The organism is Flavobacterium sp., from assembly GCF_047602195.1.
GTDB lineage: Bacteria > Bacteroidota > Bacteroidia > Flavobacteriales > Flavobacteriaceae > Flavobacterium.
This window is the reverse complement of the sequence record NZ_JASGHW010000002.1, coordinates 461372-519042: the sequence shown is the minus strand read 5'-3', so window position 1 is coordinate 519042 and position 57671 is coordinate 461372. Positions and strand designations below refer to the sequence as shown.

Below are 57671 nucleotides of genomic sequence, written 5' to 3'. Positions count from 1 at the left end.
TCGAACCGGGATTGATCGAGCACATGGCGCAAACGGTGGCTTTGCACACGGGCTATCAATTTTACCTGCGCCAGGAAATGGCACCAACAGGTTACATCGGTTCGATCAGCGGCGTTGAAATCAAAGCATTGCCCCAATTGGGCGATGAAATAGAAACCGCGGTAACCATTCTGCAGGAATTCGCCGGAATTACAATGGTGCAAATATCGACTACAGTCAACGGAAATGAGATTGCTTCAGGGCAAATGAAAACGGTTCTCGCAAAATAAACGCTATGGAGATGGCCCCAATCGATATCAACAATTACCTGCCGCATCGCGCACCGATGCTCATGGTCGATTGGATCCTCAAGATGAACCATGAGATTGTCGAGACGGTTTTCGAAATCAAATCCGACAATATTTTTGTACAGGACGGCATTTTCGTGGAAGCCGGACTGATTGAAAATGCCGCCCAGACTTGTTCGGCCATCGTGGCCAAAGGCTATTATGTGGATGAAAACAATGAAGACCGCGAAAATGTGGACGTCATCGGGTTCATCAGCGCACTCAAGACCTTAAAAATCCATGCTTTGCCCAAAGCTGGACAAACCATAACCACACTCGCCACTTTCGTATCCCAATTCGTCACCGACGATTACACCTTGTGTACGATGGGTTGCAAAACCACTTGCGGGGGCCAGTTGTTGCTCGAAGGCGAAATCAACCTGTTCATTCAGGAAACCGCCAAGGCATCGGCTTCGAAATAAAATAAACTTCAGGTTCGACCTGGAAAATAAGCACTCACAGATGAAAAAGAATGAAGTACCGCAGGATGAAGGCAATCTTTCCAAAAGCAACATGAAAGAATTGGTGTATGCCACCGATGAAAATGGCAATTACACGACTGCACTCAGTTCGGGATGGGAGCCCAAGACCATCGCATTGTCTAACTCGCTCGAGGACATCAACGAACGAATCGAAGAAGCCAAACAACGCGTCAAGGAAGGCAATGCCAGCCCGATTGTTTATTTCATGGAACTCAACAAAATGGACATGAATGTACTAGCCGGATATGTGGGCATGTGGAAATGGCGCATCAAAAAGCACTTCAAGCCCAAGGTTTTTGTTGGGCTCAGCGACCGTGTTCTGCAGCGTTATGCCGATGCGTTCAACATTTCGCTTTCGGAACTCAAAAAATTCAAAGCCGAATAATGGAATTAGGATTCACCCACCACCAATCGGCGCATTGCGAAAACGGCGTCGCGTCAAACTTGCTCAAGCACAACGGATTTGAGATCAGCGAGCCGATGATTTTCGGAATCGGATCGGGATTGTTTTTTGTTTACATCCCATTTTTGCAGGTCAACCACGCCCCTGCGATTTCGTATCGCCCGATGCCCGGAACGATTTTCAACAAGGCCGCCAAGCGACTCGGATTCAATGTCAAGCGCGTCAAGTTTTCGAACCCGAAGGCCGCTGAAAAAGCATTGGACGAAAACCTCAAAAACAACATCCCGACGGGTTTGCAGGTCGGTGTTTTCGGCCTGACCTATTTCCCGGACGAATACCGTTTCCATTTCAACGCGCACAATTGCGTGGTCTATGGCAAGACCGAAACCGATTACCTCGTAAGCGATCCGGTCATGGAACATGTCACGACACTGACCCATCAGGATATGGAGAAAGTGCGTTTTGCCAAAGGGGCGTTCGCTCCAAAAGGACAGATGTATTATCCGACCTCTATTCCCAAGACATCCGATTTGCCACAGGCAATCATCAAAGGAATCAAGGAAACCTGCCGCGACATGCTGGCGCCGGTGCCTTATGTCGGCGTAAAAGGAATCCGCACCGTGGCGCGAAAAATCCCGAAATGGGCCGATAAGCTCGGTACGAAAAAAGCCAACCATTACCTCGCCCAGATTGTGCGGATGCAGGAAGAAATCGGTACCGGAGGCGGCGGTTTTCGCTTTATCTATGCGGCTTTTTTACAAGAAGCAGCCGTCGTCCTGAACAACGAAAAATTAAAAGCATTATCTTTGGAAATGACCAAGATTGGCGATTTGTGGCGTGATTTTGCCGTGAATGCCTCGCGCGTTTACAAGAACAGGAGCTCGCAAACCGATGTGTACAATACGCTTTCGAAGGAAATGTTGCACATTGCCGATCTCGAGGAAGCCTTCTTCAAAGAATTAAAAAAAGCCATCAGCTAGATTATTTTGCAGCCGATTATCCAAATAAATGACCTTGCCAAAAAGTACAGGGATGCCGAGACGTATTCGCTGAACCATTTTTCGCTCGAAATCCTCGAAGGGGAAATTTTTGGATTGCTGGGACCTAATGGCGCGGGGAAAAGTACGTTGATTTCAATCCTATGCGGGCTGATCGAACCGACTTCGGGGCATTTTACCATCAACGGATTGAATTACGACAAAAATGCGTTCGCCATCAAGAAAATCATTGGGGTCGTCCCTCAGGAGTATGCGCTTTATCCGACCTTGACGGCGCGTGAAAACCTCATGTATTTTGGCAGCATGTACGGACTCAAAGGATCCGAACTCAAAGATAAAGTAGTTGAAAGCCTTGAATTTCTTGGACTTTTGAAATTTGCCGACAAACGCGTCGAGACCTTTTCAGGCGGAATGAAACGCCGCGTGAACCTTATCGCCGGCATTTTGCACCAGCCCAAAGTGTTGTTTCTCGATGAACCCACCGTTGGGGTAGACGTACAGTCGAAGAATGCCATTATCGAATACCTGCAAAAACTCAATGCGAACGGGACTACGATCATCTACACGTCGCACCATTTGGCCGAGGCGCAGGAATTCTGTACCGATATTGCCATTGTCGATTGCGGACGCGTGTTTGCCAAGAATACGCCCCAAGCCTTGATCGAACTGACGCCCAACGCGAAAGACCTCGAAGATGTTTTTCTATCATTAACCGGTAAAGGATTGCGCGATGGTCTATAAGTTATACATGTCTGTCCTCAAGGAAATCCTGTTGCTCAAACGCGACTTGGGCGGTGTGATCATCTTGTTCATCATGCCATTGGTATTGATTATTACGGTAACCCTGATCCAGGACAATACATTTAAGAAAGTCAGCGATGCCAAAATCCCGATTTTGCTCGTCAATCACGACAATGGGAAAGTCTCCGAATCGGTTTTTGAAAATCTCGAAAAAAGCCAGGCATTCAGCGTACTGACCCAATTTGATAACCAAAACATTACCGAGGAACAAGCCAAAGAAGCCGTTTTCAAAGGCAAATACCAATTGGCCATCGTGATCCCGAAAAACCTGAGCCAGGATTTGCAAAGCAAGATTGACCAGAACGTAGACCAGATCCTGAGCAATTTCGGATTGGTCGATTCTACAGCAGTAAAAAAAGAAAAGAAGTTCATTACACAAAAAGAAGTCAAATTGTATTTTGACCCGGCGGTGCAATTGAGTTTCAAAAATGCCGTCATGAGTTCGATCGACAAAATGATCTCGCAGATTGAAACCCAATCGATTTATGCTGCGTTCCAGGAACAATTGGGTGAGAGCGATTTCAATTTCGAGCAGAAAAGTTTCATCAACTTCAAGGAAATCGTACCGAGGGTCAACAACAAGGAAATCAAACCCAATTCGGTACAGCATAACGTACCGGCCTGGACCTTGTTTGCGATGTTCTTTATCGTGATTCCGCTTTCGATCAATATTGTCAAGGAAAAGAGCCAGGGCACTTTCGTGCGGCTGCGCACCAATCCGGTACAAGGAATGGTCGTTATCGCCGGAAAAACCATTACCTACCTGATCATCTGCATGATCCAGTTTTATATGATGTTGGCTGTGGCGGTGTATTTGTTCCCGCACATCGGATTGCCGGCCTTGAACGTCGATCATAACTTCTTGTTGATGAGCATCGTGGCACTTTTCTGTGGATTTGCGGCCATCGGTTACGGAATATTGGTCGGAACCATTGCCAAGACCCAGGAACAGTCCGCGCCATTTGGATCGACGAGTGTCATCATCCTCGCGGCCATTGGTGGGGTTTGGGTGCCGGTTTTCGCGATGCCCAAAATGATGCAGGTCATCGCCCAATGTTCGCCCATGAATTGGGGACTCAATGCCTTTTACGACGTGATTTTGCGCAACGTCGGTTTGGTGGACATTTTGCCCGAAATCAGCCTGTTGTTTTTATTTTTTATAGTGACCACGATTATCGCCCTGTTTTATGACAAGAAAAAAAGAACCGTTTAACGAAGCCGAACAACTGACGGTAAGCCAGGAAATCCGCGTGCGATTCAACGAGACCGACCCGCTCGGCATTGTTTGGCATGGCTACTACATTACTTATTTTGAGGACGGTCGCGAGGCATTCGGTCGCAAGCATGGTATTTCGTACCTCGATGTGTTCGACAGCGGTTACACCACGCCGATTGTAAAATCCTCCTGCGAGCACAAATTGTCGTTGCGTTATGGCGATGTGGCGCGCATCGAGACGACCATTGTCGACACGCCTGCCGCCAAGATGATTTTTCGGTACAAGATCTTTGATGCCAACAATGAAATTGCGTGTACAGGGGAAACAATTCAGGTTTTCCTCGATCCGAAAGGAGAACTGCAATTGACGAACCCACCATTTTTTGAAGCGTGGAAACGCAAAGTAGGATTGATCAAATAAGATGGCAAAAGACGTATACATTTCCGCTACCAATTGCATCACGCCCATGGGTTTTGATGTAGAAACGAATGTCGAAAACATTCTTTCGGGTCGTTCGGGGATTTCCCAATTCACTGACCGGCAACTCATGGAACATCCGTTTCATGCGGCCATGCTGGATAAGGATGAATTGGATAAGGCCGCTTCACAAATAAAAAATGTAGATAATTACACCAAACTGGAACGAATGATGATTTTGGCATTGGCTCCGATAATAGCCCAATCCCAATCCAAATTGAATCCGAGGACTGCTTTTATACTTTCGACGACCAAAGGAAATATTACGGCGTTGGAAAATCCGCAGCAGCCGATCCAGAAAGCCCAACTTTCGCAGTTGGCACGCACGGTTGCGGATCATTTTGGTTTCCAAGCCGAACCGATTGTGGTGTCGAATGCCTGTGTTTCGGGGATATTGGCCGTAGCCATTGCCAAGCGGATGATCCAGGCCAATTTGTACGACGAAGCGTTTGTGGTCAGCGGAGACTTGGTTTCAGAATTTGTTCTTTCTGGTTTCAACTCATTCCAGGCGATGAGTGATTTGCCGTGCAAGCCTTATTCTGCGAACCGAACCGGGGTGACGTTGGGGGAAGCCACTGCGGCAGTTTGGGTCACTAGCGATCCGGCCCACGCCAAGGCCAAAATCCTCGGTGACGGATCGATTAATGACGCCAACCATATTTCGGGACCATCGCGTACGGGTGAAGGCTTGTTCCGCAGTATCGAAAGTGCGATGAAAGAAGCAAAGATGGATGCTCAACAAATCGATTACATATCCGCGCATGGGACGGCGACTCCGTTCAACGACGAAATGGAAGCCATTGCGTTCAACCGTTTGGGATTGCAAAATGTCCCGATCAACAGCCTCAAGGGCTATTATGGCCATACGCTCGGCGCCTCGGGTTTACTCGAAACCGTCATCGGGATCGAATCGATGAACAGAAACCGACTGTTTGCTTCGATGGGTTTTGACGAAATCGGTGTGAGCCAACCGATCGAGGTCATCAAGGAAAACCACGAAAAGGAAATCGACATTTTCCTCAAAACGGCTTCCGGTTTTGGAGGCTGCAACACGGCAGTATTGTTCGAAAAAATCAAATAATCTTGGAAAACAAAACCTACATAAAATCCTGGTGCCGCCTCAGAAATGGACAATTGATCCATGATGGGAATGTCGTTTTCGAAACCGATAAAAATGACTTTTCTGTATTCTCAAAGCTTGCATACAAAGCATTAGAAGTTAATTACCTCAAATTTTTCAAAATGGATCATTTGAGCAAACTGGCTTTCCTGGGTGCCGAAGTGTTGCTCAAAAACGAAATCGATCCGGAAAACGAAAACGACATCGCCTTGCTTTTGGCCAACCGATCCTCCTCGCTCGATACCGATGTCAAATACCAGGAATCCATCGCCGACAAGCAGAGCTATTTCCCAAGCCCGGCGGTTTTCGTCTATACCTTGCCCAATATCTGTCTCGGCGAAATTAGTATCCGCCACCAATTGAAAAGTGAGAATTCTTTCTTTATATTTGACGCGTTCAATCCGGCATTTATGGCTGATTACGCGAATGTTCTGCTGCAAACGCAAAAGGCGGGAAAAGTACTTTGCGGCTGGGTCGAATTTTTCGCAAACGAATACGATGCTTTCCTTTACCTGGTTGAGGAACAAGGTGTTTTGGAAAACAACCCACAAAATTTAGAAACATTATACAATACATAAAAACATGGACGCATTAAAACAAGAATTGAAAGAGAAAATTATAGCGGTTTTGAATCTCGAAGATGTAAGCGCTGACGACATCAGCAACTCGGATCCGTTATTTGGCGAAGGATTGGGCTTGGATTCGATCGATGCACTCGAATTGATCGTGCTTTTGGACAAGGATTACGGCATCAAATTGACCGATCCGAAAGAAGGGAAAAATATTTTCCAGTCGATCGACACGATGGCCGATTACATTACTGCGAACAGAACGAAATAATTTCAGATTGTTGATTTCAGATTTTAGATTTCTGCGGAGATTCAATCTGAAATCATAAAATCTCAAATCTAAAATTACATGAAAGTAGCCATCACCGGAATGGGAATCATTTCTGCCATCGGCCATTCGGTGGAGGAAAACTTTGACGCGCTCGTAAACAGCCGCAAAGCCATCACCGATATCGACAACATTCCGACGGTTCACGCCAATGTGATCAAAGTGGGCGAAATCAAGAAAACCAACGAGGAACTCGCCGCAGCACTCGGATTGTCGCCCGACAATAATTTCACGCGAACCGCGATGATCGGTGCCATTGCAGCCAAACAGGCGGTCAAAGATGCCGGAATCTCGAACATCAACCAGTACAAAACCGGACTCATTTCCGCGACCAGCGTCGGCGGCATGGACACCACCGAAAAGCATTATTACGATTATTTCAAAGACGAAAACCTCGTCAAATACATCAGTGCGCACGACGGCGGCGATGTGGCGCAGAAAATTGCCGAGCAAATCGGTTTGCAGGGTTTTGTGACGACCATCAGTACGGCCTGCTCGTCTGCGGCCAATTCGATCATGCTCGGCGCACGGCTCATCAATGCCGGAAAACTCGATCGTGTAATCGTGGGCGGAACCGATGCTTTGGCCAAATTTACCATCAATGGTTTCAAGACGTTGATGATTCTGTCGGACACCTATAACACGCCATTCGACCACAACCGCAAAGGATTAAATCTTGGCGAAGCCGCGGCTTTCCTGGTTCTCGAATCGGATGAAGTTGTCAAAAAGCAAAACAAGAAAGTATTGGCATACGTTTCGGGTTTTGGCAATGCCAACGATGCGTTCCACCAAACGGCTTCTTCCGAAAACGGAGAAGGTGCCTTTTTGGCGATGGAAAAAGCATTCAAATTGGCGAATCTCAAGCCATCGGACATCGATTACATCAACATGCACGGAACCGCAACGCCCAACAACGATTTGAGCGAAGGCCGTGCCGTGATCCGCATTTTTGGCGAAGAAAATGTTCCCGATTTCTCCTCGACCAAAGCATTTACCGGTCATACTTTGGCGGCCGCAGCGGCAATCGAAGCGGTCTATTCGGTATTGGCCATCCAAAACGGCGTGGTGTATCCGAACCTCAATTTCGAGACGCCGATGGAGGAATTCAATTTGATTCCGCAAACCGAAACCAAGCATAAAAATATCGAGCATGTGTTGTCTAATTCCTTTGGATTCGGGGGCAACTGTTCGACCGTAATTTTTTCGAAAAGCTAGATGAAAAGGACCTATATCAACGGAATCGGCTGTGTTTCGGCACAAAAAAACGAAGGAGAATTTGCGTCGGCTTTTGCAGTCAACGAAAGCACGAATGTCTTGCCGCTCGAAAAACCCGAGTACAAGGATTATTTCTCTCCGATTGCCGCAAGAAGAATGTCGAAGGCCGTCAAAAATGGCATCGTCGCTTCGGCGGTCGCCATGAAGGAAGCGAACCTCGAAATGCCCGGCGCGATCATCACCGGAACCGGAATGGGCTGCATCGAGGATTCCGACAAATTCCTCAAGGCGATCATCGACAACAACGAAGAATTCCTGACACCGACCTCTTTTATCCAATCGACACACAATACCGTCGCGGCACAAATCGCACTCGGATTGCAATGCAAGGCGTACAATTTTACGTATGTCAATGCGGCGGTCTCGTTCGAATCGGCTTTGCTCGACGGCAAATTGCAGCTCGAGGAACAAGAAACCGATTCGGTCCTGATTGGCGGCATCGACGAAATGACCGATTATACCGCGTCATTGTTTAAACTCGCCGGATTTATCAAAAAAGACGAAGAAGGCACTTTTCCAATCCTCAATTCCAAAACTTCGGGAACCATTTTTGGCGAAGGCGCGACATTTTTCGTACTCGAAAATGAAAAATCGAATTCGACTTATGCGGAGGTCAAGGATGTGGAAATCATCAACGAAATCAGTATCACGTCGCTTCCGCAAAAGATCGAAAGTTTCCTTTCGGCCAACGGATTGTCGGCTTCCGACATCGACGTTTTGATTGACGGAACCAATGGCGACACCGATTTCAGCGGTTATTACGAAATCTTGACCCATGGGCTTTTCGCCGATACGCCGCAAGTGTACTACAAACATTTGAGCGGCGAATACAATACGGCTTCGGCTTTTGGGTTGTATGTGGGCGCGAACATCGTGAAATTGCAAAATATTCCACAGATTTTGAGCGCCAACGGCAAAACCAAACCCGAATACAAAACCGTTTTGCTGTACAACCAATACCGCGGCATTGACCACAGTTTTACCTTAATTTCAAAAGCTTGAAGCATTTAATTGCACGGATCTTTTTCCTTTCGGTCTTGGGTCTGCTGGCGCTCTGGAGTTTTTTTGCGCCGGTCAGCGGATGGTATTTTGTATTCATTTTATTGCTTTGGTTCGTGACCAATATTATCGGTTCGTCGTTCATCCAGTACAACTACCACGTCAAGGCGTATTGTTCGAATCCATCGGAAAAGGACCAAAAAATTGCACTGACTTTTGACGACGGCCCGAATGAAAATACGTTGCAGATTCTCGAAATTCTCAAAACACATAACGCCAAGGCGACTTTTTTCTGCATCGGCAAAAATATTGAAAAGCATCCCGATATTTTGCGTAAAATAGCCCAAGACGGTCACGAAATCGGGAACCATTCGTACAGCCACAGCGATTTTTTTGACTTTTACCGCAAAGACCGCGTGACAAAGGAACTCAAGGAAACCGATAACCTAATTGAAGAAATCACGGGTAAAAAACCAACATTTTTTCGCCCGCCTTATGGCGTAACCAACCCCTCGATCCGTCGGGCATTGGCCATCACCAAACACAAAGTCATCGGCTGGAACATCCGTTCGATGGACGGCATCAGCAAAAATACCCAGGCGATTTTTAACAGGATTGTCAGGCAATTGTCTCCGGGTTCTGTCGTACTTTTGCACGATACGCGGCTGGAAACCAATGTGGTTCTGGAACAGTTGTTGCTAAGCCTGGCCGAAAAAAATTATGAAGTGGTTCCAACAGCGCAATTGCTGAACCTCAAAGCCTATGAAAATTAAAATTATTCTTCCTTTTTTCTTGTTGCTGGTTTTCATCGGCCATGCGCAGGAACAGAAAATGACTGACAGCGAGGCGGCGACTTTCCGCCAATCGGTCAATGCCGTTTCCAAAAAAATCAAGTCGCTCTCGACCGATTTCACCCAGTTCAAACACATGGATTTCCTCGCGAAAGACATCGAAACTTCCGGAAAAATGTACTTCAAGGAACCCGATAAGTTGTTGTGGCAGTACAAAAAGCCGTATAATTACACGATCGTGTTCAAGAACGGCAAGATCCTGATCAACGATGAGGGCAAGAAAAGCGCGATGGACGTGAGCAGCAGCAAGATTTTCGCGAAACTCAACAAACTCATCGTGGGCAGCGTCAGTGGCGATATGTTTGACGACAAGGAATTTGCGATTTCCTATTTCAAATCCAAGGATTACAACATCACGCGGCTGATCCCCAAAGACGCGGCGCTCAAAAAATACATCAAACAAATCGAATTGAGTTTTGACAAACAGGACAATACCGTGCTCCAGGTGCGCCTGATGGAATCTTCGGAAGATTACACGCGGATTGTCTTCAAAAACAAAGTGTTGAATGCGAAAGTCGACGATTCCGTTTTTACTAATTAATGGCCTGGCGTTGCTGCTGTTTTCGTGCGGATCCAATCCTGTGAAAGCACTCGCGGAACAGCCGGTGGGAAATGGGGTTTACCAAGCCACTTACTTTTCCGATCCCCAAATCGATTACGTCTACAAGACCAATATTACGGTCTACGGCAATGAATTGAGTGGGATTTTCATCGCCAAGAAAATCAACGAGACGACACACCGCGTGGTGTTTACGACCGAATTCGGGAACAAATTGCTCGATTTTGAGATTTCAGCGTCGGATTTCAAGGTCAATTCGATCGTGGAAGAACTCGACCGAAAGATGCTCATCAATACCTTGGTCGCCGATTTTAGGCTTTTGCTACGCGAAAAATATGACATCCAAGCGCAATTCGAAGCGGGCGAAAACAACGTGCTGCAATCCCGATCGGGGAATCGCTACAATTACCTGTATGTTTCCAAAAGCGGTGGCAAGCTGTCGCAAATCCGCCACGCTTCCAAAAGAAAAGAACAAATAAACATCCAGTATATTTCGGAAAACAATATTTTTGCTGACAAGATTGTGATCCAGCATTACAACCTCAAGCTCAGGATTGAATTTAATTATTTCAAAAACCAATAAACAAAGACTATGAAAAGAATCTTGACCGCGGCACTGTTGTGTTTCGCTTTTTCGCAAATGGACGCGCAGGTTACGTTTAGACCGGGCGTTCGTGCAGGGGTGAATTTCTCGCATTTTACCGAAGGAGATAATTACGACAACGGTTCGGTGTATGATCCGCAAACCCAGCAGTATTACAGAAACCGTCCGGCGGAATTCAACTCAAAGACCGATTTTTATGTGGGCTTGTACGGTGCGTTGAAATTGTCTAAATTCTATACGCTTCAGCCCGAGCTCAACTATTCGAGACAGGGCTCGAAAGTTGAATGGGCACAATACAATACCAATACGCATTCGTATATCCAGAATGATACGCAAATTGATGTTTCCTATATTTCAATCGGGCTCATCAATAAATTTACGTTTGCCGATAAGTTCAATCTTCACATTGGGCCTACTGTCGATGTAATTGTGGACAAGAACAGAAACCGTTATTATTACGATGACGTCAATATTGATCCGGCTTTGGGATACAATTATTATTACGACGATTATTACGATACCGAATCGGACATTGACCTGGCTTTCGTATTGGGAGTCGGCTACAATTTCACCAAAAACCTCGGTATTGAGGCCCGCGTCAAAAAAGGAATTATTCCGGTTTTTGATTTCTGGGACAACAACCACACGAACGTCGTATTTTCGGCGGGCTTGAATTACACATTTGACATCAAATAAAATGCTTTTAAAAGATTTTTACACCATACAGTCATTGGAGAAAAAGGACGGTCTCAAACACGAGGCGGTCCTTTTGATCAATGAAAAACACGAGGTTTTCAAGGGACATTTTCCAGGAAACCCGATTATGCCGGGGGTTTGCATGATGCAAATCATCAAGGAATTGACCGAAAAGATCACGCAAAAAACATTGATGATGCAAAGTCTTTCGAATGTGAAATTCATGGCACTGATCAATCCAGAAGCGACGCCCGAACTCAGACTCGAGCTCGACATCAACGAAACCGAAGAAGGTTTGATCAAAGTCAAAAACACCACGACTTTCGGTGAAACCGTGGCGCTTAAACTGGGCAGTACTTATAAGAAAATATAGTCTTGGCGTAAGAAAAAGCACGGCAAATCGCATTATCTTGTCGGTAGCCTTAATCTAAAAAATGACCGTTATGAAAATATTGATTCCGATTCTTTTCTTTTTGTTTTTGAGCAATCCCGATATTGCAGAGGTCAGGAAATTGTACACCGATGCGGCCAAATCGGAAGCCAACGCCGATGCTTTTTCCAATAAGTTGGCCATCGTTCCAGACAACGACGACAACAAGGTGCTCGTGGCCTACAAAGGATGTGCATTGACGTTGCAGTCGAAATTTTCGGGCAAGCTGTCCGAGAAAATCAGTTTCATGAAAGAAGGGGCCAAGTTGATCGATGCCGCCGCCGCCGCCGAGCCCGGCAACATCGAGATCCGCATGATCCGCCTCAGCGTACAGGAAAGTGTGCCGCGTATTGTCAATTACCGCGCGAACAAAACCGAGGACAAGGCCATGATCGTAAAGCATTTCAAAGATGCGGGCGAACTCAAGGACTACATCCGCAACTTCATCAACCAGTCAAAGAGCTTTACCGCAGCCGAAAAGAAAGCGCTCAAATAAGCCGCGATGGAACACCCAACCCAAATGAAACCGCTTCATTTTTGCGTTATTGTACCGACTTATAATAACCGCAAAACCTTAAGACGCGTGCTCGATTCCGTGTTGGAACAAACCACAGAAGTGATTGTCGTCAATGACGGATCGACCGATGAAACTCCGCAAATTTTAGCCGATTATCCCCAAATTACACTAATTAATTTTCCGCAAAACCAAGGCAAAGGAATGGCCTTGCGCGAAGGTTTCAAGAAGGCCATGGCGATGGGTTACGACTACGCCATCACGATCGATTCCGATGGGCAGCATTTCGCCACCGACATCCCAATTTTTGTTGAAGCGATCCAAGAAACCGGCGATGCGTTACTGATCGGGAGCCGCAACATGAAACAGGAAGGCGTACCGGGTAAAAGCAGTTTCGGAAACAATTTTTCCAACTTTTGGTTCTGGTTTGAAACGGGCATCCGCATGAACGACACCCAATCGGGTTTCCGCGCCTACCCATTAAAGCTGATTCCCAAGCGATACGTGACCAACAAATTCGAATTCGAGATTGAAGTCATCGTGCGTTCGGCCTGGAAAGGCGTCCCGGTCAAGAACATCCCGATCCAAATCCTTTACGATCCCAACGAACGCGTGTCGCATTTCCGGCCGTTCAAGGATTTTACGCGCATCAGCATCCTCAATACGGTGTTGGTCGCCATCGCGTTGGTCTATATCAAGCCGCGCGACTTGATCCGCAAACTAAAAAAAAAAGGACTTAAGAAATTCCTGCTCGAGAACATCCTGCACAACGAAGACTCGAATACCCAAAAGGCATTGTCAATTGCACTTGGGGTTTTCATCGGTGTTTCGCCGCTTTGGGGTTTCCATACGATCGGCGTGTTGTTTCTCGCGGTTTTGTTCCGACTCAACAAGGTCATTGCCTATGCATTTTCGAATGTGAGCATTCCGCCGATGATCCCGTTTTTGGTCTATGGTTCGCTCAAAATGGGTGAAGTGTTCACGGGTACGGCCACGCCGGCTTTTTCCGAAATGACTTTCGATTTTGAGAGCCTCAAAAATAATCTGACCCAATACCTTATCGGTAGTTTTATTTTAGCATCTTTGTCGGCCGTAATTTTTGGCCTCGCGGGGTATTTAATCCTGACATTTTTTAGTACATTTAGACATAAAAAATAAAGCATGCACCACTATTTCTACGCCATACATTCCTTTGTCAACAGGAACAAAGCCTTGTCGGTCGGGATTTTTGCAGCGGTGCTTTTGTTTTTTGCGTTTCTCGCGAGCCGCATCACTTTCAGCGAGGACATCACCAAACTGATCCCGGTCAACGATCAGTCCGACGCGACGGCCAAGGTGCTCAACCAGCTCAATTTTGCCGACAAAATCACCGTCACGATCCATGCCCAGCAAGACGGCGGTGTCGACGATCTGACGCAATACGCACAGACTTTCCTGGACAGCATCAACCAATCGTGCAAACCCTATATCCATTCGGTTCAAGGGCGGATCGACGAGGAGAACATCCAGCAGACGATGGATTTCGTCTACCAAAACCTGCCGCTGCTGCTCGAAGAACAGGATTACCGGACGATCGAACGCAAACTCTCTACCGACAGCATTGCCGCCACAGTCGAGACCAATTACAAATCAATCGTTTCACCTTCGGGTTTGGTCACCAAGGATTTCATTTTGCAGGATCCGCTTGGGATTTCGTTTTTGGCACTCAAGAAATTGCAGCAGCTCAACATCGGGGACGAATTCGAACTCGAAAATGGGTTTGTCGTCACGAAAGACCGCAAGAAATTGCTGTTGTTCCTGACACCCGAATTGCCTTCGACCGAAACCGAAAAAAATACACTTTTTGCACAGAAACTGTATTCGATCCAAAAAAACCTGAACCGACAATTCAAAGGCAAGGCCGAAGCCAATTATTTCGGTTCGGCACTGATTGCCGTGGCCAATGCCAACCAAATCAAGGGCGACATCATCCTGACGACCTCGATTGCGATGGCCGCGCTGATGCTGATCCTGATTTTGTTCTACCGCAAGATATTCATCCCGATCATCATTTTTGTCCCGACGGTTTTCGGCGCGCTGTTTTCGATTGCATTCCTGTACATCCTAAAAGGGACGATTTCGGCCATTTCATTGGGCATCGGTTCGATCCTGATCGGCATCACGATCGATTATTCGCTGCACATCCTGACGCATTACAAACACAATTCGGACGTCAAAACCTTGTACAAAGACATCACGATGCCACTGATCATGAGCAGTACGACGACGGCCGTGGCGTTTTTGTGTCTGTTGTTCGTCAATTCCGAAGCGTTGCAGGATTTGGGAATTTTTGCGGCGACGATCACGATTTCATCCGCTATTTTTTCATTGCTTTTCGTCCCGCATTTGTACCAACCCAAGCAGGACAATTTTGCGCATAAACGCAATGTCATCGACCGCATGGCCGATTTTTCGTTCCACAAAAACAAGATCCTGATCGGCAGTTGCGTGGCGATCATCATCGTGTGCTTCTTTACGTACAATGATGTCGTTTTCAACAACGATCTGTCGCAGCTCAATTTTGTCCCGAAAGAAATCAAGGCCGCCGAGAAGGAACTCGAGGAAAGCACGAACCTCGCTTCCAAATCGATTTATCTTGCGGCTTACGGCAACAGCATCGACGCGGTCCTGAAAAACAACAACAAGCTTTTCGCCGAGTTGTGCAAGGACAAGCAATATGGGGAAATTCTCAATTTCAGTTCGGTGGGCGGGATTGTCATTTCGAAAGAACAGCAGCAGCAAAAAATCGACCGCTGGAAGGCGTTTTGGACCGCCGATAAAAAGGCGAAACTGACTTCGGACTTAATCGCCGAAGGAAACAAAATTGGTTTCAAACCCACGACCTACCAAAAATTCTACGAACACCTGAACACGAATTTCCAACCGATTGCCTATACCGACTACGCGAAACTCGATGCCTTGCAACTCAAGGAATTTGTATCGGAAAAGAATGGTTTTTACACCGTTTCTACTTTGGTCAAGGTCGATCGTGACAAACGCGATGCATTCGTAAACACGATGAAAAAGCAACCCGATGTCGTGACCATCGACCGCCAGCAGATGAACGAGACCTTCCTGGGCAATCTCAAGGACGATTTCAACCGATTGATCAATTATTCGTTTATCGCAGTCATTTTGATCTTGTTTTTCTTTTTCCGGCGCATCGAATTGGTACTCGTCGCGGCAGTTCCGATTGTCATCACCGGAGTCGTCACGGCAGGAATCATGGGCATTTTCGGCATCGAGCTCAACGTGTTCAGTACGATTGTCTGTACACTTGTTTTCGGGCACGGCGTCGATTTCAGCATTTTCATGACCAGCGCGCTGCAAAAGCAGTACACCGACGGCAAAAACGAAATCGCGATTTACCGCACTTCGATTATTTTGGCCGTCATCACTACGATTTTGGGAATCGGGGCGCTTATTTTCGCCAAGCATCCGGCACTGACCTCGATTTCTTCGGTCTCGTTGATCGGGGTTTTTGCGGCGCTGATCATCACCTTTATTTTTTACCCGATTTTGTTCAAGATGTTCATTTCGGGACGCGCCAAAAAAGGCAAGGCACCATTCCAGTTCCTGACCTTGGGGCACAGTATTTTGTCGTTTGCCTATTTCGGGTTTGGCGGGGTGTTTTTCTCGGTGATGAGTTTCCTGCTCAAGATTTTGCCGTTTCCATCCGAGGCGACCAAAATGCGTTGGTTTAGGTTCCACATGTCGAAATTGATGAAATCGGTGTTGTACACGAATTATTTCGTCAAGAAAACGGTGCTCAATCCATCAAATGAAACATTCGAAAAACCGGCTGTGATCATTGCCAATCATACGTCTTTCCTCGACATTCTCGCCGTTGGGATGCTGAGCCCGAAGACGATTTACCTCGTGAGCGACTGGGTGTACCAATCCCCGGTTTTTGGTGGCGCGGTACGCTGGGCTGGGTTCTATCCGGTTTCCGAAGGCATCGAAGGCGGTGTCGAACATCTGCGCAAAAAAGTTGAAGAAGGCTATTCGCTGATTGTGTTTCCCGAAGGTACCCGTTCGCAAACCAATGAAATCAAGCGTTTCCACAAAGGGGCATTTTATTTGGCCGAGCATTTCAACCTCGACATCATTCCGGTCGTGATCCATGGCAATTCGGAAGCGTTGCCCAAAGGTGATTTCATTATTTACGACGGTTCGATTACGGTCAATATTTTACCGAGGATCAAGCCAGACGACAAGCGTTTTGGCGAAAATTATGCAGAACGCACCAAAAAGATGTTGGCTTTTTTCAGGGCCGAATTCAACCAGATGCGCACAGCAATCGAAGGGCCGGATTATTTCAAGAAAACATTGGTCAACAGTTTCGATTACAAGGAAAGGGAAGTGGTCGATGCAGTCAAGGAAGACGTCAAGGACAAATTGCAATTGTATGCTGACCTCAATCAATTGATCGGGGAAAAAGCCAAAATCCTGCATATTGCCAATGATTATGGTCAGTTGGATGTTTTGCTTACCTTGCAACAAGCCACACGCAAAGTGGACAGCTGGATGGCAGATGATGAAAAACGTGCCGTGGCACGCACCAATTATATGGTACAAAAGAGAGCGATTCAGTATCTTGATCAACTTTCGGAAGCTGCACAGAAATACGACATATTACTGATTTCGGGAGCAAATGAGAATGCCGAACTTGCCGCCTTTTCTGATCGGATTATTTTAATCGATGGCAAGAAAAAAACGTTTATCGAGGCCGGTTTTGAAGTCGAACACGAACAACCGCGGATGGTTATTTTAAAAAGGAAGAATTGATGAAAACGCATTACGACGTAGTGATTATCGGGAGCGGACTGGGCGGACTGGTTTCTTCCATCATACTGGCCAAGGAAGGCTACAGCGTCTGTGTGCTCGAAAAAAACAACCAGTTCGGCGGGAATTTGCAAACCTTTGTGCGTGACAAGACGATTTTCGATACCGGCATCCACTACATCGGCGGGCTCGAAAAAGGCCAGAACCTGTACAAATATTTCAAGTATTTGGGCATTATGGATGATTTGAACCTCAAACGCATGGACAATGACGGTTTCGACATCATTTCGTTCGAAGAAGAAAACGAAGAATATCCGCACGCCCAGGGATACAGCAATTTTGTCGACCAATTGGTCAAGTTTTTTCCGCAAGAAAAACAAGCGATCCAGGAATACTGTGAGAAATTGATTGAAACCTGCGATTCTTTCCCGCTTTATAACCTACAAGCCGACGGCAAATACGACAACGAAATCCTGTCGATCAACGCCAAACAATACATAGACGAAATCACCGACAACGAAAAACTGCGCGCCGTGCTCGCGGGTTCCAACTTCCTGTATGCCGGCATCGACGACAAATCGCCATTTTACGTACATGCACTTTCGGTCAACTCCTACATCCAGAGTTCGTGGCGTTGCATCAACGGCGGCAGCCAGATCACCAAGCAACTGATCAAGCAACTCAAGGCACACGGAGGTGAAGTCTACAAATACAAAGAAGCGGTCAAGTTGACCACCAATGACACCAACGATGTGACTTCGGTTCAAATGAAAGATGGAAGCGAAGTTTTTGCGAAGATTTTTATTTCGAACATCGAGCCCAAAACCACTTTGGACATGGTGGGCGAAGACAAATTCCGCAAGTCATTTTACAGCCGCATCCAAAGTCTGGAAGGCGTGATTTCGGCCTTTAGCCTGTACATTGTTTTCAAGCCGGAAAGTTTCAAATACCTGAACCACAATTACTACCATTTCAAGAACAACAAGATTGTATGGACGGCGTTTGAATACGACGAACAGACCTGGCCGATGGCCTACATGGCCTCGATGAATGCGACCAAAAAATCAGACGACTGGGCCGACGGGATGACCTTCATCACCTACATGAAATTCGATGACATGAAGGCGTGGGAGCACACGTTCAACACCACCGCCGACAAGAACGACCGTGGCGAAACCTACGAAGAATTCAAGGCGCGCAAGGCCGAACGTTTCCTGCAGGAAATCGAAATTAAATTCCCCGGAATCCGCGACTGCATCAAGTCGATCCATACCTCGACACCGCTGTCGTACCGCGATTACATCGGCGGGCACAACGGCAACATGTACGGTTATGTCAAGGATTCGAACAACCCGATGAAAACGTTCATCGCACCCAAAACCAAACTCAACAATTTGTATCTGACCGGCCAAAGCATCAACATGCACGGCGTCTTGGGCGTGACGATCGGGGCGGTGGTGACCTGTTCTGAAATCGTCGGCAAAGAACATCTGGTCAATAAAATCAACGCCGCGGCGTTAGAATAAGATGAAAAAAGCAGCGAAGTTTTTGGGAATAGTATGGTCGCTTTTGGCGATTTCTTCCTGTGGAACTTCGAAATCTTTGCACCACCAACCGCAAGTCGAAGGGTACAACCAAACAGTTCCGATTGTTAAAAAACATTCCGCTGAATTGTTTACATCCGGAAATAATTTTCTCCTAAAAAACAAACAAAACCTTTGGGAATTGTATGTCGAAGGCGATCCGCTCCAAATCGGACTCGAAACTGGCGCACTGACCGATTCGCTTTTGAAGAAACAGGAGCGCGTGTTTTTTTCCAAGGTTGAAGAACTCGTTCCGTCCAAATCCAAGCAAAAGTTGCTGCGGACGATGCTCAAATGGTACAACCGTAAACTGTATCTGAACGTTCCCGAAGAATACAAAACCGAAATCTACGGCCTTTCGCGCTACAGCTCGCCCGATTTTGACAATATCGCGCCACCGTATTTGCGCAGTCTGTATTTGCATGGCGCACACGACATCGGACATGCGTTGCAGGATTTGGCTCTGGTGGGCTGCTCGTCGTTTGCGGCTTGGGGCGAAAAATCGGAGGACGGCAGTTTGATTTTGGGGCGCAATTTCGATTTCTACGCCGGGGACGATTTCGCCAAGGACAAAATGGTCGCGTTTGTCAAACCCGACAAAGGCCATCCATTTATGATGGTGACCTGGGCCGGTATGATCGGCGCGGTTTCGGGCATGAACAATCAAGGTTTGACCGTAACGATCAACGCCGGAAAGTCTAAAATCCCACTCATTGCCAAAACCCCGATTTCAATCCTGACACGCGAAATTTTGCAATACGCGACGACTACCGAAGAAGCCATCGCGATTGCCAAAAAGCGCAAAGTTTTCGTCTCCGAATCCATTATGGTAGGCAGCGCTAAAGATAAAAAAGCCATTTTAATAGAAGTTGCCCCCCAAAATTTTGGCGTATACGAAGTCCCGAACAGCAACAACCAATTGCTGTGCTCGAACCATTTCCAAAGCGCCGAACTCAAGAACGACAAACGCAATGTATACCAAATCGAGAACAGCCATTCGCAATACCGCTACGACAAATTGATCGAGGATTTGAATGAAAACCCTAAAATCAATCCCGAAATCGCCGCCCAAATCTTGCGCGACCGCGAAGGCTTGGACGATAAGGCAATCGGTTACGGCAACGAGAAGGCGCTCAACCAAATGCTCGCGCACCACGGTGTGATTTTCAAACCCGAGCAGCGGTTGGTTTGGGTTTCTGCCAATCCATACCAGATGGGGGAATTCGTCTGTTATGATTTGAACAAGATTTTCGGGGGAAATCACGGGGAAAATCCGGTGTCGCTGGCCGAAGTGGCGCTCGACATTCCCGCCGATCCGTTCCTGCAAACGGAAAGCTATAAAAACTACGAGCAATTCCGCATCGAAGACCGCAAAATGGATGCGTTCCTCGAAAATAAAACCGGAATGACTGCCGATTTTGCCAAAAAATACCAATCTTTGAATCCCGATTTTTGGCTCGTGTATTATAAGACAGGCCGATATTATTTCGAAAACAAGCAATATGATCTCGCCAAAGCCGATTTCGAGAAAGCACTGACCAAAGAAATCACGACGTTGCCGTCGCGAAAAGACATCGAGAAAAAGCTCCAAAAAATCAACCGAAAATTACAATGATCCCGAAAATAGAAACCGCATCGGCTGCCGAAATCCAAACATTTCAAGAGCAAAAATTGCGTGAAGCGCTGGCTTATGTGCGCGAGCATTCGACATTTTACCAAAAAAGGTTTGCGGAGGCAGGCATCGATGCTTCGGAAATCCAAACCTTGGAAGATTTACAAAAACTGCCCGTCACGACCAAAGCCGATTTGCAGCAATTCAACGACGATTTTTTATGCGTTCCACCAACTAAAATCATCGATTACGCCACGACCTCGGGTACTTTGGGCGATCCGGTGACTTTCGGCATGACCGACAATGACCTCGAACGTTTGGCCTACAACGAAGCGATTTCGTTCGACTGCGCCGGAATCAAAGAAGGCGACGTCGTGCAGTTGATGACCACGATCGACCGCAGATTCATGGCCGGACTCGCTTATTTTCTGGGACTGCGTAAGATGAAAGTCGGTGTCATTCGCGTAGGCGCGGGCATTCCCGAATTGCAATGGGATTCGATCTTGAAATACAAACCGACTTACCTGATCACTGTCCCGTCGTTCCTGCTCAAATTGATTGAATATGCCGAAGCACATGGCATCGATTACAATAATTCGGGAATCAAAGGCGCAATCTGTATCGGGGAAGCGTTAAGGAACCAGGATTTTTCGCTCAGTACGTTATCGCGCAAGATTACCGAAAAGTGGAACATCAAACTGTTCTCGACCTACGCCTCGACTGAAATGAGCACGGCCTTTACCGAATGCGAGCACGCCAATGGTGGCCACCACCATCCCGAACTGATCATCGTCGAAACCCTCGATGAAAACAATAATCCAGTCCCAGAGGGCGAACCCGGCGAATTGACGTTCACGACTTTGGGCATCGAGGCCATGCCACTCGTGCGTTTCAAGACGGGCGACATCGTCAAATTACACCACGAACCTTGTGCCTGCGGACGCAACACCTTGCGCGTCGGGCCGGTGTTGGGAAGGAAGCAACAGATGATCAAGTACAAAGGCACGACGTTGTATCCACCGGCAATGACCGATGTGCTGAGCGGTTTTTCGAACATTGAAAACCACATCATTGAGATTTATACGAACGATTTGGGCACCGATGAAATCGTCATCAAATTGGCCGTGAAAAAGGAGTCGGAGGAATTCCTGCACGAAATCAAGGACCATTTCCGTGCGAAATTGCGCGTGACGCCAAAAATTATTTTTACCTCGACGGCGATTCTAAACCAACTCATCTTCAATCCGATGAGCCGCAAGCCGATCCATTTTTTCGACCACCGCAAGCATTAGGAATTGGGCGTGCCCCTGCGGGTCGCGCTGTCCGCTTTATCTTTTTTTCGCAAACTCAAAAAAGGATGCCGCTGCCATCGCTGACGCAAATGACGTTTCTTGTACTTCTCACTTTTAGTCGTACCTTTGCGCCATGGTTAAAATTGGCAACATAGAATTACCCGAATTTCCGCTGCTTTTGGCACCGATGGAAGACGTGAGCGATCCGCCGTTCCGTCGTTTGTGCAAACAGCACGGCGCCGATTTGATGTTTTCGGAATTCATTTCATCGGAAGGACTGATCAGAGATGCGATCAAAAGCCGCATGAAACTCGATATTTTCGATTACGAACGTCCCGTGGGCATCCAGATTTTTGGCGGCGATGAAGAAGCAATGGCACTTTCGTCGAAAATCGTTTCTGCCGTCAATCCCGATTTGATCGACATCAATTTTGGTTGTCCGGTCAAGAAAGTCGTCTGCAAAGGCGCAGGTGCCGCGGTGTTGAAGGATGTCGATTTGATGGTGCGTCTGACCAAGGCCGTCATCGACGGGACCAATTTGCCCGTAACGGTCAAAACGCGTCTGGGCTGGGATGAAAATTCGATCAACATCGATGAGGTGGCCGAAAGGCTTCAGGACATCGGCGTCAAAGCCTTGTCGATCCATGGGCGTACACGCGCGCAGTTGTACAAAGGCGAAGCCGATTGGACGCACATCGCGCGTGTCAAGAACAACCCGCGCATCACGATGCCGATTTTTGGCAACGGCGACATCGATTCGCCCGAAAAAGCACTCGAGTACAAAAACCGCTATGGCGTAGATGGCATCATGATTGGCCGCGCTGCGATTGGCTATCCGTGGATTTTTAACGAGATTAAGCATTTTGTCAAAACCGGCGAACATTTGCCCGCACCGACGATGCTCGACCGTATCGAAGCCGCACAAAACCACCTGACCTGGGCGATGGAATGGAAAGGCGAATGGACCGGAATCGTCGAGACACGCCGCCATTACACCAATTATTTCAAAGGCATCCACAACTTCAAGGAATACCGCCAGAAACTCGTGACAATTGACAACGCCGAAGGTCTGCACAAGGCTTTTGATGAAATCCGAGAGGTGTTTTCGGATTATCAGTTTGTGTAATGGAATTCGGGGTTGCGTGAAGGATAGAGGCAAGCACCGCGTGCAGCCGAAAGCCTGACGGCGCGAAAAAAATGCAATTGAAAGGATAAACGTGAAGCGCCGGCACGCCCAAAAACAAAACTATTCCAACAACTTCTTACTCACCCGGCTCGATGCAATCCACGACGCGATAAAACCGAGCGAAATAATGGTGGCCAATACGATTAAAATATTCTGCACCGAAAAAATAACCGGATAGGGCAGATTGGGCGTAATCATGATGAGGTCGTAACGCTGTTGGATCAAGACCACTACAACCCCAAGGGCCAACCCGATCAATCCGCCAAAAACACTGAGCAAAGTGCCTTGCAGCAAAAAGATTTTGCGCAAATCGGCGACTTCCGTGCCGAGATTGTACAGCGTCTTGAGGTTGCTTTTCTTGTCCAGGATCATCATGATCAGCGCACCGACAAGATTGAACAACGCGATGATGATGACCAACGTAAAAATAAGATACACCGCAATATTCTCGGTGTTGAGCATTTTGTACAGGCTGTCGTTGAGCTGGGCGCGGTTCTTTACCGTGATTTTATTTCGGAAGATTTTTTGAAGTGATGTTTTGATCGCATCTTCATCGGCGCCGGGTTTCATCTTGATCTCGATTCCGGTGATGCGGTCGGGCTTGAATTCGAGCAAAGCCTGTGCGAGCCGCAATTCGCAAAATACATATTTGTCGTCGAGTTCTTCACTGATTGCGTAAATGCCGACCGGGGCGAGCGTGAATTTGTTGAATGCCTGTTCGGGATTTTCAATCGCGCCTTTGCCGGGTTTGGGAACATAGACCTCAAACGGATTGTTGAAATCCATAAGCCCGAGCGACAAACGTTGCGAAATACCATTGCCGATCACAACCTGCGAGGTATTGGGTTCGAGCCAATCGCCTTGGTACACGATTTTGTGGATGTCGTTGACTTTGGGGAAAGTCGAATCGATGCCTTTTAAATAAGTGACTTGTTCTTTGCCGTCGAACACAAAAAGCACGCGTTCTTCGATGATTTTGGAAGCTGCGGCGACGCCTTCGATTTTTTTGATGTCGTTTTCCTGTGTTTGGGAAACCGTAAAAGATTTGCCCAAAGCGGCGCCAACTTTAAGGTCGGGATCAAAGTCGTTGCTGAACGAAAGACTAAAATCGCGCAATCCGCTGAACACCGAAAGAACCACAAACAAAGCCATCGCACCCACGATAATTCCCACCGAGGCAATGCCATTGATGATGTTGATCGCGTTGTTTTTGCTCGCGCTCCTAAGGTAACGTTTGGCTATGTAAAGCGGGAAATTCACTTAAGATTTTCTGCGGCGTTCGAGCAGGTCGCGGTTTTCGATCGGGTTTTCCTTTCCTTTGAGCGCGTTGTCGATTTTTTCGATGTAATCGAGCGAATCATCGAGGTAAAACGTCAGGTTCGGGACTTTGCGCAATTGGAGTTTGACGCGTTGGGCCAAGTCGTGCTTGATCAGCGGCGTGTTCGATTTGATTGCGGCCAAAGTCTCGGCGGCCTTGTCCTGCGGAAAAATACTGAGGTGTACCGAAGCGATCGACAAATCGGTCGTGACGCTGACTTTCGACACCGAAATCACGAGATTCGAAATCCCATTCTTGCGTACTTCGCCTTGCAAAATGTCAACTAAATCTTTTTGGAGGACACCGCCTATTTTCTTTTGTCTGTTCGTTTCCATGAGGCAAAAGTACGGATTTTTGATGTTTTTTAGGAGCCAATCCCGCTTTCCATTGCAATCTTTTCCTTTTTAAAGAAAAAAGAAAAAGGATTTCCATTGCAATCGGGGCTAGGACATCGTGTTGAAATAGGCGTTCTACAATCCGGTTGCGGCGGTTTCGATCAATTCGGCGACTTCGTTTGGACGTGACGCGTAAATCGCATGGCTGCCCCCTTTGATTTCAACGACCTTCCGGCTTTGGGCGCGTTTGGCGTAAAACCGTTCCAGGTCAGGATTGATGATTCGGTCGGCACCGGCTACCATGTACCAGCTTGGTTTGGTTTTCCAGGCCGGGTTCTGGATTACGGCTTGAAAAACCAAATCGGCCGTCGGGATTTGGGCGTTGGCCATAAAGCGGGCCCTGTCCAATGGCAGGTCGGCGGCAAAATCCTCGGGGAATTTTTCGGGCCGTATGTAATCGAATCCGTCGCTGCCCTTGACCAACGATTGATAGGCCGGCGGATGGGTTTTGACCAGGTCGGCCCTTTTTTCACCGGCATCGGGGGCATGTGCCGCGATGTAGACCAAACCGGCCACTTTCGGATGGTTTCCGGCGGCAGAAATAACCACGCCGCCATAGCTGTGTCCCACAAGGAGACAAGGCCCGTCTTGCAGGTCGATGATGCGTTCGACCGAAGCCACATCGTCTTCGAAATTTTTGAGACTGTGCTGGGTGACCGAAACCTTATAGCCTTTTTGGGTCAGGATTTGGTACACGCCTTCCCAGCCCGAGCCATCGAGGAATGCACCGTGTACGAGCACAATGTTGTTGATTTTGCGGTCGGATGGCTGTGCGAAGCCCGGATTCATGAGCCACAGCGTAAACAGCAGCAAGGAAAGTTGTTTTTTCATGAGGTTGATGGATGAAGTAAGCGTTTGTAATTGATCTTAAAGGTATGATTTATTAGGCAAATTGGCTTTGGTTTCTTTGCAATCTATTGAGTTCCGCCAACAGAATTAGTATCTTTGGGGCTTCATTTGAATCCTATGAGAAAAATCGAACACATCGGCATTGCCGTCAAAAGTCTTGAAATATCCAATGAAGTCTTTGCCAAACTCTTTGGTGCGCCGGCCTACAAAATGGAGGAAGTGGCAAGCGAAGGCGTCAAAACGTCGTTTTTTAGGAACGGCCCGAACAAAATCGAATTGCTCGAAGCCACGAACCCCGACAGCCCGATTGCGAAATTCCTTGAAAAGAAAGGCGAGGGCATTCACCATATCGCATTCGATGTGGCTGATATCGTTTCGGAAATGGCACGTCTCAAAGCCGAAGGTTTTACCGTTTTAAATGAAATTCCCAAGAAAGGCGCCGACAATAAACTCGTGGCGTTCCTGCATCCAAAGACGACCAACGGCGTCTTGATTGAACTGTGCCAGGAAATTGAAAATTAAACGATTGGTTGACAACGCGATGAAAACCGTCTGGTTTAAAACGTGTTTTCTCACCATCTTAAAAGCGCCAATTCGATTGGGCCGGTAAAGGTGTCGTCTGACGAAAAACCGCCCAAACATTTGGTGTGAACCAAAAATAGTAGTATTATTGCACCTCTGATAAAACCTCGGGTTTGTTCAGTAAACGCAGTAAAATAAACAACTGTAACAAAATCTGGTCCTATAGCTCAGTTGGTTAGAGCACCTGACTCATAATCAGGTGGTCCTTGGTTCGAGCCCAAGTGGGACCACAATCGAAGACTTCTTGTTGAGTGGAAGTCTTTTTTTATCGGATGTTCTTTTTAAAAATTTGCAAGTAAAATTGGTCTTTTGAAAACTAAAGTGCTCTATTTTACGTTAATATAACCGCGGAAATTAGGTTTTCTGAATTCAAGTTGTATTTTTGCAGTCGGTTTTTTCCGAATTTTAGAGATTAAAAATTTTGTTAAATAGATTTTTTATTTATTTTTACGCCCTATGAGAATTGTCCCGAATAAAATTTTAAGTGGTTTCGCCATGCTTACCACGAGCATCGCTTTCGCTGGACCAACCGGTCCGCCACCGCCAGGAGTACCACCACCGCCAGGGTTGCCCGTGGATGGAGGGATTGTTTTGCTGCTTATTGCGGCGCTCTCATATGGCCTTTACAAAGTATACCAATTCAAGAAAAATAAAAAAACTCCGGCTTAACCGGAGTTTTTCTTTTTATTTCCGCAGCGCATTCAATCGCGAGACATATTTTCCAATCACATCAAATTCGAGATTGATTTGGGTGCCCACTTCGAAAGTCCTTAAAGTTCGTGTGTTCATAGGTGTAAGGGATAATCGCGACGCTGAATTCATTCTCCTTCGAATTTACCACAGTCAAGCTCACGCCATTTACCGTAATCGATCCCTTTTCAATGGTAATGTTGTTTAAAGCGGCATCGTATTCGAAAGTATAATACCAGCTTCCATTGGCATTTTCAATGCTTTTGCAGGTGCCGGTCTGGTCGACATGGCCTTGCACAATGTGGCCGTCGAGCCGATCGCCGAGTTTCATCGCACGTTCCAGATTGACGGTATCGCCTTTTTTCCAGTTGCCCAAATTGGTTTTTTCCAAGGTTTCGCGGATGACGGTCACCGTATATTGGTTGTGGTCGATCGAAACGACGGTCAGGCAAACGCCGTTGTGCGAAACGCTCTGGTCGATTTTGAGTTCAGACGTGATGACCGACTCCACGGTAATGTGCAAATTGTCGTTGTCTTTCCTGATTTCGGCAACCGTGCCAAGCGTTTCGATAATTCCTGTAAACATTGTGGTTTATTTTACTAAATTTGCCGTCAAAATTAGCAATAAATAACCAGTCGAAAGGATGAAAAAAGCAGAAAATATCATCGTCGGGATTTCCATCGGAGACCTGAACGGTATTGGCGCAGAAGTCGTATTGAAAACATTCGAGGATTCGCGGATGCTCGAATTGTGCACGCCGGTTATTTTTGCCAATGTCAAGGTGTTGTCTTTTGTCAAGAAGACATTCGAATCGACCGCGATGCTGCACGGCATTGACAAACTCGACCAAATCATTACCGGGAAAATCAATGTTTTGAATGTATGGCGCGATGGCGTTGACATTAATTTCGGAACCAATGATGAAAATGTCGGTCAACATGCGATCAAGTCGTTTGTTGCGGCGACTGAGGCCCTCAAAAATGGCGATGTCGATGTATTGGTCACCGCCCCGATCAACAAATACAACATCCAATCGGAAGAATTCAAGTTTCCGGGACATACCGATTACCTGAACCAGGAGCTCGAAGGAAATGCATTGATGCTGATGGTGCAGGACAACCTCCGTGTGGGATTGCTGACCGATCACGTGCCGGTCAACGAAGTCGCCTCGCACTTGACGCCGGCTTTGATTACGCAGAAAATCGAGACCATCAAAAAAACGTTGATCCAGGATTTCAGTATCCCGAAACCGAAGATTGCTGTCCTCGGACTCAATCCGCACAGCGGTGACAACGGGGTGATTGGCAAGGAAGAAGAAAATATTTTCAAGCCGACGCTCAAAAAATTATTCGACAAGGGAACTTTGGTTTTCGGACCGTTCCCGGCAGATGGGTTTTTCGGCAGCAGCCAATACGAGCATTACGATGCGATCATCGCGGCCTACCACGACCAAGGGTTGATTCCGTTCAAGACCTTGTCTTTCGGAAAGGGCGTGAATTATACGGCCGGGCTCGATAAAGTACGCACCTCGCCCGACCATGGCACGGCTTACGACATCGCCGGTAAGGACAAAGCCGATTTCAATTCGTTCAAGGAAGCGGTTTACTTGGCCATCGATGTGTTCAATTCGCGAAACCATTACGCCGAAATGAGCGCCAACCCCATGAAAGTCAAGGAAAAACAGGAGGAGAGAAATAATAGATAAAAAAATGCCGTCAAGCGTTTTGATTGTACAATAATTTTTTATCTTTGCACGCTCAAATTGTTGTGGTATGAAAGTAACGAATGAATTTTTAATTCCATTTGTGGGATTAAAACTGGGGAAACACCAATTTGATTATCAGGTTACTAAAGCGTTCTTTGATGACTTTGATTACGACGAATTTGAAAGCGCCGACATCAAAGTAAATGTAATTTTAGAGAAGAAAAGTACCATGCTCGAGCTGGCTTTCAAGCATTCCGGAACGGTTCACGTCCCTTGCGATTTGACCGGCGAGATGTTCGATTTGCCCGTAAAAGGGAAGATTAAACTGGTGGTGCAATTCGGTGAGGAATTCAACAACGACAATGAGGAGTTGCTGATTCTGCCGCACGGCGAACACCAGATTGATATCAAACAATATGTGTATGAATTGATCGCGTTGTCGATTCCGCTCAAAAAAGTACATCCGGGAATCAAGGACGGCACATTAAAATCGGCCGCGCTCGATAAGCTGAACGAATTGTCTGTCAAGGACCATAAAAAAGAAGAAAAACAAGAAGATACCGACCCGCGTTGGGACAAATTAAAGAATCTATTAACGGATAAATAAATAGTAAAATGGCACATCCTAAGAGAAAAGTCTCCAAAACCAGAAGAGATAAGAGAAGAACACATTACAAAGCTACTGTTGCTCAAATCGCAACTTGCCCGGTAACTGGAGAGGCGCATTTGTACCACAGAGCTTACTGGCACGAAGGTAAAATGTACTACAGAGGACAAGTGGTTATTGACAAAGCACCAGTTGCGCTTGCCTAATATTTCACGATAAACAAGACTCAAACTCTCACCGCGAAGTGGGAGTTTTTTGTTGTTTCTCATTTTTAATAAAAAGCTGTTCTAAACGGATTTAGTTTTAGAATTTTTTGTAAATTCCACCTCTTTAACCAAGCCCTCGGTTTGGGAAGGAAATAATAGAAAAATATGAATACAATCACAGCCGCAATCACCGCTGTTGGCGCGTATGTTCCTGATTTTGTGCTTTCTAACCAATTGCTCGAAACGATGGTCGATACGAATGACGAATGGATCACCACGCGCACCGGAATCAAAGAAAGAAGAATCCTCAAAGGCGACAAACTCGGAACGTCTTACCTCGCCATCAAGGCCGCCGAAAACCTCATTGAAAAAAGCGGCGTCAATCCTGCAGAAATTGATTTGGTTATCGTGGCGACAACAACTGCCGATATGCCAGTAGCTGCAACCGCCGTTTATGTGGCCACCCAAATTGGAGCCGTCAATGCTTTTGCCTACGACCTCCAGGCGGCCTGCTCCGGTTTCCTTTACGGAATGTCGACTGCCTCATCGTTTATCCAATCCGGAAAGTACAAGAAAGTACTGTTGATCGGTGCCGACAAAATGTCCTCGATCATTGATTATACCGACCGCGCCACGTGCATTATCTTTGGAGATGGCGCTGGCGCTGTTCTTTTTGAGCCCAATACCGACGGACTCGGACTCATCGATGAAATCCTGCGCAGCGATGGCATCGGGCGCGAATATTTGAAGATTGACGCAGGTGGATCAATCTTGCCGGCTTCGAAGGAAACCGTCGAAAACCGCCAGCACTATGTGTTCCAGGACGGAAAAACCGTGTTCAAATATGCCGTAACCGGAATGGCCGACGTGAGCGAGAAAATCATGCAGAAGAACAACCTGACCAAGGACGATGTCAACTGGCTCGTCGCGCACCAGGCCAACAAGCGCATCATCGATGCAACCGCCAGCAGAATGGAGCTCGAAGAAGACAAAGTACTCGTGAACATTGAGAAATATGGCAATACGACTTCGGCTACCTTGCCTTTGTTGTTGTCCGATTTCGAGCACAAACTCAAAAAAGGGGACAACCTCATTTTCGCGGCTTTCGGCGGCGGATTCACATGGGGTGCGATTTACCTCAAATGGGCTTACAACAAACAATAACTAAACTATAAAACAAATAATTATGGATTTAAAAGAAATTCAAAACCTGATTAAATTCGTTTCCAATACGGGTGTTGCTGAAGTGAAACTGGAAATGGACAACGTGAAGGTTACCATCCGTACGACTTTGGAAGGCAATACGCCAGAAATTACTTATGTACAGCAGGCTCCTGCACAACAGGCTTTGCCACAGGCCGCTGCGCCCGTTGCCGCTGCTCCAGCCGCCGCACCTGCTGCTCCAGCCGCCGCTGCCGACGATAATTCAAAATATGTGACCATCAAGTCGCCGATCATCGGAACGTTCTACAGAAAACCGGCCCCAGACAAACCCATGTTTGTAGAAGTAGGAAGCACTGTTGCCAAAGGCGATGTGTTGTGTGTCATCGAAGCGATGAAACTTTTCAACGAAATCGAATCGGAAGTGTCCGGAAAAATCGTCAAGATTTTGGTAGACGATTCGTCACCGGTAGAATTCGACCAACCATTGTTCTTGGTAGATCCATCTTAATAGAAATTTAGATGTTAGATTTTAGATTTCAGAATTTTGATGCATTGCATCGATTTCGGATTTCCAGAATTATCTAATTTTCAAAATTGTCTAATTTTCTAATTCAACAAAGATGTTTAAAAAAGTATTAATCGCAAATAGGGGCGAAATCGCGTTGCGTGTCATCAGGACCTGCCGCGAAATGGGCATCAAGACGGTCGCGGTCTACTCGACTGCCGATGCCGAAAGCCTCCACGTCAAGTTTGCCGACGAGGCCGTTTGTATCGGGCCGCCGCCGAGCAACCTGTCTTACCTCAAAATGTCCAACATCATCGCTGCGGCCGAAATCACCAATGCCGACGCGATCCACCCGGGTTACGGATTCTTGTCTGAAAATGCCAAATTCTCTAAAATCTGCCAGGAGCACGGCATCAAATTCATCGGTGCCTCGCCTGAAATGATTGAGAAAATGGGAGACAAGGCCACTGCCAAAGCCACCATGAAAGCCGCAGGCGTACCTTGCGTACCTGGTTCAGACGGAATCTTGGAATCGTTCGAACAAGCCGAGAAAATCGCCAAAGACATGGGCTATCCGGTCATGCTTAAGGCAACTGCCGGTGGTGGTGGAAAAGGAATGCGCGCCGTCTGGAAAGCCGACGAATTGCTCAAGGCTTGGGAAAGCGCACGTATGGAAGCCGGAGCCGCTTTCGGAAACGACGGGATGTACATGGAAAAACTGATCGAAGAACCACGCCACATCGAAATTCAAGTCGTGGGTGATTCTTACGGAAAAGCCTGTCATTTGTCGGAACGCGACTGTTCGGTGCAACGCCGTCACCAGAAATTGACCGAAGAAACGCCATCGCCATTCATGACCGATGAGCTCAGAAATAAAATGGGTGAAGCCGCTGTAAAAGCTGCCGAATACATCAAATATGAAGGTGCCGGAACCGTAGAATTTTTGGTCGACAAGCACCGCAATTTCTACTTCATGGAAATGAACACGCGTATCCAGGTCGAACACCCGATTACCGAGCAGGTCATCGATTACGACTTGATCCGCGAACAAATCCTTGTGGCTGCCGGAATTCCGATTTCAGGGAAGAACTATTTCCCGAACCTGCATTCAATTGAATGCCGCATCAACGCCGAGGATCCATATAACGATTTCCGTCCGTCACCGGGCAAAATCACGACCCTGCACGCACCGGGCGGCCACGGAATCCGTCTCGATACGCACGTTTATGCAGGCTATACCATTCCACCGAACTACGACTCGATGATCGCCAAATTGATCACCACCGCGCAAACCCGTGAGGAAGCGATCAGCAAAATGAAGCGCGCACTCGACGAATTCGTGATCGAAGGCATCAAGACCACGATCCCTTTCCACCGTCAATTGATGGACGAACCGGATTACGTCGCCGGAAACTACACCACGAAATTCATGGAAAGTTTCAAGATGCACGACCCGCAATAATACAAATCCCGACTTCAGGTCGGGATTTTTTTTGCATTTATCAAATGGCCACGAATTCACGAATTGTTATAATAATTCGTGAATTCGTGGCCAATATCTTTATTCTTGTCGTTACAATGTTTCCTGCAACCATTTGAAAAATTCACGCTGCCAAACGATTGCGTTCTGCGGTTTCAATACCCAGTGGTTTTCCTCCGGGAAATACAGCAAACGGCTTTTGATGCCGCGCAACTGCGCTGCCTGGAAGGCTTCTTGCCCTTGTCCGATCGGTACGCGGAAATCCTTGCCGCCCTGGATGATCAGAATCGGGGTGTTCCATTTGTCAATGTTGTTGATCGGGTTGAATTCATTGTAGGCTTTCTGCGCGTCGGCATTGTCCTTTTCCCAGTACGCGCCGCCGTGGTCCCAGTTGTTGAAGAAAATCTCCTCGGTGGTGCCGTACATGCTCTTGAGGTTGAAAACCCCATCGTGCGAGATAAACGACTTGAATCTATTGTTGTGGATGCCGGCCAGGTAAAACACCGAATAACCGCCAAAACTTGGGCCTACGCAACCCAAACGCGATTTATCGACATAGGCTTCCTTCGAAACGTCATCGATTGCTGAAAGATAATCGCGCATGACTTGCCCGCCCCAATCTTTGCTGATCGACGCATTCCACTCGACACCATGACCCGGCATTCCGCGGCGGTTCGGCGCCACGACGATATAACCCTGTGCGGCCATCAATTGGAAATTCCAACGGAACGAATACATCTGCGTCAGTGGCGATTGCGGTCCGCCTTGGCAATACAATAAGGTCGGGTATTTTTTGGCGGGGTCGAAATTGGGAGGCAAGATGACCCAAACGAGCATTTTTTTGCCATCGGTGGTGGTCACGTAACGTCTTTCGGTTTTGCTCAAAGCCAAAGTCTTGTAGATGGATTCGTTGGCGTTGGTCAATTGTTTCCAGGTGTTTTTCTTCAAATCATAGTTGTACAAGTCAGGAGCATGGTTCATGTCATTGCGTGCCACAACAATTGAATTGGCTGAAAATCCGACAAGGTCGACCACATCAAATTCCCCTTTGGTCACTTGCTTGACGGTAACCGCGATTTTGGTCAATCCGGGGAAATTCACCTCAAACAATTGCTTGGTGCCATCGACTGCCGCGATGAAATACACTTTCTTGCCATCGGGCGCCCACTTGAAACGGTCGACGGTGCCGTCCCAACCCGCAGTCAGGTTGATGTTGCTTCCTTTGAAGCTGACGATGATGTCGTTTTTGTCGGCCTCGTAACCATCGCGTTTCATCTGCAGCCAGCTCAAATCGCCCGAAGGGGACAATTGCGGCGCGACATCGTAACCCAAATTCGATTCGGTGCGGTTGATGGTTCTTCCAGATTCGAGGAGGTATTCGTAAATGTCGGTATTGGTACTGATGGCATAAGCGGTGCCGGCTTTTTTCTTGCACACATACAGGATGCTTTTGCCATCGGCCGACCAGATGTAATCGGCGTCGTCGCCAAAAGGTTTCTGCGGGGAATCGAACGTTTCGCCTTTCATGATGTCGGTTCCTTTGGCGCCTTCCTTGTTTTCCTTGTAAAAAACGTGGTTGAATTTGCCTTCGTTCCAGGTGTCCCAATGGCGGTAATCCAGGCCGTTGTAGATTTGCACCTCCGATTTTTTGAGTTCGGGATAAAAGTCTTTTCCAAGGACATTTTCGAGTTTGACTTCTTCACTGTACACCAAATATTTTCCATCGACGGAAACATTCTTGTCGTTGAGCAACGATTTGTAATCGCTTACTTCAACGGCATTGCCGCCGGTTACGGGTACCGTAAAATATTTCGAAGTCGACTTGTTGTCTTCCACCGAAGGCGTGGAGACTTTGTAAACGACATTTTTTCCGTCTTTGGAAATGCCGAGACCGGTCACGCGGCCGAGTTTCCAAAGCAATTCGGGTGTCATGGCGTTTTGGGCATAGGCAGCGGGAATGCTCATGGTCAGTAAGGTTAAGAACAAAATTCTTTTCATAATCGATTGTAATTTTTGAATGCTAAAAGTAGTCAATTCGGGAAAAATTCGGGTCAACGCAAAGGAATTTTTTCGAATCGGCTGCAACAAAAAAGCCATCCCGTTAAGAGATGGCTTTTGCTTTTTGGAAAGCGATTCTTTATTGTTTGATAAAACGCTTCACATCCGATTGGCCGTTCGCAGTCACTTCGAGCAAATAAGTTCCCGCTTGGACGTTCGAAACCGGAACCGTGCCGTTTTCTACTTTTCCTTTCGAAACTTCCTGCCCGAGCATGTTCACAATGCGGAAAGAACCTGCGTCAACATTTGAAACATTGATTACATCTCCTTTTACCGGGTTTGGATACAGGCTGATGTTGAGCTTGGCGGTGTTTTCAATCGTTTCTTCCATTTCTCTGGCGGCAGATACGATGTTGACGGTGTAATCCTCCACTTGTCCGTAGGTAAACGATCCGCAAGCTGATGGAACGGCATTGTAACGCATCGATACGCGCATACGGGTCGCTCCCAAAGCAGCCGTGGCCGGAATCGTAAAGCTTCCCGAAACTGGCGTGGTGGTCGTAGCCGATCTTGTGTAAACGGTTTCACCCGAATCCGTGAAATCGCCATCCTGGTTGTAATCGATGAATACCGCATAGCCTTCGCTGTATACCGTACCGGTCCAGGTTGGCGTAATGGTGATCGTGTTCGAGGTGCCGCGCGTCACATTGGTGGACAGAGCGGTAAAATTCTCGTATCCGGCTGTTCCGGTAGACGGATTATTGATCGTCCCGAAAACCACCCTGCCGATGCGTTCGTCATTGGTATTGGTCGCCGCCGAAGTACAGTAAGTCAGTGTCACGCTTCCGGTGGTTACGTTCACTGTATTGCTTTGTGCCGATGAATTGCCTGCTGCATCTTTGGCTATCACGTAGAAAGAATAGGCGGTGGCTGCGGTCAATCCGGTTACGGCATAAGAAGTCGATGCCGTGTTGGCTTTGAATGCACCATTTTGGTACACGTCATATCCGGTCACTGCTACGTTGTCGGTAGAAGCAGTCCAAGACAAATTGGTGGTCGTTGTCGTTGTTCCTGAAGCAGCCAGATTGGTCGGAGTTGACGGCGCGGTTGTGTCCGGAGCCGGAGCAAGTGTGGTCACATTGACCGTATTGCTGTTGGCCGAAGCATTACCCGCTGCATCTTTGGCTCTTACATAGAAACTGTACGCCGTAGAGGCAGTCAATCCGGTTACGGCATACGAAGTCGAAGCAGTATTGGCTTTGAATACACCATTTTGATACACGTCATAGCCCGTCACGCCTACGTTATCGGTAGAAGCGGTCCAAGACAAGTTGGTCGTGGTTTGGGTCGTTCCCGAAGCCGCCAAGTTGGTCGGGGCCGAAGGCGCTACGGTATCGGTTGAACCGGCCGTGATCGTAAAGTTGGTGTTGGATACGTCAAAGAAAATATGGTTGGTCCCTTTGACCATGATGCGGTTTTGGGTGCCGGCTACATTCGGAATCGTCACGGCTTGCGTACCGTCGTTTGGCGTAGCGGCCAACAACATATTCCAGGTGTTGCCACCGTCGTGCGAAATCAAGATGTCTACATTGGCACAGTTAACACCATTGGCTGTAGTTCCTGCCACAGCCCAAGTGATGGTTTGTGAGCTTCCGCCTACGTAAGAAACGGCGGTGTTAGGAGAACTTACCGAGAAGGGTCCAGCGGTTCCGTTGACGGTCACGATCATATCGTCACTGTTGTTTCCTGAACCTCCGGCGCGGTTGTCGCGAACGGTGAAACGGAAGTTCATCGTACGCGCTACCGAAGGAATCGCTTCCACAACCAATTCAGAACCCGAAGTGGTGGTGGCACCGGCCAAAACCGATTGCATTCTTGGGAAATAGCGTGTCGGGGAAGTCGTTGGTGTATACGAACGGAACATGACGCCAGTTGTTTTGGTCGCGCTCGGATTCGCGGTAGAAGTCTGGGAGTCGAATTGTTCCCAGCAATAGGTCAACGCATCGCCATTGGCATCTGTTCCTGAACCCGTTAGCATAAAAGGTGTGCTTTTCGGAATCGTGTAATCGGCACCCGCGGCGGCAGTCGGGATTGAATTTCCTGTAGCCGTATTGGTTTGACAGGTTTTGTTCTTGATGTTGTTGGTCACCTGTTGGATGCTCACGGCATGAAAATAGGCATCAGAGTGCGGCTGCACATCTTTCGAGGTAATCCCGGCATAGCCCATGATCGTTGAGCCGGAACCGGGTTCCATTTGAACGCCGGTACCTTCGTTGCTGTGGCTGAAGGTATGGTTCGCGCCAAACTGGTGGCCCAATTCGTGCGCCACATAATCGATATCGAAGTTGTCTCCCGATGGGATGCCGTCGGCAGGCGAAGTAAATCCGCTTCCTTTTTGGTTGGCCACGCAAACGCAACCGATGCAGCCGGCATTTCCGCCACCGCCCGATGCGCCAAACAAGTGTCCGACGTCATAATTGGCATTGCCGATTACGCTGGTCAAGGTATTTTGCAGTTCCGAATTCCACGCGCCGCCTGCCCCAGAAGAAGCACTCGAATACGGATCGGAAGAAGCGCTCGTGTAAATCACCGCGTCATTGTTGGCGATCAGCACCATGCGTACGGCAAAATCTTTCTCGAAAACCCCGTTCACACGTGTCATCGTATTGTTGATCGCCGCGAGCGCGAGTGCTTTCGTACCGCCGAAATAGGCAGTGTATTCTCCGGTTACCGACATCGCCAAACGGAACGTGCGCAAAGTCGCATCATCGGCATTCGGTCTTGCAGTAAGCGCTTCGCCGCTGATGGCCGCATCGGCCACACGGCATTCGAAACTGCCCATGGCAGCCGATTTGTCCGATTTTCTGTAAACGGCGTACGCGCTTAGATCGGTCGTGTACGGTTCGATGAATTCGGCCGACTGGTCGCCACGGATGACCATGGTCTGTAGTCCCAATGGCGAAATGCTCAAATAAATGGTTGAGGCGGCGTCATCGACACTTTGTCCGATATAAGACTTGATTTCGGGATAACGCGCTGCGAGTTCCGGGTCCATGTTCGATGATTCCTTGATGCGGAAATTTTCCATGCCGCCACTGGCATTCGGGAACGAAACGATCACGCCCGATTTTGCGGCTGTGCCGAAACGACTCGGGGCCTGCAGAAGCTGTTGTTTCAGCGTCGTGGCATCGAGCTCGAATAATCTGGGATTGTTAATGTTGGTTTTGTTGGCGACGACTACTGCCTGTGGTTTTTGGGCAGTGTTTTTCCAAATGGTCTTTCCCGATTGGGCAAAGGAAAAACCTGTGATTGCGAACAGCGCAATCGTGAGTAACCTGTTTTTCATAATTTGGGATGGTATTAGTTAGAATTAGTGAGCCAAATATAGAATTTAATCCAAATAATAATTCAATATTTAAAGAAAATAATTAACAAATCGACAAAATGCATGTTTCGTTATTGGGATATGTGTATAAATTGTATGTTTATTCTGATTTTTGTTCAATTTAAAACCAAACCAAATAAGCCGGATAAAAATTTTTCTGATTCTAACCTGAAACCGTTATTTTTATGCAAATTTTGCGCCTCATGGAATTGAGTTTTTGGGAACGGAAAAATTGGTTTGCCGAAGTCGACTATACGATAGTGGGCAGCGGAATTGTCGGCCTGCACGCTGCCTTGCGTCTGCGCGAACGGTTCCCGCAAAGCAAAATCCTCGTGCTCGAAAAAGGGATGCTCCCGCAAGGTGCCAGTACGAAGAATGCGGGTTTTGCCTGTTTCGGCAGCATTTCTGAAATCATTGACGATTTGCACACGCATTCCGAGGAAGAAGTCATCGAGCTCATCCAGAAGCGCTGGCAAGGTTTGCAGATGCTCAGGAAAAAATTGGGCGACAGCGTCATTGATTTTCGTCCCTATGGCGGCTATGAATTGTTTCTCAAAGAAGATGAATTGGGTTACCGGGAATGTTTGGCCAAAATCCCATTCATCAACGAAATCCTCAAACCCTTGTTCAAATCGGATGTATTTATCAAGGAGTTCGACCGTTTCGGGTTCCATGGCATCCACGAATACCTGGTGTTCAACCCGTTTGAGGCGCAAATCGATACCGGAAACATGATGCAGGCATTGCTGAAATTGGCTGTTTCCGAAAACATTTTGATTTTAAACCGCCAAGCTGTCACGGCCTTCACCGAAAAAACATCGGGAGTGGAAGTCGCTTTGGGTGATTTTTCCTTTACGACCCAAAAATTATTGTTTACGACCAACGGTTTTGCTTCCCAATTGACCAACGGCAGTGTGAAGCCCGCACGTGCCCAGGTTTTGATTACCGAACCGATTCCGGGTTTGGACATCAAGGGTACATTCCATCTGGACAAGGGCTATTATTATTTCCGCAATTTCGAAGACCGGATTCTGTTCGGCGGCGGCCGCAACCTCGATTTCGAAGGCGAAACAACCACCGAGTTCGGACAAACGGCACTCATCCAAAACCAGCTCGAGCAGTTGCTGCGCGAAGTCATCCTGCCCGGGCGCGAGTTCCAAATCGAACACCGTTGGAGCGGCATTATGGGTATGGGCGCGAGCAAAAAACCGATAGTAGAACAAATTTCACAACACGTATATTGCGGCGTGCGGCTCGGCGGAATGGGTGTGGCCATCGGCAGCCTGATCGGGACCGAACTCGCCGATTTGATTTAAATTATGGTAAAAAAGATATTTCGCATATTCAAGAAAACGGTGCTGTGGTTTCTAGCGCTCTCGGTCTTTTTGGTGATTGTGTTCCGCTTCGTGCCGGTTTTCTACACGCCGCTGATGACCATCCGTGCGGTCGAAAACCTGTTTGATGGCAAGGATATGGTGTGCAGCCATGACTGGGAGCCCATCGAGAATCTTTCGGTCAACTTGCAGAAAGCGGCCATTGCGGGCGAAGACGCGACTTTCCTCAAACACCACGGCTTCGATTTCGACGCGATCGAAAAAGCGATGAAAAGCAACGAAAAAGGTAAAAAACTGCGCGGCGGCAGTACCATTTCACAGCAAACCGCCAAAAACGTGTTCCTGTGGCAGGGCCGCAGTTGGTTGCGCAAGGGACTCGAAACCTGGTTCACCATCCTGATTGAAGTCTTTTGGAGCAAGGAGCGCATCATGGAAGTGTACCTGAACAGCATCGAAATGGGCGACGGCGTTTACGGGGCCGAAGCCGCCTCAAAATACTGGTACCGCAAAAGCGCCAAGAACCTGACCAAACGCGAAGCCGCCGGAATCGTGGCCATATTACCGAATCCGCGCAAATTCAAGGCGACCAATTCCTCGGCTTACATCAACCGCAAGAAAGGCAGGATCCAGGCCGGAATGGCTTCGGTAAAATTGGATTATTAAAAAACGCTTCCATTCCTGAAAGCGTTGGGTCTTTGAATTCAATTGAACAACGGCGCATACAACCGCCAGTGCTTGTAAATCAAGATGATATTGAGCGTCAATACCAGTACCGCGACCCAAATCCCGGGAACGCCGAAACAGGCATGGTACAACAAAATGTTGAGCGAAATCGGGGCGAGCAAAATGATCCCGAATGGCACCCACTGCTTGCACAACAACATCGCGCCGATGCACACTTCCACCACACCCAGCATCGGGAAAATATAGCCTGAAGCACCCAGGGTGTTGATGAAATCTCCCGCAGAACCGGACGGCGGCGGCATCGGAATGAAATGCAAAAACTTGTTGCTTCCGAATACAACAAGGATGATTCCCAACAGGATTCTGACGATCATTGTAAATTTCGAATTCATATCAAAAGTTTTATTAGTTAGCGGATTTTTCAAAGTTGTTTCTAAATTACTAAAATATCCGAAACAAAAAACATAAAATTTTGAACATCTGTATTTTAACGCAAACAAAGCATAACTGCAATTGACCCGTACGTTTTTTTCAGATACATTTACGCATCACTAATCTTAAAAACGAAAATCATGCAGGCACACGAAATTGATTACCACATTTACGGCGAAGAAATGCAATACGTCGAAATCGAACTCGATCCGCAGGAAGTCGTCATCGCCGAAGCGGGCAGTTTCATGATGATGGAAAACGGCATCCAGATGGAAACCATTTTTGGCGACGGGTCCCAGCAGCAACAGAGTGGCTTGTTCGGCAAATTGCTTTCGGCCGGAAAGCGTGTCCTCACAGGCGAGAGTCTTTTCATGACGGCCTATTTGAACCAAAACGCAGGCAAAAGCAAAGTGTGTTTCGCCTCGCCTTATCCCGGCAAAATCATCCCAATCGATTTGCGCGAATTCCAGGGCAAATTCATCTGCCAAAAGGACGCGTTCCTGTGCGCGGCCAAAGGCGTTTCGGTGGGCATCGAATTCTCGAGGAAACTCGGGCGTGGCTTGTTCGGCGGTGAAGGTTTCATTATGCAGAAAGTCGAAGGCGACGGTATGGCGTTCGTGCATTCGGGCGGTACCTTGGCCAAACGCGATCTCGCTCCGGGCGAAGTCTTGAAAGTCGATACCGGTTGCATCGTCGGATTCACCAAGGACGTCGATTATGACATCGAATTCATCGGCGGGATCAAAAATTCACTGTTCGGCGGTGAAGGTTTGTTCTTTGCGACCTTGCGCGGACCGGGAACGGTTTACATCCAGTCGCTTCCGTTCAGTAGATTGGCCGACCGCATTATTGCCTCGGCTCCTAAAAACGGCGGAAGCAGCCGTGAAGAAGGCAGTTTGCTCGGCGGGCTTGGGAATTTGCTCGACGGCGACAACCGTTTTTAATACGCAACAAGGCAGGAATAGAAAGCCACGAATTCACGAATTTTAATACTATAATTTGTGATTCGTGGCTTATCAATTTTGCAACTATATATTAAAATTCAATCCAAAAATGACATTTCTCCCTATATTCGGAATCCCGTCGTTTTTGAGACGCGACAAATGCGCAATATAAGTTTTGTCGAATAGGTTGTTGCCGCTCAGGCTGACTTCAAAGGCCGTTTTCCCGAGGACGATTTTTCCACCAAACCCAGCGTTGACCAACGTATATCCGTCAGATTCGGTTTCAAAACCGCTCACGTTTTTCTGGTCGAAAGTCGTAGAGACATTCAATCGCGCGTAACCGTTTTCGAGCCATTTCCTGATCTTGAATTCGGTGCGTAGCGTATTGTTCCAATTGTTGGCCGGAACCAGCGGCAAATAATCACTCCCGACGCTTCGGGATCTTTTTTCTCCGGTCACGGTCTCGAAGCTGCTCTCCAAATGCAGCCAATCGAGCGGATGCGGGTGGAAATGGATGCCGGCCTCGCCGCCGTACAATTTGGCATTGTCCTGCGTGTAGGTGAAGACGTCATTTTCGTCAAGGACTTCACCCGTCGGCATCGCATAAATGTAGTGGCTGATGTGGTTGTAAAATCCGTTGACGAAAAACTCGAAATGCTCCGAATCGTATTCGAAATTCAAATCGGTTTGGAAATTCTGCTCGGTTTTTAAATTGCCGTTCCCGATTTCGTAGCGGTTGGTGCCTTCATGGACGCCGTTGGAAGTGAGCTCGGCCAAGTTCGGTGCACGGAAACCCGAAGCCAAATTGAGGCGCATCGTAAAGTTTTTGGCCAGATCGGTTTTGTAACCCAATGAGGCGTTGAAACTGTCGAACGATTTGTCGATGGCCTGAAAGTAACCTTCTTCGCCCAGAATGCCGTGTTCCTCACTCGAGATCTTGCGGTTGTCGTAACGGATTCCGGCCTGCAATACATTCGATTTCCATTGGTAATTGGCTGTTCCGAAAACCCCGAAATCATCGGTCGTTGCATCGGGAATCAAAAATTCCTCGCCCGAGTTCTTGTTTTCCTGGTGCATGCCTTGGATGCCGGCAATGATTTCAAACTGGCCGAATTTCGGGAAATGGTATTTCAAATCGTAATTGAGCGTGCTGAGTTTCATGTGCAGGGCCGCAGTGGAGCTGTCCTCGAATTCGCTGCGGTCGTTCAAAATGTAACCGATATCGGCGTCGAGCGTGGAATTCCCAAAAAAGAAATTGTTGTGCCAACTCAAAATATGGTTGTCAACGGCCTGCCGTGGCAGCATGGTCTTGCGGTCTTCGGATTGTTCGGCGATGCCTTCTTCGGGAATGCCGAGGTCGAGTCGGTTGAAGTTGTAGCGCAACACGGTCGAAAAAGACGCATTGCTGTAACCGATTGCCGACTTCAAATCGCCTTCATTGTAGCGTGTATTGGTCACGCGCTCGCCCTCGGGCACTTCATAATCGGCATGTGTGGCATAAGCGCCGCGGACGAGGAATTTCCAGTTTTCCGTCGAGGCTTTCAAACCCAAACCCGAGCCGCTGCCGAGTGTATTCGAGAACAACCTTTGGCTGAAATCGCCTTTGAATGTATTGGCCTCGGCGAATTTTTCGGGATTGAAATACAGCACGCCGCCCAAGGCATCCGAACCATATAAAAGCGAAGCTGGGCCTTTGATGACCTCGACGCTCTCGATGCCTGAGTCGTTGAGACCGAGTCCGTGTTCGTCGCCAAATTGTTGGTTTTCGAGCCGCACGCCTTGCGAATAGACCAAAACGCGATTGCCGCTCAAACCGCGGATAACGGGTTTGCCGATCGAGGCGCCGGTTGAAACCTGCGCAACGCCCGGAATCGTGGCCAAGCCTTCGACCAAGGTCGGTACGCCCTTTTGCCGGATCGATTTGAGGTTTTCGCGTTCGACTTTCATGACATTCTGCGATTGGAGTTTGCTGAAGGCGGTCGAAACAATGACTTCGTCCATCTGGTGCATGTTTTCTTGCATTGCGAAATCAAGGACGGTCTCGGAGTTTGATACCGTTATGGTTTTATTTTCAGTCGAAAAACCGATGTAGGAAAAGATAATATTGATTTTTCCGTTGGGAAGGTTGTTCAGGACATATTTTCCGTTGGCATCGGTGGTGGTGCCTTTGTGTAAATCGGGGGCGTAAACGGATACGCCCGTAAGCGGTTGGTTGTTGTTGTCGGTGATGGTACCCGACAGTTTGTTCTGGCCATAGATCATAGCCGAAAACCCTAGTAATAGGGCCAGTATTGTATTTTTCATGGAGTTGATTTTATAGTGATAGCCAATGGCTCCCGATCAAAAAACCGGGAAACCCAAAAAAGTCTAGACTATAAAAAAGGGCGGGCCGCGCAGCGCATACGAACTGCCTGAAAAGGCGGTAGGCGTTTCGGGAACGGTAAAGAAATAAGGGATGGTTTTGTACGGCGCAAAGAAAGAAAATTCAAAAATCTGCGGCGCAACAAAATTGCTGAAACTGAATTCGCACGAATAACAATGGTCAAAATTGTGGTGTTGGTGCGTGATCTGGTCCTTGCCGGTGGCGTGCGAATGTTCGCACTTGTGCTCGGTAAATTCGGCCACGATGTGCTCGAACGAATGCACCGATTGGAACAGTATCGAGGACAATACCGCAAACAGTAGCGAAAGATTGAGCAAGGCGAATTTTTTCTTCATTGCTACAAATGTACTTCTGTAAATGTTAAAAATACCTTAACACTTTGTGAAAACATTTTAAATCATAGATTTGTAGGAATTCACAAACAAAACAAAACAAACATGAAAAAATTATTTTTACTGGCTTTGCCTTTTATTTTATTTTCCTGCAGCTCTGATGACAGCGGGGATTCGACTCAAGTAGTTGTTCCAGTTCCGACCAACACGGAACCATACTCTTATGTACGAGGTGGTATGAATGGAACTGCGTTTGATTACACCTTTAAGCTCAACGATTTTACAAGCCAAACAACCTACACGGCGATCACCAGTATTTCAGGAGGGGGAACTATCACCAGCGGATCGTTTTCGTATGGCGGTATGTTTTCGCCAATAGGCAACTTCAACAAGTTCATTTATGTCTCTTTCGACAACATGTACAATGGCAACGATGAAGACGAAACCGAGCATTTCCATGAAACAATGACTACGTTACCGACCAACTACATCACTTTTGCTCAAGACGATGCCTTCGTCAAAGGCGTAGACATTGGGTACACCATATCTGAAGGGCTTACTTATACCTCTATGGGAGGAAGCCAAACCGGCAGCACCTTTACGATCACCAGTGTCGCTGAAGGTATGGATGGCCCTTACCCAATCAAGACGGTTACCGGAACATTTAGCTGTAAACTATACAATCAAGACAACGCCGCCGATGTAATTAACGTCACCAACGGAACATACAAAATCGTCATGACCGATAATCATTGATTCGATCAAACCAATAAAAAAAGAGCGTCATTTTAGGCGCTCTTTTTATTTTGGATCAATTTCTTTTTATACGAGATGGTTCGCCACTAAATATTCGGCGATTTGAACTGCATTGGTGGCAGCGCCTTTTCTGAGATTATCTGCCACAATCCACATATTCAAAGTGTTCGGCTGGCTTTCGTCGCGGCGGATACGGCCCACGAACACATCGTCTTTGCCTTCGGCATACATCGGCATCGGATACGTGAAAGTGTCGATGTTGTCCTGTACGGTAATGCCCGGGGTTTCGTGTAAAATTTTGCGGATGTCGTTCACGTCAAAGTCATGCTCAAACTCGATATTGACCGATTCGCTGTGTCCGCCCACGACCGGAATCCTGACCGTAGTCGAGGTCACCGCGATGTTCTTGTCGAGGATTTTATGCGTTTCGCGTACCATTTTCATTTCTTCCTTGGTGTAGCCGTTTTCCTCGAACACATCGATTTGCGGGATGACGTTTCTATGGATCGGATATTTGTAGGCCATTTCACCCTGAACGCCGGCGTATTCGTTTTCAAGCTGGCGAACCGCCTTAACGCCTGTTCCGGTCACCGACTGGTAGGTCGAGACCACGACGCGCTTGATGTTGTATTTTTTGTGCAATGGAGCCAAAGCCAAGACCATCTGGATGGTCGAGCAATTTGGGTTGGCGATGATTTTATCCGATTGGGTCAATTCTGAAGCGTTAATTTCGGGAACGACGAGTTTTTTGGTCTGGTCCATGCGCCAGGCCGAAGAATTGTCGATTACCGTGGTCCCTGCGGCAGCAAAAACCGGGGCCCATTCCAAAGAAGTGCTTCCGCCCGCCGAAAAAATCGCAATCTGCGGCTGTTTGTCGACGGCTTCCTGCATGCCCACAATCTTGTATTTGTCGCCCTTGTATTCGATTTCCTTACCGATCGATTTTTCCGAAGCGACCGGGATCAATTCGGTAATCGGGAAATTCCTTTCGGCCAACACTTTGAGCATGACTTCGCCTACCATTCCGGTAGCGCCAACAACAGCAACTTTCATCAGATATGATTTTTAAATTATGCTGCAAAAGTATAGAGAAATTCGGTTGGTTCGTCAAACTTTAAGAAAAGAAAAACCGCCCAAGGGTGCGGGCGGTTAAATGAGACATTGAATATGTAATGTAACGGTACTTTACCTGTTTTTGAGCGCATCGCGGATTTCCATGAGCAACTTTTCCTCGTTGGTCGGTGCGGGCGGTGCGGCTGGCGCTGCTTCCTCTTTCTTTCTCATGCTGTTGACGCCTTTGACCATCAGGAAAATCACAAAAGCGATAACCAGGAAGCTGATGACGGCAGCCAAAAATTTTCCGTACAGAATACCTCCATCGGTCTTTAAATCTGCGAGATTTTCGACATGAGCCGCTTTAAGTGCCGGATTCAATATGGCCGGTGTGATCACATCTGCGACCAACGAAGTGACGATAGCGCTAAAAGCACCTCCGATGATAACCCCTACCGCCAAATCCATGACGTTGCCTTTGGCAATAAACTCTTTAAATTCTGACATCATTCCCATAATAAAATAGTGTTAGATTAGAAATTGGTTTTACAGTCAATCTAAAGTAGTTAAAATTTTAACACGTTTGTCATTATTCCCTGTAAAAAACGCGTTTGACGCGTTGGGAGATGCTGGTCAGGATTTCATAGGGAATCGTACCGAGTTTTTCGGCCATGTAAATCACAGTCGGGCTTTCGCCGAAAATGGTCACCGGATCGCCTTCCTTGCACTTGATTTCGGTCGCATCGACCATGAGCATGTCCATGCACACGCTGCCCAAAATCGGTGCTTTTTTACCGTTGATGGTCACAAACCCGACGCCGTTGCCCCAATGGCGTGAAATGCCGTCGGCGTAACCGATGGGAATCGTCGCGACTTTGGTCGGCTGCTCGGCCATGAACCGCCGTCCATAACCCACGGAATCGCCTGCCGGAATCGTACGCAGTTGCGAAATGATCGATTTTAAGGTGCCGACGTTTTCGAGGAATTTCTGTTCTTCGGAATCATTCGAAATGCCATACAATCCGATGCCGAGACGAACCATGTCGTATTGGGCTTCGGCGAAATTCTCGATTCCTGAGGTATTCAGAATGTGGCGAATCGGTTTGATTTTTAAATCCGAAATTATTTTAGAAGACAGTTTTTCGAACAATGCAATCTGCGACAACGCAAAATCCTTGTGCTGCAAATCGTCGCTCGTGGCCATGTGCGATAAAATGCTCTTGACCTTGACCGATGCGTTCGATTTGAGCGTAAAAATCAGTTCTTCGATGTTGTTTTCCTGGAATCCCAAACGGTGCATGCCTGTGTCGAGCTTGATGTGGATCGGGTAACCTTCGAGTTTTTTCTGTTCGGCAATCTTGATAAAGGCGTTGAGTCCTTTGATGCTGTAGATTTCAGGCTCCAATCCGTGTTGGATGATCGCCGCAAAACTCGTATTCTCAGGATTCAAAACCATAATCGGCAAAGCAATACCGGCATTTTTGAGTGCGATGCCTTCATCGGCAAAAGCCACGCCGAGGTAATCGGTTTTGTGGTGTTCGAGCAATTTAGCGATTTCAAATCCGCCGTTTCCATAGCCGAACGCCTTGACCATGACCATCAATTTGGTTTTGGGCTTGAGTTTCGAGCGGTAATAGTTGAGGTTATGGCTGATTGCGTTGAGGTTGATTTCAAGCACCGTCTCGTGGGTCTTTTCCTCTAGCAATGACACAATTTCTTCAAAACGGAAATCGCGCGCGCCCTTGATCAGGATGGTTTCGTTGCCGAAAGACAAAGTGTCGAACGCCGCCACAAAATCCTTGGTGCTCTTAAACGCGACGCAATTGAGGAACTTTTTCTTGAACTCCGAAATCGTCTCGCCCACCACAATCATGCGGTTGATTTTATTCGAAATGACGAGTTCGGAAACTTTGCTATATAATTCTTCGTTCGACAACCCCGATTGATAAATATCCGATAAAATGAGCGTTTTCTTTTTGTAATGCTTTTGGTTTTCGAGGAAATCGAGCGCAATTTTCAAGGATTGGTAATCCGAGCTGTAACTGTCGTCGATGATGGTCGAATTGTTGATGCCGTTCTTGACTTTGAGCCGCATTTCGACCGGAAACAACAAACTCATGCGGTCCTCGATGGTTTTGGCGTCGTAGTTGAAATACAGCATCACCATCATGCATTGGATCGCATTCTCGACCGAGGCGTCGTCCTGGAACGGAACCTTGATTTCGAATTCGTCCGAACCGCGTTTGACCTTCATCAAGGTTTTGTCGACCACGAGTTTTTTGATGATAAACACATCGGCTTCTTCGTGTTTGCAACTCCACGTAAACGTGCGCACGCCTTGCGTCAGGAACGCTTCAATCGTTTTATTTTTATGGCAGATCAGTACTTCCGAATGTGCGAAAAGCTTGAGTTTCTGCTTTATTTTTTCGCCGATATTGGCAAAGCCTTCATCATGCGCCGAACCGATGTTGGTCAGCAAACCAATCGTCGGACGGATGATGCGCTCCAATTTTTCCATCTCATTGACCGTAGAAATCCCGGCCTCGAAAATCCCGAGGTTGTGTTTTTCGTTGATCGACATGACCGAAAGCGGCACGCCAACTTGCGAATTGTAACTTTTTGGGCTTCGGATGATGTTGTAATCGGGACTCAACAAAAAATTGAGCCATTCCTTGACGATCGTTTTGCCGTTGCTGCCCGTAATCCCGATGATCGGAAAATGGAATTGGTTGCGGTAAAACGCCGCGAATTGCTGCAAGGCCGTCAGCGTATTGTCGACGATCAGGAAATTGGCCTGGCCGCGCACCTCGTCGGGGATGTACGTGACGACAAAATTGACGACGCCCGTATCGATGAGCTCGCCGATGTAATTGTGCGCGTCGTTATTGGGTCCCGAAAGCGCAAAAAACAACGTGGTTACGCCATTCTGCAATGAACGGCTGTCGATCGAGATGTGGTCAATCGGCATCGCGTCGGATTCGCCGAACCATTTGGCATGGAGGACCGGAATAATATTTTTGAGGGATAAAGCCAAAATCAGTCTTCTTTGGAGTCCTTGTTTACTTCGATGTCCTGTGCCGATTGGCTCCACATCGCGTTGAAATAAGCCGCGCGGCTCAAGGGTTCGTATTCTTCGGTTTCGCCCAAAAGCACGAGGCTGTCGTTATCGGCTTTGCGGAAACTGTAGTTGGCCAGGTTGCCCGTTCGCGTACACACGGCGTGGACTTTGGTCACGTATTCGGCGGTCGCCATCAGTGCCGGCATCGGCCCAAACGGGTTGCCCTTGAAATCCATATCGAGTCCGGCGACGATCACGCGGATGCCTTGGTTGGCCAAATCGTTGCAGATTTTGACGATCTCGTCATCGAAAAACTGCGCCTCGTCGATGCCGACGACATCGCAACCCTGGGCCAGGATCGAGATATTGGCAGCGGCTGGAACCGGGGTCGAGCGAATCTCGTTCGAATCGTGCGACACGACCATTTCGTCGTGGTAACGCGTGTCAATGGCGGGCTTGAAAATTTCGACTTTCTGCTTGGCGAATTGCGCGCGTTTGAGTCGGCGGATCAATTCCTCGGTCTTCCCCGAAAACATCGAACCGCAGATGACTTCAATCCACCCAAATTGTTCTTTATGATTTACTGTATTTTCGAGAAACATTTCGTAATTTTCAGCCTGAAAACAGGATTGGTTTATTTTGTTTGAAGCAAATAAAAATTTTCTATTTTTACATCGTTTCAAAAGTAGAAAAATTTTCCAAATACGGTAACTTCGCCGCATTTAATTCCGAAATTTAAAGTTTACGAAACACGCCCTTACTTACTATAAATTTGAAAGTCATGAAAAAGAAGCTCGAAGCCGAACTGATCAGCATTGCGCACAGGATTTTACAGATGAAGAACAAATCCGATCTGGTCCAGTTGCATCAGGAAACCCAGAAATTATACGAGAAATTGTCTGTTCTGCGTTTTGTGGAGGAGCATTTTTCACAGGCCAGACCTACCATCGGGCAGGCCGAAATCGAAGACCAACTCGCGCAGATTTTTGACCAAGAAGTTCCGGCCCAAATAAAAGAAGAAGCGGTAGTCGAGGCCCCTCAAGTCGAAGCGATCAAAGACATCCTTTCCGGAATCAGCGAAAAGGCGAGCCAGCAACAGGAGCAAGTCGAAGCAGTTCTTGAAAAGGAAGAACAGGCGGTAGCCGAAGAACATGAAACCGTTGAGGCAGAAGGAGTCCAACCCGACGAAACAGAAGCGCCTCAAGAAAGCCAGGAAGCGCCTGTAGAAGAACCAATGGCAGCCGAAACAGCAATCACTCCCGAACCGGAAGCAGTGACCGGGACCGTTGCCGAAACGGAACCAGAATCCCAACCCGAAACGCCCAAGGAAGATTTATTCAAACCCGCATTCGAATGGGGATTCGAAGCCAAGAAAGAGGAGCCGGTAGCAGAAGAACCGAAAATCACGCCGGCGCAAATCTCTTTCGACGACCTGCTCGGACAGGATTACGTGGATCCGGTTTTCGTGAAACCCGAAGAAATGGAAACCCCGATGCCGACTTCCGATGCCACGCCAGCGTCGACACCGGAACAGTCCGATGATGAAAAGCACGCCGCGGAACTCGCAGAATCGAACCGTCGTTTGGCCGATCTCAGGGAAGCCGCCAACCGACCGCTTTCTGAAATCAACGAACCCAAGCAGAATGTAATTCCGATTACCCGGAACTTTGCCGATACCTCGAATGTGATCCCGATTGCCAAGGGCGAAAACCTGAACGACCGCGTGTCGAAAGGCATCACGATCGGACTCAACGACCGCATCGCGTTCATGAAGCATTTGTTCAACAACTCGAGCGAGGATTACAACCGCGTGTTGTCGCAGCTCATCACGATCGATACGCTTGACGAAGCCCGGAATTTCATCGATACGATGGTCAAGCCAGACTACAACAATTGGGAAGGCAAGGACGAATACGAACAGCGTTTCATGGAAATCGTCGAGAAGAAATTTTCGTAAAAATAGCATACAATAGAAGGCCACGAATTCACGAATTATTTGCTTTACAATTCGGGAATTCGTGGCTTTAAAATTTTAGACCATGGGCAAACTTTTTATCGTTCCGACACCAATCGGCAACCTCGAAGACATGACGTTCCGCGCAATCCGTGTGCTTCAGGAAGCCGACCTCATTTTGGCCGAAGACACACGTACCAGCGGCAAACTGCTCAAGCATTTCGAGATCGCCACGCACATGCACAGCCACCACATGCACAACGAGCACAAGACGGTGGAAAACCTGATTTCGCGTCTCAAAACCGGGGAAACGATTGCGCTCATTTCCGATGCTGGAACACCCGCGATTTCCGATCCGGGTTTTTTGCTCACGCGCGCCTGTGTCGAAAACGGAATCGATGTAGAGTGTCTGCCTGGGGCGACGGCTTTTGTGCCGGCTTTGGTCAATTCGGGATTGCCCAATGACCGTTTTGTATTCGAAGGATTTTTGCCCGAAAAGAAAGGCCGACAGACGCGATTTTTGGCGTTGGCCGAAGAAACCCGCACTATGATTTTTTATGTTTCGCCCCACAAATTGGTCAAGACATTGGTCGAGTTCGTACAATATTTTGGGGAAGACCGACCGGTTTGTGTCTGCCGCGAATTGTCGAAATTGCACGAGGAAAACGCGCGCGGAACGGCTGCAGAAGTGCGCAAACATTTTGAAGCGAAAGCGCCGAAAGGGGAAATTGTGGTGGTCGTTGGTGGAAAATTAGACAAGAAAGAGTCAAGAGCCAAGAACCAAGACTGATGTTTTTGGCTGGGGCGTTACGGCGGCAAGACGCTATTTCATCAAACCAAAATTTTGTGCCACCGTCGGGCTGTACGCGCTACACGGTAGCTTGCTGCCATCCCTAACGCAAACCTGAATCAAACGGACAAATCCACAAACTGAAAAGATTTTCCGCTAAACAATCCTTTATCGGATAACTTCAAATCGGGAATCACGAGCAACGCCATAAACGACAACGTCATAAAAGGCGCTTTCAGCGGGCTTCCTAAATTTTTTGCCATCGCGTCGATTTCCTGGTACAAACGTCCGGTTTCCCATCCATCTTTATCCGAAATGATTCCGGCGACGGGCAATCCCAAAACTTTCGACTGCTGGCCATCGACCGCACAAATTCCACCGCGGTTTTGGATAACCAAATTGACCGCTTTGCAGATTTCTTCGTCCGAAGTGCCAACCACGACAATATTATGGCAATCGTGCGCGACCGACGAAGCAATCGCACCACGTTTCAATCCGAAATTTTTGATGAAGGCCACAGCGGTAGGTGCATCTTGGTAGCGGTTGACGACGGCCATTTTGAGGATGTCGTTTTCTACATCTGAGACCAAATGTCCGTTTTCGGTTTTTGCGGGACAATGGATTTCATTCGTGATGAGTTGGCCTTCCAAGGCTTCGATGACGCGAATTTTTTGGGCAGAAGAAGGTACTGTAAAATCGACGATTGTCTTTTCGGAAATATTAAAATTGTTTGGCGTTTCGAATGCAACCGATTCGACAAAAGACTGGCCATTTTCCGCGACCAGTTTGCCATCGATGTAAGTTTGCAAAACTTTGAAATCGGTCAAATCCTCCACGACGATAAAATCGGCGGGATCGTTTTCCCGAAGCAAACCGACGTTCATGTTGTAATGTTTGACCGGGTTGATGCAGGCCGCCTGCAGTACTTTAAATACGTCAATCCCTTTGGCGACGGCACGTTGGCACAGTTGGTTGAGGTGTCCCACAATCAAATCATCGGGATGCTTGTCATCGGAACAGAACATCATGTTCTCGAAATGTTCGGGCAGTAAACCGATGAGCGCCTCGAAGTTTTTGGCCGCGCTGCCTTCGCGCACAATCACTTTCATGCCGAGCGATAATTTCTCGGCGGCTTCTTCGTACGTAAAACATTCGTGGTCGGTCGTAATTCCTGCCGAAATGTATTTCTGTAAATCTTGGCCACGGACACCGGGAGCATGGCCATCGACGGGTTTGTTGAAATGCTTCGCCCACTGGATTTTTTTCAACACTTCGGCATCGTCGAAAATCACGCCGGGGTAATTCATCATTTCGGCCAGGTAATAAATGTCGGGCGAAGCGAGCAAATCTTTAATCCCATTTGAATCGATGACCGCGCCGGCCGTTTCGAACGAAGTCGCCGGAACACAGGACGGTGCGCCAAAATGGAATTTGAGCGGGACTTTTTGGCCATTTTCAATCATGTAAAAAACGCCGTCAGAACCCAAAACATTGGCAATTTCATGCGGGTCGGATATGGTTGCGACCGTACCATGAACCACCGCCAATCGGGCAAATTCAGAAGGCACGAGCATCGAACTTTCGATGTGGATGTGCGCATCGATGAAGCCGGGAAGGATAAAGTTTTTATTCGCATGTTGCTTTTCAACGATCGAAATGATTTTTCCGTTTTCGACCGTAATTTCACCCGAATAGAGGCGTCGGTTCTCGATGTCTACGATTTGTCCCTGGATTTGCATAAGCTCAAATTTTAGGAAGGCAAGAAACAAAATTTCTGTCCCATTTTTTGCTACATTTGAAAAAGATTTTCACTCGATTATACACCATACAAAATTTTTATCTATGCGCTGGAACCTCAAACCCACTCCCGATCCGGGAACCGTTAAAAACCTTCAAGACGTTTTAAAAACCGATGCGATTACGGCGGCATTGCTCGTCCAACGCGGCATTGAAACCTATGAACAGGCGCGGCTGTTTTTCCGTCCGTCGCTCGACGATCTGCACGATCCGTACCTGATGAAAGACATGGACAAAGCCGTTGCCCGAATCGAAACGGCGATTGCCAACGAAGAAAATATCCTTGTTTTTGGCGATTATGATGTAGATGGCACGACGGCTGTTTCGCTCGTCTCGTCTTACCTCAAAACGCTTTCATCCAATATTGCGACTTATATTCCCGATCGATACGACGAAGGCTACGGCATTTCGTTCAAGGGCATCGATTATGCCGACGACAATGGCTGTTCGCTCATTATTGCACTCGATTGCGGCATCAAGTCGATGGACCATATCCATTATGCGAAGGAAAAAGGAATCGATTTTATCATTTGCGACCACCACCGCCCGGGCGATTCGTTACCCGATGCGGTTGCGGTGCTCGATCCCAAACGCGAAGATTGCGATTATCCGTACGACGAATTGTGCGGCTGCGGCATCGGGTTCAAACTGATACAGGCCATCGGTGCCAATCGCAACCAAACGACGCAGGATTTGACCGAATATTTGGATTTGGTCGCGACGGCGATAGCTGCCGATATCGTGCCGATGACGGGTGAAAATAGAATCCTGGCCAAATTCGGGCTCGAAGTCATCAATTCGAATCCAAGGCCAGGCATCAAGGCGCTGATCGGTCAGGTCAAAAAGCAAACACTCGACATTACCGATGTGGTCTTTATCGTCGCACCGCGCATCAACGCTGCCGGCAGGATCAAGCACGGCAACCATGCGGTCGAATTACTGACCGAATTCAATCTGGAACAAGCAGAGAAATTCGCGTCAGAAATTGAAAAATACAACGCCGACCGCAAGGAATTGGACAAACAGATTACCAAAGAGGCGCTGTTGCAAATCGAGGCAAACAACGAACGTGACCGTTTTACGACCGTCGTTTTCAATGAAAATTGGCACAAAGGCGTGATCGGGATTGTCGCGTCAAGATTGATCGAAACGTATTACCGCCCGACCTTGGTGTTTACCCAAAGCGGCGACAAATATGCGGCTTCGGCGCGTTCGGTCAAGGATTTTGACGTCTACAATGCGTTGCAGGCTTGTGCGGAACACCTCGAACAATTTGGCGGGCACATGTATGCGGCCGGGATGACTTTAAAGGCCGAGAAGTATTTGGATTTCAAGGAAGCGTTCGAAAAAGTCGTCCGCGAAACGATGCCCGAGCATTTGCGGACACCGGAGGTGTCGATCGATGCCGAAATCGACTTTGCCGAAATCACGCCCAAACTGATTCGGTTGTTAAAACAATTCGAGCCGTTCGGGCCGCAGAACATGACACCGGTTTTCATGACCAAAGGCGTCACCGATACCGGTTTTGCCAAAACACTCGGCGCAGACAATGAACATTTGCGGGCGTATGCCAAACAAGACGATTCGGGTGGAATTGGGGCAATCGGTTTTGGATTGGGCAAGAAACTCGATTTGGTAACCAACCAAAAACCGTTTGATGTGGCCTATTGCATCGATGAGAACGAGTGGAACGGAACCGTGACGACCCAGTTGCGGCTCAAAGATTTGCGCGCTTAAGATGGAACTGATCGCTGTTTTGGAAAACCCGAATTACATCATCAATATTGGCCATGTGATCCGCAATGTCAATGGTTTGGGTGTCGACAAATTGTATGTCGTGGATGGTTTGAAACGGCTCGAAGCCGATTTGGAAGCGCTTCGCAATAGAAAGTCACTGCTCAAGCATTCTTCGGGCGCGGTACAATTTACTGACATACGGCGTTTTGATACTTCGCAGGATTGTTTTGACAGTCTTCAAGCCGATGGCTTTGTGTCGGTGGCGACCTCGCCGCATCGGGTTGGGAAACAACATTTTGTATTGCACCAAAGTCGGTTAAACCAACCGAAACTAGCGATCTGGTTTGGTGAGGAAGCGAACGGGCTCAGCGATTTGGCGCTTGAACGTTGCGAATTCTGCGTGACCGTTCCGATGGCGGGCGGCGTGGAAAGTTTCAATCTGGCGACAACGACGGCCATTGTGTTGTATGAGGCGGTGAAGCAACGGCGGTTTTAAGATAAATTGTCGATCGTAAGTTGCGTGAGGGATTGAAGTGGAAATCCTTTTGTGAAGGATGAACAAAAGATTGCAACGGAAAGCCCGACGGCGCACAATAAAGCTGATTCGCAATGAAAATCCTGGTGCGCCGGCACGCCCCAAAACTTTAACAATCTCTTATTTAGAACTGATTTAAATAATTCACTACATTTGGATCAAATAGTAAGACTATGAAACAAATTGAGCAAATTTATGTGAACGATTTCGGGATGGCGTTTTTCTGGAAAGAGCAACAGACCGTAATTTCAGAGAAAGTACAGTTGGTTTTCAAAGAAACCGGTTTTTATTTTACGCTGGATGAATTGCACCGTTTCATGGTCCTGATCGAAGATTCTTGCCGAAGGAACCACGCCTGTGAAAGTTGCGCGATGAAGCACCAATGCCATAAATTTTTGCTCAAGACGCCGGTTTCACAGATCGACTTGGCGGTCTCGCACAAAGAGTTGAGCGGCATCAAGGATTTGGTGGAAGGCACGTTGTTCAAGATTGGCCTTTATGAGTATCTTTTTGGATTGGGCCGCAATTAAATTTCAAACTTCTTGAGTTCGAAAGGTTTCGCCGTCAAAAACCCCGTAGGTAAAATAGCCGATCCAGTCGCCGAGGTTGACGTATTGGGAATTTTCTCCGACTTTGATGACCATCGGCAGGTGACGGTGGCCAAAGACAAAGTAATTGTAGTGCTTGGTTTCGAGCTTGCGTTTGGCATATTGCACGAGCCATTCGTTTTCTTCTCCTAGAAATTTCACATCGGCATCGCCTGAAATGAGTTTGTTTTTGACCGAAAGGTGTTGGGCCAACTTGACACCGATATCGGGATGCAGCCAGCGGTAGAGCCATTTCGAAAACGGGTTGGTGAACACTTTCTTCATGCGTTTGTAGCCTTTGTCGCCCGGGCCTTTGCCGTCGCCATGGCCAATTAAAAACGTTTTTCCGTTAAAGGTGTATTCCTGGTTGTCGTGGTAGACGGGAATGTTGAGTTCCTTTTCGAAATAATCGCTCATCCACAAATCGTGGTTGCCCACGAAAAAGTAAATCGGGATGCCCGAATCGCGGATTTCGGCCAATTTACCCAAGACGCGCACGAAACCTCTTGGAACCACTGTTTTGTATTCAAACCAAAAATCGAACAAATCGCCCAGAAGAAAAATCGCATCGGCATCGGCTTTGACCTTGTCGAGCCAGGCCACGAATTTGAGTTCGCGCGGGAAACTCGCCTCGGCCGTCGGGGCGCCCAAATGCTGGTCGGACGCGAAGTAGATTTTTTTATTGTGGGTCAACTGCATAGATTATAGGTTGTCGCTGGCGTACCATTCGGCAAATGAAGTGTCGGTTTCCTGCAATTTGAGTGAATGCAAGGCGATGCTGTCGGGCAGGCGTTTCTTGATTTTATGGGCGAAATCGATGACCATGTTTTCACTTGTCGGCTGGTAATCGACGAGGATCACATGGTGGCCGCGCTCCTTGAGTTCGTTGGCGAGTTCGATGTGCGGCGTGGTTTCGTTGAACACGGTCGCGTGGTCGAAAATATCGACGATTTCTTCCTTGACGATTTTCTTGAGATCCGAAAAATCGATTACCATCCCGAATTTGACATCGTTGCGGTTCGTGATGGGCGTGCCAATCACGGTCACCGACAATTTGTAGCTGTGTCCGTGTACGTTCTTGCATTTGCCGTCGTAGCCGTAAAGCGCATGGCCGGTTTCGAAACTGAACTGTTTGGTAATCCTGATTTTGCTCATTGAAACAAATTTATGGCGCAAAGGTAAACAAAAAAAGACCGCCTGAAGGGCAGCCTTTTCGTAAAATACTATAATCTGTTATTATGGGTTCTCCTCGAATGCCTGATTT

General features: G+C 47.7%; 57 protein-coding genes, 1 tRNA gene and 1 pseudogene (2 of these 59 running past the window's edge). 42 read left to right on the top strand and 17 right to left on the bottom strand.

All coding sequences use genetic code 11. The annotated features are described in order from the left end of the window. From QM717_RS03300 to dusB, 24 genes are all read left to right on the top strand, one after another. Nucleotides 1-269: the 3' portion of a hypothetical protein gene (locus QM717_RS03300; RefSeq protein ID WP_415034804.1), read on the top strand. The gene continues 166 nt to the left of window position 1, outside the view; only the last 269 of its 435 coding nucleotides appear in the window; its start codon lies off the left edge, out of view; the stop codon is at nucleotides 267-269. Between the two features lie 11 nt (nucleotides 270-280). Continuing rightward, complete coding sequence (locus QM717_RS03295) at nucleotides 281-748, top strand: ABC transporter permease (RefSeq protein ID WP_415034802.1); 468 nt, start codon at nucleotides 281-283, stop codon at nucleotides 746-748. 40 nt (nucleotides 749-788) lie between these two features. After that, on the top strand, nucleotides 789-1193 hold the full coding sequence (locus tag QM717_RS03290; protein ID WP_415034800.1) for a hypothetical protein: 405 nt from the start codon (nucleotides 789-791) through the stop codon (nucleotides 1191-1193). Then, nucleotides 1193-2191: a BtrH N-terminal domain-containing protein gene (locus tag QM717_RS03285; protein WP_415034798.1), complete on the top strand. Its 999-nt coding sequence runs from the start codon at nucleotides 1193-1195 to the stop codon at nucleotides 2189-2191. The genes QM717_RS03290 and QM717_RS03285 overlap by 1 nt, the downstream gene beginning before the upstream one ends. Before the next feature lie 6 nt (nucleotides 2192-2197). After that, the gene (locus QM717_RS03280) at nucleotides 2198-2950 is read left to right on the top strand and encodes an ABC transporter ATP-binding protein (protein ID WP_415034796.1); all 753 of its coding nucleotides are present in this window, start codon (nucleotides 2198-2200) and stop codon (nucleotides 2948-2950) included. Then, nucleotides 2940-4223, top strand: coding sequence for an ABC transporter permease (locus QM717_RS03275; protein ID WP_415034794.1), 1284 nt, complete (start codon nucleotides 2940-2942; stop codon nucleotides 4221-4223). Before QM717_RS03280 ends, QM717_RS03275 begins: the two co-directional genes overlap by 11 nt. Further along, the gene (locus QM717_RS03270; protein WP_415034792.1) at nucleotides 4198-4647 is read left to right on the top strand and encodes an acyl-CoA thioesterase; all 450 of its coding nucleotides are present in this window, start codon (nucleotides 4198-4200) and stop codon (nucleotides 4645-4647) included. The genes QM717_RS03275 and QM717_RS03270 overlap by 26 nt, the downstream gene beginning before the upstream one ends. A 1-nt stretch (nucleotide 4648) precedes the next feature. After that, the gene (locus QM717_RS03265; protein ID WP_415034790.1) at nucleotides 4649-5785 is read left to right on the top strand and encodes a beta-ketoacyl synthase N-terminal-like domain-containing protein; all 1137 of its coding nucleotides are present in this window, start codon (nucleotides 4649-4651) and stop codon (nucleotides 5783-5785) included. Between the two features lie 161 nt (nucleotides 5786-5946). Continuing rightward, nucleotides 5947-6402 carry a 3-oxoacyl-ACP synthase gene (locus QM717_RS03260; RefSeq protein WP_415034788.1) on the top strand — a complete coding sequence of 152 codons (456 nt, stop codon included), beginning with the start codon at nucleotides 5947-5949 and terminating at the stop codon, nucleotides 6400-6402. A gap of 4 nt (nucleotides 6403-6406) precedes the next feature. After that, nucleotides 6407-6664, top strand: a complete 258-nt coding sequence (locus QM717_RS03255) for a phosphopantetheine-binding protein (protein WP_415034786.1) — start codon at nucleotides 6407-6409, stop codon at nucleotides 6662-6664. Nucleotides 6665-6742: 78 nt separating this feature from the next. After that, entirely contained in the window at nucleotides 6743-7936 is a 1194-nt protein-coding gene (locus QM717_RS03250; protein WP_415034784.1) for a beta-ketoacyl-[acyl-carrier-protein] synthase family protein, read from the top strand. Beyond that, entirely contained in the window at nucleotides 7937-8998 is a 1062-nt protein-coding gene (locus QM717_RS03245) for a beta-ketoacyl synthase N-terminal-like domain-containing protein (RefSeq protein ID WP_415034782.1), read from the top strand. It begins immediately after the preceding gene. Beyond that, a complete protein-coding gene (locus QM717_RS03240; protein ID WP_415034780.1) occupies nucleotides 8995-9768 on the top strand; it encodes a polysaccharide deacetylase family protein in 774 nt (257 codons plus the stop codon). The genes QM717_RS03245 and QM717_RS03240 overlap by 4 nt, the downstream gene beginning before the upstream one ends. Beyond that, nucleotides 9758-10387, top strand: a complete 630-nt coding sequence (locus QM717_RS03235; protein ID WP_415034778.1) for a LolA family protein — start codon at nucleotides 9758-9760, stop codon at nucleotides 10385-10387. The genes QM717_RS03240 and QM717_RS03235 overlap by 11 nt, the downstream gene beginning before the upstream one ends. Further along, nucleotides 10353-10988 (top strand): hypothetical protein, encoded by a 636-nt coding sequence (locus QM717_RS03230; protein ID WP_415034776.1) that lies wholly within the window; start codon nucleotides 10353-10355, stop codon nucleotides 10986-10988. Before QM717_RS03235 ends, QM717_RS03230 begins: the two co-directional genes overlap by 35 nt. 9 nt (nucleotides 10989-10997) lie before the next feature. Then, entirely contained in the window at nucleotides 10998-11705 is a 708-nt protein-coding gene (locus QM717_RS03225; protein WP_415034774.1) for an outer membrane beta-barrel protein, read from the top strand. A 1-nt stretch (nucleotide 11706) separates the two neighbouring features. Next, entirely contained in the window at nucleotides 11707-12078 is a 372-nt protein-coding gene (locus QM717_RS03220; protein ID WP_415034772.1) for a 3-hydroxyacyl-ACP dehydratase, read from the top strand. Between the two features lie 70 nt (nucleotides 12079-12148). After that, entirely contained in the window at nucleotides 12149-12631 is a 483-nt protein-coding gene (locus tag QM717_RS03215) for a hypothetical protein (protein WP_415034770.1), read from the top strand. A gap of 6 nt (nucleotides 12632-12637) precedes the next feature. Continuing rightward, the gene (locus QM717_RS03210) at nucleotides 12638-13807 is read left to right on the top strand and encodes a DUF2062 domain-containing protein (RefSeq protein WP_415034768.1); all 1170 of its coding nucleotides are present in this window, start codon (nucleotides 12638-12640) and stop codon (nucleotides 13805-13807) included. 3 nt (nucleotides 13808-13810) lie between these two features. Continuing rightward, the gene (locus tag QM717_RS03205) at nucleotides 13811-17476 is read left to right on the top strand and encodes a 1-acyl-sn-glycerol-3-phosphate acyltransferase (RefSeq protein ID WP_415034766.1); all 3666 of its coding nucleotides are present in this window, start codon (nucleotides 13811-13813) and stop codon (nucleotides 17474-17476) included. After that, nucleotides 17476-18999: a phytoene desaturase family protein gene (locus tag QM717_RS03200; RefSeq protein WP_415034764.1), complete on the top strand. Its 1524-nt coding sequence runs from the start codon at nucleotides 17476-17478 to the stop codon at nucleotides 18997-18999. The genes QM717_RS03205 and QM717_RS03200 overlap by 1 nt, the downstream gene beginning before the upstream one ends. 1 nt (nucleotide 19000) lies before the next feature. After that, on the top strand, nucleotides 19001-20671 hold the full coding sequence (locus QM717_RS03195) for a C45 family autoproteolytic acyltransferase/hydolase (protein WP_415034762.1): 1671 nt from the start codon (nucleotides 19001-19003) through the stop codon (nucleotides 20669-20671). Next, nucleotides 20668-21960, top strand: coding sequence for a phenylacetate--CoA ligase family protein (locus tag QM717_RS03190; protein ID WP_415034760.1), 1293 nt, complete (start codon nucleotides 20668-20670; stop codon nucleotides 21958-21960). The genes QM717_RS03195 and QM717_RS03190 overlap by 4 nt, the downstream gene beginning before the upstream one ends. Nucleotides 21961-22093: 133 nt before the next feature. Further along, a complete protein-coding gene (dusB, locus tag QM717_RS03185) occupies nucleotides 22094-23086 on the top strand; it encodes a tRNA dihydrouridine synthase DusB (protein WP_415034758.1) in 993 nt (330 codons plus the stop codon). 120 nt (nucleotides 23087-23206) lie between these two features. On the opposite strand, the gene QM717_RS03180 is transcribed toward dusB, so the two are convergent. From QM717_RS03180 to QM717_RS03170, 3 genes are all read right to left on the bottom strand, one after another. Next, the gene (locus tag QM717_RS03180; protein WP_415034756.1) at nucleotides 23207-24406 is read right to left on the bottom strand and encodes an ABC transporter permease; all 1200 of its coding nucleotides are present in this window, start codon (nucleotides 24404-24406) and stop codon (nucleotides 23207-23209) included. Continuing rightward, on the bottom strand, nucleotides 24407-24799 hold the full coding sequence (rbfA, locus tag QM717_RS03175) for a 30S ribosome-binding factor RbfA (RefSeq protein ID WP_415034754.1): 393 nt from the start codon (nucleotides 24797-24799) through the stop codon (nucleotides 24407-24409). A gap of 135 nt (nucleotides 24800-24934) precedes the next feature. Beyond that, nucleotides 24935-25690, bottom strand: a complete 756-nt coding sequence (locus tag QM717_RS03170) for an alpha/beta hydrolase (protein ID WP_415034752.1) — start codon at nucleotides 25688-25690, stop codon at nucleotides 24935-24937. A 135-nt stretch (nucleotides 25691-25825) separates the two neighbouring features. On the opposite strand from QM717_RS03170, the gene mce reads away from it, so the two are divergent. The 3 genes from mce (at nucleotide 25826) to QM717_RS03155 (ending at nucleotide 26959) form a co-directional block, all read left to right on the top strand. Beyond that, on the top strand, nucleotides 25826-26230 hold the full coding sequence (mce, locus tag QM717_RS03165; RefSeq protein WP_415034750.1) for a methylmalonyl-CoA epimerase: 405 nt from the start codon (nucleotides 25826-25828) through the stop codon (nucleotides 26228-26230). A gap of 216 nt (nucleotides 26231-26446) precedes the next feature. Next, nucleotides 26447-26520: transfer RNA gene (locus QM717_RS03160), tRNA-Ile, on the top strand. A gap of 226 nt (nucleotides 26521-26746) precedes the next feature. Next, nucleotides 26747-26959 carry a PID-CTERM protein-sorting domain-containing protein gene (locus tag QM717_RS03155; RefSeq protein WP_415034748.1) on the top strand — a complete coding sequence of 71 codons (213 nt, stop codon included), beginning with the start codon at nucleotides 26747-26749 and terminating at the stop codon, nucleotides 26957-26959. A 15-nt stretch (nucleotides 26960-26974) separates the two neighbouring features. On the opposite strand, the pseudogene QM717_RS03150 reads toward QM717_RS03155, so the two are convergent. Further along, nucleotides 26975-27566: pseudogene (locus QM717_RS03150) on the bottom strand (riboflavin synthase). Nucleotides 27567-27624: 58 nt separating this feature from the next. Here QM717_RS03150 and pdxA point away from each other — a divergent pair. From pdxA to accC, 6 genes are all read left to right on the top strand, one after another. Beyond that, on the top strand, nucleotides 27625-28686 hold the full coding sequence (gene pdxA / locus QM717_RS03145) for a 4-hydroxythreonine-4-phosphate dehydrogenase PdxA (RefSeq protein WP_415034746.1): 1062 nt from the start codon (nucleotides 27625-27627) through the stop codon (nucleotides 28684-28686). 67 nt (nucleotides 28687-28753) lie between these two features. Further along, on the top strand, nucleotides 28754-29293 hold the full coding sequence (locus QM717_RS03140) for a YceD family protein (RefSeq protein ID WP_415034744.1): 540 nt from the start codon (nucleotides 28754-28756) through the stop codon (nucleotides 29291-29293). An 8-nt stretch (nucleotides 29294-29301) separates the two neighbouring features. Continuing rightward, entirely contained in the window at nucleotides 29302-29499 is a 198-nt protein-coding gene (gene rpmF, locus QM717_RS03135) for a 50S ribosomal protein L32 (RefSeq protein WP_415034742.1), read from the top strand. Between the two features lie 165 nt (nucleotides 29500-29664). Beyond that, nucleotides 29665-30663, top strand: a complete 999-nt coding sequence (locus QM717_RS03130) for a beta-ketoacyl-ACP synthase III (RefSeq protein WP_415034740.1) — start codon at nucleotides 29665-29667, stop codon at nucleotides 30661-30663. A 22-nt stretch (nucleotides 30664-30685) separates the two neighbouring features. Beyond that, the gene (gene accB / locus QM717_RS03125) at nucleotides 30686-31171 is read left to right on the top strand and encodes an acetyl-CoA carboxylase biotin carboxyl carrier protein (RefSeq protein ID WP_415034738.1); all 486 of its coding nucleotides are present in this window, start codon (nucleotides 30686-30688) and stop codon (nucleotides 31169-31171) included. A 112-nt stretch (nucleotides 31172-31283) separates the two neighbouring features. Further along, a complete protein-coding gene (gene accC, locus QM717_RS03120) occupies nucleotides 31284-32630 on the top strand; it encodes an acetyl-CoA carboxylase biotin carboxylase subunit (RefSeq protein WP_415034736.1) in 1347 nt (448 codons plus the stop codon). A 111-nt stretch (nucleotides 32631-32741) separates the two neighbouring features. On the opposite strand, the gene QM717_RS03115 is transcribed toward accC, so the two are convergent. Further along, entirely contained in the window at nucleotides 32742-34646 is a 1905-nt protein-coding gene (locus QM717_RS03115; protein WP_415034734.1) for a S9 family peptidase, read from the bottom strand. A 139-nt stretch (nucleotides 34647-34785) separates the two neighbouring features. Then, a complete protein-coding gene (locus tag QM717_RS03110; RefSeq protein WP_415034732.1) occupies nucleotides 34786-37992 on the bottom strand; it encodes a reprolysin-like metallopeptidase in 3207 nt (1068 codons plus the stop codon). Nucleotides 37993-38234: 242 nt separating this feature from the next. Between QM717_RS03110 and QM717_RS03105 the strand changes: the two genes are divergently transcribed. Both QM717_RS03105 and mtgA read left to right on the top strand, forming a co-directional pair. Beyond that, complete coding sequence (locus QM717_RS03105; protein ID WP_415034730.1) at nucleotides 38235-39347, top strand: NAD(P)/FAD-dependent oxidoreductase; 1113 nt, start codon at nucleotides 38235-38237, stop codon at nucleotides 39345-39347. 3 nt (nucleotides 39348-39350) lie between these two features. Then, nucleotides 39351-40028: a monofunctional biosynthetic peptidoglycan transglycosylase gene (mtgA, locus tag QM717_RS03100; protein WP_415034728.1), complete on the top strand. Its 678-nt coding sequence runs from the start codon at nucleotides 39351-39353 to the stop codon at nucleotides 40026-40028. A 38-nt stretch (nucleotides 40029-40066) separates the two neighbouring features. On the opposite strand, the gene QM717_RS03095 is transcribed toward mtgA, so the two are convergent. Continuing rightward, nucleotides 40067-40441, bottom strand: a complete 375-nt coding sequence (locus QM717_RS03095; protein WP_415034726.1) for a DoxX protein — start codon at nucleotides 40439-40441, stop codon at nucleotides 40067-40069. A 180-nt stretch (nucleotides 40442-40621) separates the two neighbouring features. On the opposite strand from QM717_RS03095, the gene QM717_RS03090 reads away from it, so the two are divergent. After that, the gene (locus QM717_RS03090; RefSeq protein ID WP_415034724.1) at nucleotides 40622-41425 is read left to right on the top strand and encodes a TIGR00266 family protein; all 804 of its coding nucleotides are present in this window, start codon (nucleotides 40622-40624) and stop codon (nucleotides 41423-41425) included. 84 nt (nucleotides 41426-41509) lie between these two features. Here the strand turns inward: QM717_RS03090 and QM717_RS03085 are convergent, their stop codons facing one another. After that, nucleotides 41510-43729 carry a TonB-dependent receptor gene (locus QM717_RS03085; RefSeq protein ID WP_415034722.1) on the bottom strand — a complete coding sequence of 740 codons (2220 nt, stop codon included), beginning with the start codon at nucleotides 43727-43729 and terminating at the stop codon, nucleotides 41510-41512. A 63-nt stretch (nucleotides 43730-43792) separates the two neighbouring features. Then, nucleotides 43793-44143, bottom strand: coding sequence for a hypothetical protein (locus tag QM717_RS03080; protein WP_415034720.1), 351 nt, complete (start codon nucleotides 44141-44143; stop codon nucleotides 43793-43795). Between the two features lie 234 nt (nucleotides 44144-44377). On the opposite strand from QM717_RS03080, the gene QM717_RS03075 reads away from it, so the two are divergent. Beyond that, nucleotides 44378-44896: a hypothetical protein gene (locus tag QM717_RS03075; protein ID WP_415034718.1), complete on the top strand. Its 519-nt coding sequence runs from the start codon at nucleotides 44378-44380 to the stop codon at nucleotides 44894-44896. 66 nt (nucleotides 44897-44962) lie between these two features. On the opposite strand, the gene QM717_RS03070 is transcribed toward QM717_RS03075, so the two are convergent. The 4 genes from QM717_RS03070 to QM717_RS03055 form a co-directional block, all read right to left on the bottom strand. Then, nucleotides 44963-45949, bottom strand: coding sequence for an aspartate-semialdehyde dehydrogenase (locus tag QM717_RS03070; RefSeq protein ID WP_415034716.1), 987 nt, complete (start codon nucleotides 45947-45949; stop codon nucleotides 44963-44965). Nucleotides 45950-46081: 132 nt separating this feature from the next. Beyond that, nucleotides 46082-46465 (bottom strand): large conductance mechanosensitive channel protein MscL, encoded by a 384-nt coding sequence (gene mscL / locus QM717_RS03065; RefSeq protein ID WP_415034713.1) that lies wholly within the window; start codon nucleotides 46463-46465, stop codon nucleotides 46082-46084. A 73-nt stretch (nucleotides 46466-46538) separates the two neighbouring features. Then, a complete protein-coding gene (locus QM717_RS03060) occupies nucleotides 46539-48983 on the bottom strand; it encodes a bifunctional UDP-N-acetylmuramoyl-tripeptide:D-alanyl-D-alanine ligase/alanine racemase (protein WP_415034711.1) in 2445 nt (814 codons plus the stop codon). Nucleotides 48984-48985: 2 nt separating this feature from the next. Next, nucleotides 48986-49609, bottom strand: coding sequence for a thymidine kinase (locus QM717_RS03055; RefSeq protein WP_415034709.1), 624 nt, complete (start codon nucleotides 49607-49609; stop codon nucleotides 48986-48988). Between the two features lie 179 nt (nucleotides 49610-49788). Here QM717_RS03055 and QM717_RS03050 point away from each other — a divergent pair, with 179 nt between their 5' ends. Further along, a complete protein-coding gene (locus QM717_RS03050; RefSeq protein WP_415034708.1) occupies nucleotides 49789-50964 on the top strand; it encodes a hypothetical protein in 1176 nt (391 codons plus the stop codon). An 82-nt stretch (nucleotides 50965-51046) separates the two neighbouring features. Next, the gene (rsmI, locus tag QM717_RS03045) at nucleotides 51047-51751 is read left to right on the top strand and encodes a 16S rRNA (cytidine(1402)-2'-O)-methyltransferase (RefSeq protein WP_415034706.1); all 705 of its coding nucleotides are present in this window, start codon (nucleotides 51047-51049) and stop codon (nucleotides 51749-51751) included. Between the two features lie 119 nt (nucleotides 51752-51870). On the opposite strand, the gene ade is transcribed toward rsmI, so the two are convergent. Beyond that, on the bottom strand, nucleotides 51871-53490 hold the full coding sequence (gene ade / locus QM717_RS03040) for an adenine deaminase (RefSeq protein WP_415034704.1): 1620 nt from the start codon (nucleotides 53488-53490) through the stop codon (nucleotides 51871-51873). A gap of 103 nt (nucleotides 53491-53593) precedes the next feature. Between ade and recJ the strand changes: the two genes are divergently transcribed. From recJ to QM717_RS03025, 3 genes are all read left to right on the top strand, one after another. After that, nucleotides 53594-55285 carry a single-stranded-DNA-specific exonuclease RecJ gene (recJ, locus tag QM717_RS03035; protein WP_415034702.1) on the top strand — a complete coding sequence of 564 codons (1692 nt, stop codon included), beginning with the start codon at nucleotides 53594-53596 and terminating at the stop codon, nucleotides 55283-55285. Nucleotide 55286: 1 nt separating this feature from the next. Then, nucleotides 55287-55781, top strand: coding sequence for a TrmH family RNA methyltransferase (locus tag QM717_RS03030; RefSeq protein WP_415034700.1), 495 nt, complete (start codon nucleotides 55287-55289; stop codon nucleotides 55779-55781). A 212-nt stretch (nucleotides 55782-55993) separates the two neighbouring features. Continuing rightward, the gene (locus tag QM717_RS03025; RefSeq protein ID WP_415034698.1) at nucleotides 55994-56350 is read left to right on the top strand and encodes a hypothetical protein; all 357 of its coding nucleotides are present in this window, start codon (nucleotides 55994-55996) and stop codon (nucleotides 56348-56350) included. Nucleotides 56351-56353: 3 nt separating this feature from the next. Here the strand turns inward: QM717_RS03025 and QM717_RS03020 are convergent, their stop codons facing one another. From QM717_RS03020 to QM717_RS03010, 3 genes are all read right to left on the bottom strand, one after another. After that, entirely contained in the window at nucleotides 56354-57106 is a 753-nt protein-coding gene (locus QM717_RS03020) for a UDP-2,3-diacylglucosamine diphosphatase (protein ID WP_415034696.1), read from the bottom strand. Between the two features lie 3 nt (nucleotides 57107-57109). Beyond that, complete coding sequence (locus QM717_RS03015) at nucleotides 57110-57562, bottom strand: 6-pyruvoyl trahydropterin synthase family protein (protein ID WP_415034694.1); 453 nt, start codon at nucleotides 57560-57562, stop codon at nucleotides 57110-57112. 81 nt (nucleotides 57563-57643) lie between these two features. Beyond that, a protein-coding gene (locus tag QM717_RS03010; RefSeq protein WP_415034692.1) for an Omp28-related outer membrane protein crosses the window boundary here: on the bottom strand, nucleotides 57644-57671 show its end. The gene runs 803 nt beyond the window's last position; 28 of the gene's 831 nt are visible here — the last part of the coding sequence; the start codon falls outside the window, past its right edge; its stop codon occupies nucleotides 57644-57646.

What these genes read in the sequence shown, in the direction of transcription:
- QM717_RS03295 (WP_415034802.1), top strand. Translation starts at nt 281, where the DNA reads ATGGCCCCAATCGATATCAACAATTACCTGCCGCATCGCGCACCGATG.
- QM717_RS03290 (WP_415034800.1), top strand. Translation starts at nt 789, where the DNA reads ATGAAAAAGAATGAAGTACCGCAGGATGAAGGCAATCTTTCCAAAAGC.
- QM717_RS03285 (WP_415034798.1), top strand. Translation starts at nt 1,193, where the DNA reads ATGGAATTAGGATTCACCCACCACCAATCGGCGCATTGCGAAAACGGC.
- QM717_RS03275 (WP_415034794.1), top strand. Translation starts at nt 2,940, where the DNA reads ATGGTCTATAAGTTATACATGTCTGTCCTCAAGGAAATCCTGTTGCTC.
- QM717_RS03270 (WP_415034792.1), top strand. Translation starts at nt 4,198, where the DNA reads ATGACAAGAAAAAAAGAACCGTTTAACGAAGCCGAACAACTGACGGTA.
- QM717_RS03265 (WP_415034790.1), top strand. Translation starts at nt 4,649, where the DNA reads ATGGCAAAAGACGTATACATTTCCGCTACCAATTGCATCACGCCCATG.
- QM717_RS03260 (WP_415034788.1), top strand. Translation starts at nt 5,947, where the DNA reads ATGGATCATTTGAGCAAACTGGCTTTCCTGGGTGCCGAAGTGTTGCTC.
- QM717_RS03255 (WP_415034786.1), top strand. Translation starts at nt 6,407, where the DNA reads ATGGACGCATTAAAACAAGAATTGAAAGAGAAAATTATAGCGGTTTTG.
- QM717_RS03250 (WP_415034784.1), top strand. Translation starts at nt 6,743, where the DNA reads ATGAAAGTAGCCATCACCGGAATGGGAATCATTTCTGCCATCGGCCAT.
- QM717_RS03245 (WP_415034782.1), top strand. Translation starts at nt 7,937, where the DNA reads ATGAAAAGGACCTATATCAACGGAATCGGCTGTGTTTCGGCACAAAAA.
- QM717_RS03235 (WP_415034778.1), top strand. Translation starts at nt 9,758, where the DNA reads ATGAAAATTAAAATTATTCTTCCTTTTTTCTTGTTGCTGGTTTTCATC.
- QM717_RS03230 (WP_415034776.1), top strand. Translation starts at nt 10,353, where the DNA reads ATGCGAAAGTCGACGATTCCGTTTTTACTAATTAATGGCCTGGCGTTG.
- QM717_RS03225 (WP_415034774.1), top strand. Translation starts at nt 10,998, where the DNA reads ATGAAAAGAATCTTGACCGCGGCACTGTTGTGTTTCGCTTTTTCGCAA.
- QM717_RS03220 (WP_415034772.1), top strand. Translation starts at nt 11,707, where the DNA reads ATGCTTTTAAAAGATTTTTACACCATACAGTCATTGGAGAAAAAGGAC.
- QM717_RS03215 (WP_415034770.1), top strand. Translation starts at nt 12,149, where the DNA reads ATGAAAATATTGATTCCGATTCTTTTCTTTTTGTTTTTGAGCAATCCC.
- QM717_RS03210 (WP_415034768.1), top strand. Translation starts at nt 12,638, where the DNA reads ATGGAACACCCAACCCAAATGAAACCGCTTCATTTTTGCGTTATTGTA.
- QM717_RS03205 (WP_415034766.1), top strand. Translation starts at nt 13,811, where the DNA reads ATGCACCACTATTTCTACGCCATACATTCCTTTGTCAACAGGAACAAA.
- QM717_RS03200 (WP_415034764.1), top strand. Translation starts at nt 17,476, where the DNA reads ATGAAAACGCATTACGACGTAGTGATTATCGGGAGCGGACTGGGCGGA.
- QM717_RS03195 (WP_415034762.1), top strand. Translation starts at nt 19,001, where the DNA reads ATGAAAAAAGCAGCGAAGTTTTTGGGAATAGTATGGTCGCTTTTGGCG.
- QM717_RS03190 (WP_415034760.1), top strand. Translation starts at nt 20,668, where the DNA reads ATGATCCCGAAAATAGAAACCGCATCGGCTGCCGAAATCCAAACATTT.
- dusB (WP_415034758.1), top strand. Translation starts at nt 22,094, where the DNA reads ATGGTTAAAATTGGCAACATAGAATTACCCGAATTTCCGCTGCTTTTG.
- rbfA (WP_415034754.1), bottom strand. Translation starts at nt 24,799, where the DNA reads ATGGAAACGAACAGACAAAAGAAAATAGGCGGTGTCCTCCAAAAAGAT.
- QM717_RS03170 (WP_415034752.1), bottom strand. Translation starts at nt 25,690, where the DNA reads ATGAAAAAACAACTTTCCTTGCTGCTGTTTACGCTGTGGCTCATGAAT.
- mce (WP_415034750.1), top strand. Translation starts at nt 25,826, where the DNA reads ATGAGAAAAATCGAACACATCGGCATTGCCGTCAAAAGTCTTGAAATA.
- QM717_RS03155 (WP_415034748.1), top strand. Translation starts at nt 26,747, where the DNA reads ATGAGAATTGTCCCGAATAAAATTTTAAGTGGTTTCGCCATGCTTACC.
- pdxA (WP_415034746.1), top strand. Translation starts at nt 27,625, where the DNA reads ATGAAAAAAGCAGAAAATATCATCGTCGGGATTTCCATCGGAGACCTG.
- QM717_RS03140 (WP_415034744.1), top strand. Translation starts at nt 28,754, where the DNA reads ATGAAAGTAACGAATGAATTTTTAATTCCATTTGTGGGATTAAAACTG.
- rpmF (WP_415034742.1), top strand. Translation starts at nt 29,302, where the DNA reads ATGGCACATCCTAAGAGAAAAGTCTCCAAAACCAGAAGAGATAAGAGA.
- QM717_RS03130 (WP_415034740.1), top strand. Translation starts at nt 29,665, where the DNA reads ATGAATACAATCACAGCCGCAATCACCGCTGTTGGCGCGTATGTTCCT.
- accB (WP_415034738.1), top strand. Translation starts at nt 30,686, where the DNA reads ATGGATTTAAAAGAAATTCAAAACCTGATTAAATTCGTTTCCAATACG.
- accC (WP_415034736.1), top strand. Translation starts at nt 31,284, where the DNA reads ATGTTTAAAAAAGTATTAATCGCAAATAGGGGCGAAATCGCGTTGCGT.
- QM717_RS03115 (WP_415034734.1), bottom strand. Translation starts at nt 34,646, where the DNA reads ATGAAAAGAATTTTGTTCTTAACCTTACTGACCATGAGCATTCCCGCT.
- QM717_RS03110 (WP_415034732.1), bottom strand. Translation starts at nt 37,992, where the DNA reads ATGAAAAACAGGTTACTCACGATTGCGCTGTTCGCAATCACAGGTTTT.
- QM717_RS03105 (WP_415034730.1), top strand. Translation starts at nt 38,235, where the DNA reads ATGGAATTGAGTTTTTGGGAACGGAAAAATTGGTTTGCCGAAGTCGAC.
- mtgA (WP_415034728.1), top strand. Translation starts at nt 39,351, where the DNA reads ATGGTAAAAAAGATATTTCGCATATTCAAGAAAACGGTGCTGTGGTTT.
- QM717_RS03095 (WP_415034726.1), bottom strand. Translation starts at nt 40,441, where the DNA reads ATGAATTCGAAATTTACAATGATCGTCAGAATCCTGTTGGGAATCATC.
- QM717_RS03090 (WP_415034724.1), top strand. Translation starts at nt 40,622, where the DNA reads ATGCAGGCACACGAAATTGATTACCACATTTACGGCGAAGAAATGCAA.
- QM717_RS03085 (WP_415034722.1), bottom strand. Translation starts at nt 43,729, where the DNA reads ATGAAAAATACAATACTGGCCCTATTACTAGGGTTTTCGGCTATGATC.
- QM717_RS03080 (WP_415034720.1), bottom strand. Translation starts at nt 44,143, where the DNA reads ATGAAGAAAAAATTCGCCTTGCTCAATCTTTCGCTACTGTTTGCGGTA.
- QM717_RS03075 (WP_415034718.1), top strand. Translation starts at nt 44,378, where the DNA reads ATGAATGGAACTGCGTTTGATTACACCTTTAAGCTCAACGATTTTACA.
- QM717_RS03070 (WP_415034716.1), bottom strand. Translation starts at nt 45,949, where the DNA reads ATGAAAGTTGCTGTTGTTGGCGCTACCGGAATGGTAGGCGAAGTCATG.
- mscL (WP_415034713.1), bottom strand. Translation starts at nt 46,465, where the DNA reads ATGGGAATGATGTCAGAATTTAAAGAGTTTATTGCCAAAGGCAACGTC.
- QM717_RS03055 (WP_415034709.1), bottom strand. Translation starts at nt 49,609, where the DNA reads ATGTTTCTCGAAAATACAGTAAATCATAAAGAACAATTTGGGTGGATT.
- QM717_RS03050 (WP_415034708.1), top strand. Translation starts at nt 49,789, where the DNA reads ATGAAAAAGAAGCTCGAAGCCGAACTGATCAGCATTGCGCACAGGATT.
- rsmI (WP_415034706.1), top strand. Translation starts at nt 51,047, where the DNA reads ATGGGCAAACTTTTTATCGTTCCGACACCAATCGGCAACCTCGAAGAC.
- ade (WP_415034704.1), bottom strand. Translation starts at nt 53,490, where the DNA reads ATGCAAATCCAGGGACAAATCGTAGACATCGAGAACCGACGCCTCTAT.
- recJ (WP_415034702.1), top strand. Translation starts at nt 53,594, where the DNA reads ATGCGCTGGAACCTCAAACCCACTCCCGATCCGGGAACCGTTAAAAAC.
- QM717_RS03030 (WP_415034700.1), top strand. Translation starts at nt 55,287, where the DNA reads ATGGAACTGATCGCTGTTTTGGAAAACCCGAATTACATCATCAATATT.
- QM717_RS03025 (WP_415034698.1), top strand. Translation starts at nt 55,994, where the DNA reads ATGAAACAAATTGAGCAAATTTATGTGAACGATTTCGGGATGGCGTTT.
- QM717_RS03020 (WP_415034696.1), bottom strand. Translation starts at nt 57,106, where the DNA reads ATGCAGTTGACCCACAATAAAAAAATCTACTTCGCGTCCGACCAGCAT.
- QM717_RS03015 (WP_415034694.1), bottom strand. Translation starts at nt 57,562, where the DNA reads ATGAGCAAAATCAGGATTACCAAACAGTTCAGTTTCGAAACCGGCCAT.